The sequence below is a fragment of the uncultured Sphingobacterium sp. genome, assembly GCF_964277905.1.
Taxonomy (GTDB): Bacteria; Bacteroidota; Bacteroidia; order Sphingobacteriales; family Sphingobacteriaceae; genus Sphingobacterium; species Sphingobacterium siyangense.
Genome location: NZ_CAXYKD010000024.1, coordinates 288356 through 346026 on the forward strand (window position 1 = coordinate 288356; position 57671 = coordinate 346026).

Here is a 57671-nt window from a genome sequence, read left to right on the forward strand (position 1 = left end):
ACAATGTCAGCTTACGACATGGCTTTCAGTGATGCGATTTATGGTGAAGAGGCTGATGGTCGATATGTCAGCAGAACACGTTTAAAGAAAATGCTCTCCCATGAATTCAATCTTCTTACCCAACGACTTCATGGCGATAAATACTGCAACAAAAAATTCTTTGCTTTTGCAGATACGGTAACAACCCTCAATTTCACCAAGACAAATGAACCTCATGGCTGGATCGGACTTCGCTTCCAACATGAAGTTGGAGGCCCTACAAATGATATCATCGTCCATGTAAGACTACTAGACAGCGACAACCAATTGCAACAAAAAGTTTTAGGTATCATTGGTGTAAACCTATTATTTGCGGCTTATTATTATACAGACAATGTGCAGACCATGATCGAATCATTGGTCGATAACCTTTCTGTTGGTTCCGTTGAGATTGACCTGGTTAAATTAAACGGGCCTCTATTTGAAAACGTCAACCAACGTCTCATCAACTTATACCTGATTGCAAAAGGATTTGCTAAAGCCGCAATATTCCAGCCTGATGGTAAAGCGGTACAAATCAAAGATTATCTGTACAAAAAGAACATTATTTTACTTCGTACCAAATACCGTCAGAAATCCCTTCCAAACTTTGATCTCTTCAATCTTGCCGTTGAACAGTTCAAAAAAAATACGGGGGCAACTGACGCAGACACCATTGTATTAATTGAAGTCCTGATGGGAAATGTGTTGGAAGATACACATGAAATTACAGATGAAGACCTGCAAGAATTTGCTTCTAGGGCTGACGAACTATGTGCAACAGGCAATAATATTATCGTTAGCAACTTTAGAAGAAATAATCATTTAGCAGAGTTTATAAGCAACTTTAAGCCTAAGAACATTGGAATTGCAACCAACGTTTACAATTTAAAGAACATTTTCAATTCAGATAATTATAATAAAGAGTTATACACCAATGAACTCCTTTCCTATATCTCGGGAATGTTCAATAAAAATGTGAAACTCTATGCATATCCTTATCTCTTGAAAAAAGAAAATAAGATTATTACGACGCACAATATGCCGGTTTCTGAAGAAGCCAAACCTTTATTTGAATTCTTAATTAAAAACGGCTACATTATAGATATTGAAAATTACGATGAGAAATTTGTAAAAACCGTATAAGCAGATTGTCTCCAAAATTTTAATTTATTATATAGCCCAATTTTCTTAAATTGGGCTATATTTATTTTTGTGCCTTATGAAGCAAGAAAATGTAATACTGGTTGACAGCAATGACAGGATGATTGGTAGCATGGAGAAATATGAAGCCCATGAAAAGGGTTTATTGCACCGTGCTTTTAGTGTATTTTTGTTCAATGACCAAGACGAATTGCTCCTGCAACAAAGAGCATTAAATAAATACCACTGTGGCGGACTTTGGACTAATAGCTGCTGCTCGCATCAGCGCCTAGAAGAAAGTAACTTAGACGCCGCCAAAAGGCGCTTAATGGAAGAATTAGGAATTACTGCAACAGCCCTTCAAGATGTCTTCTCGTTCGTTTATAAAGCTCAATTTGACAACGGACTTACAGAGCATGAATTCGATTATGTCTTATTCGGAAAATTTAATGGAACTCCAGAAATTAACGAAGAAGAAGTTGCCGCAACAAAATACATGAACCAACGGGAAATTCAAAATGAAATACAACACTCACCCGAGCAGTTTACCCCCTGGTTCAAACTAATCTATCAACGTGTTTTCGATACGTACTCCAATATATATAAGAACAAATTATAGCAATCTTATACCCTGCAAAAAAAGATCCTGCCTTTTTTAAAAAGCAGGATCTTTTTTTTTTTTTAGTTTAGCGAATCGCTATAAAAATTTCTTATAGATGGAATACAGAATTTTAAGATCATTCTCACTCATGAACGCTGTATTTACGTCCTGCTGAATGTAGTGAATCTTAAATGCTTTTATTGCCGCATCGAGATTACTTACATCGTAACCGATGATACGTAATGCCATTTTTGGGTTAAAGTCTGCTGGAGGCATCTCTAAATAGTCCTCATACCAAAAGCCGAATCCTTGATCAGCCAGTTTTTTCCAAGGAAAACGTGACGGATCATTTTTTCGGGTTGGCGCCAAATCCATATGTCCAATAAAATTTGCCTGCGGAATTTTATAAGTTGTTTTTAAATAAGTCAACAACTGCGTCAAGGCATTTATCTGGGCATCAGTCCAAGGATCAGTAGTCCCATTATTGTCAAGCTCGATACCAATGGAAGAAGAATTGAGGTCGGTATCATTGCCCCATTTCCCCAAGCCCGCATGATGTGCACGATAGAGGTCATTGACCATCTGCACTACTTTTCCATCCCGACCAACCACATAATGGGAGCTTACACCTGCTTTCGCGGAATGAAATGTACGGATGGTCTGTCCCAAAGAATCCTGAGCAGTATGATGAATGACAACAAAATTTGGTTTACGGATGCCAAAATTAATCGAGGCGATCCATTGTTGTTCTTTGACATTCACCTTCTCCAATTGACCGGTGACAGGCGATTGTTTATAGAGTTTTGAAAATTCTTTTGCTTGCTTCTTATATACCTTTTCAGTCTTCGCGTATTTCCCTCCCGCACAGGAACCCAATAATGCTGTTGCGACACAAAGATTGATGGAAAATTTTAGTATCTTCATATTGAAATGTTTCAGCACAAACTAAGGTAAATTTGCCAACAAAAACAAATTTATTAGCTCCATCCTATTGTTAGGTATAATCTCGAAACACCCTTTTCTTATACATTGCGGAACAACCCCGCCTGCTTTTAAAAAAAGCCCAAACCAATGTTTGAGCCTTTCCCATGTCAACTATGCATTTCCAGCTTAACTGAAATTACATTTTTTATTATTTTAATGCGCTGAGGTTCAATTTTGCCAAAAACCCTTTCAGCTCGTCCAGGCTATACCCGTTTCCCCGGAGGGTAATTAGATAGCGATCTTTCTCAAGATAACTTATTTCGGAGCTTTTTGCCGTTGAGCCTTCCACTCCTTTGCTATCTGTTGTTTTTGCCCGTTTACCTTCAAATTCGCCAGTTTTTTCTATTTCAGTATCTGTAATTTTCTCTGAATCTACCATGAAGCCCATTTGCGCCAAACCCACGATTGCCGAAGCTGTCTCGCCCGCGCCATCAATGATATTAACTTTAATTTCCTTCTGGTTATCGACGGTATAAGTCGCCTCTCCAGATACAACTTCTGCCCCATACATTGATCCGCCAGAATAGGAAGTTCTTTTTAAACCATCTAAGCTTTCCGGTAAAAAAGCCTTCAACTCTTCCGAACTTAATGGTTTCTCGGATTTAAGTTTGGCTTGAAGGTCTTCCAATTTTTTTGCTCCATCACTCAGATTACCCAAGTTGGATACTCCCTTAACTACATCCGAAATCCCAGCCTCTTTCTCCTTAGCATCTTCACCACCTTCACTGGATTTGCTGTTGCCGCAGCTCGCGACCAAAAGGCCCAGTCCTAAAAGAACAGGCATTACTTTCCATTGTCTTTTCATGATTATCAGTTTTAATTAAAACGCTAAAAAGAACAAAATAATATAATTAATCTAAATTTTAAAATCTGTTTGCATACGATCTTTAGACCTTAAAGCGCAACCTAAATTTCTACCTGTTACTTGTATTACCTAGGTACTGCCGGATGGGACTGCGCTACACAAAAAAAGGCCTCTATACAAGTATAGAGGCCTTCCGTTATAACTACCGAGATTATGCTTCGGCGTATTCTTCAATTGAAGGACACGAACAAATCAATGTACGGTCACCTTGAGAGTCGTTCACACGACCTACCGAAGGCCAAAATTTACGTTCTCTTACATACTCCAATGGGTATGCGGCAGTTTGACGACTGTAAGGTCTGTCCCACTCATCTGCAGTTACAACCGAAGCTGTATGTGGTGCATGTTTCAGTACATTGTTAGCTTGGTCTACCTCTCCTGCTTCAACCGCAGCGATCTCTTCACGGATAGCAACTAATGCATCACAGAAACGATCCAATTCAGCTTTAGACTCAGATTCAGTAGGCTCAACCATCAATGTTCCTGCAACAGGGAAAGAAACAGTCGGTGCGTGGAAACCATAATCCATTAAACGTTTTGCAATATCTGCAACCTCGATACCAAAGTTTTTGAATCCACGGCAATCTAAGATCATTTCGTGTGCACAACGTCCGTTAGTACCTGAATAAAGTACCGGATATGCATTTTCTAAACGTGCTTTAATATAGTTTGCATTTAATATTGCTGTTCTTGTCGCATTTGTCAAGCCTTCACCACCCATCATTGAAATATAAGCATGGGAAATAAGCAAGATCGATGCTGAACCAAATGGAGCTGCAGAAACAGCAGAGATACCCTCTTCACCAGAAGTCGAAACCACTTCGTGATTAGGTAAGAAAGGAACTAAGTGTTTTGCAACACCGATAGGTCCCATACCTGGACCTCCACCACCGTGAGGAATACAGAATGTTTTATGGAGGTTCAAGTGACAAACATCGGCACCAATATGCCCTGGGCTTGTCAATCCAACCTGTGCATTCATGTTCGCACCGTCCATATAAACCTGACCGCCGTTTGCATGAACAATTTCACAGACTTCAATGATCGACTCTTCAAATACACCGTGTGTAGAAGGATAAGTCACCATCAGTGAGTTCAAGTTTGCAGCATGTTCAGTCGCTTTCGCTCTTAAATCTGGAATATCGATATTTCCTAATTCATCACATTTCACAACGACCACTTTTAAGCCTGCCATAGAAGCAGAAGCAGGGTTTGTTCCGTGTGCAGAAGCAGGGATCAAACAGATATTACGTCCATGATCACCACGGCTCTCATGGTAAGCACGGATAACCATCAGACCAGCATACTCGCCTTGTGCTCCTGAATTTGGTTGGAAACTCATCTTCGCAAAACCAGTAATTTCAGATAACCAATCGTTCAATTCACCGATCATTTGCATATATCCTGAAGTTTGATCTGCAGGAGCAAATGGATGCAAACCGCCAAATCTCGCCCATGTAACTGGCACCATTTCAGCTGTAGCATTCAATTTCATCGTACATGAGCCCAATGGAATCATCGAGTGACAAAGCGATAAATCTTTTGCTTCCAACGATTTGATATAGCGCAACATCTCATGTTCAGAATGATAGCTATTAAAGTTTGGATGTGTTAAGTAGGCAGAAGTACGTACTAAATCGGCAGGAATTGAAGAACCTAAATTCTCTTCTAAAGCATCGAAATCTACGTCATTCAATGTTTTACCTTGAATTTTAGCAAATACTTTGACGATTGTTTTAATATCTTCGTATGTGGTTGTTTCGTCGATAGCGATTGAAACTTCCGAACCATTATAATAGAAGTTTAATTCGTTATTTAATGCTTCTGATTTCAAAGCACCAGCATGAGCACCTAAGTCTACACGTAGTGTATCAAAATAAGCCGCATTCAATTGCGTATAACCCAACGACTGTAATGCTTGATCCAACAGATTGGCCAAAGCATTGATACGTGATGCTATATTTTTGATTCCTTCTGGGCCATGGTACACGGCATAGAAAGAAGCCATAATCGCTAAAAGAGCTTGTGCAGTACAAATATTTGAAGAAGCTTTATCACGGCGGATGTGTTGTTCACGAGTCTGCAAAGCCATACGCAATGCATACTTTCCATTTGAATCGGAAGTAACACCAATAATACGACCAGGGATATTACGTTTGAAGCTGTCGCGTGTCGCAAAATATGCTGCATGAGGACCACCAAAGCCCATCGGTACACCAAAACGTTGCGAATTACCAACAACAACATCTGCACCCCATTCTCCCGGAGGCGTTAACAATGCTAAGCTCATCAAATCTGCCGCAGCACATACGGTAATATTCTTACTGTGAGCTGTAGCTACAAATGATTTATAATCAACAATTGAACCATCCGCTGCAGGATATTGAACAAATGCAGCAAATACATCATCTGTTAATTCTGATTCAGCAATAGCCGCAATCTTAAGTTCAATACCAAAAGACAAGGCACGGGTCTTCAATACATCAACCGTCTGCGCATAGGCATTGTCCGACACCAAGAATACGTTAGCATCTTTATTTTTCCGAGCTGAATAAAGCATAAACATGGCTTCAGCTGCAGCCGTAGCTTCATCCAACAAAGAAGCATTTGCTATTTCTAAACCAGTAAAGTCACAAATTACAGTCTGGAAGTTCAATAAAGCTTGTAACCTGCCTTGTGCAATCTCCGCCTGATAAGGAGTATACTGCGTATACCATCCTGGGTTTTCAAATACATTTCGTTGAATTACGCCCGGAAGGATTACATCGTAGTAACCTTGACCAATAAAAGATTTAAAAACTTTATTTTTCTCAGCGATTTCCGCAATACGCTTTAAATAGGCTACCTCAGACAATGCTTTAGGAAGATTTAAAGGTTTTGGAGCACGAATTTGAGAAGGGACCGTTTGGTCAATAAGTTGGTCAATTGACGAAACGCCTAATTTAGCCAACATTTCATTCGCTTCAACTGGACTTGGGCCATTGTGGCGACTTTCGAATTTTTCTTGGAAGTGTATATTGCTCATGTGTGCAAAAAGTTAACGCTTATAGACAGTTAGCGACATAATAATTAGGCAATTAACTCTCTTATAAACAGTCGTTTTTTGGATGAGCAAAGATAGCAAAATAAATGACTGAAAACGAAGCAAAAAAGTGGATAAAAAGTCAGTTTTACTGAGCTACTGAAATGCAATCGATTGTCTTTGTCAATTAATTTTTGGAATAACCTCAAACATACAGATTGTTCATTGTAAATATAACAAACAATACAACAATCGCTTGCTACAATTTAAAAAAAACACCGGGTTATCTGTTATTTCACCTACGTATTTCTTTCATTACTTCACTATTCTTTTTTGCAATGCCAATGAATTTTCAATAAATTAGTATATGTACCAATTGTAAAGTGACTTCGAAATAACGATATACACTTTTTTGCTAAGAACAACTGATATCAAGGGTATTTTGTTATCAGTAATTTTAACGAAGAAAACATTATCCAGCTAGGGAAGCATCTCTTTTGACAAATGTAAATTATCACAAAAAACGAATATCATTTCTTTTTAACGAATATAAAACAGCGAAGTAACGATTATAAACCATGAGAAAACAGGTAACAGACAGCGTTCTTTTAGTAAGACCCTCTGTCTTCCGTAAAAATGAACAGACTGCGGTCAACAACTTCTTCCAAAAGGATATCGAAAATCTCAGTATAGAAGAAGTCAACAAAGAAGCGCAAGGAGAGTTCGACGCGCTAGTAAATGAATTGAAGTCACATGGAATTTTGGTGACTGTCATTCAAGACGACGAGAAATCAGAAAGCCCCGACAGTATATTCCCCAATAATATTGTCTCCTTTCATCAGGATGGAAAAATAATTTTCTATCCTATGTTTGCTCCCAATCGTCGAAAAGAACATTTATTGGACTTCGAAGGTCCATTGAAGCAAAACGGTTATTATGTAAAACTAACTAAGGATCTCAGTGAAGCCGAAAACAATAAACAATATTTGGAGGGCACTGGCGCACTTGTCTTGGACCGCGCCCACCGTGTAGCCTACTGTGCCTTATCCGAAAGGGCAGACCGGGATATGCTCGACGAATACTGCAGGACTGAAAACTACACACCTGTTGTATTTCACGCCTTCCAAACTGTCCATGGAGAGCGGAGACCTATCTATCACACCAATGTGGTGCTAGCCGTAGGCGAAGACTTTGCCATCTTATGCCCACAGGCAATCGATAATAAGGCTGAGCTCCAAACGCTGCTGAAGAGTCTAAAAGATACAGGCAAAGAGATCATTGAAATCAATGAGAACCAACTCGAATCTTTTGCAGCAAACTGCCTACAGGTGAGAAACAAATATGGGAATCGTTTTATTGTCCTGAGCAATCAGGCGTTATCCTCATTGACTTTATACCAAACAGCGCAATTAGAAAAGCATGGTAAAATCATCCATCAAGATCTACATGTTATCGAGACATGTGGTGGTGGAAGTGTGCGCCACATGATGGCTGAAGTTTTTCTTCCGAAAGAAAACATGCTGAGCTAGTCCCAAGTATAATGATGCATCTAGGCCGCTCTTTTTAAAATAAGCCTATTTACCTAATCAGGCTTATTTAATAGACAAATAAAAATGCCCCTTAGAGCAATGGCTCTAAGGGGCATTATCTTTTCTAAAACAATCTAATTCCTATTGTTCCAGTCAAGTTAGAACGAATACCTCAATCCCAATTGGAATTGGTACGGATTCCCTGAAGGCGATACAATACCAGAGTTGTTCAATCTATAATTGAACTGTTGCTTAACAGGGTCGAATGCCGGAATTTCGGGATTTCCATTTGCTGCCGCTGTTTTTGATACAGCATACAACGATTGATTACCTAAAGATTCATTGACACCCCAGGTTTTCTTAAAGAGATTTGCAACATTGAAGATGTCCGCTGAAAGCTCTAAAGCATGTGTTTTGTAAAGGTTGAATTTTTTAGCTATTCTTAAATCAATCAAACCGTAAAAGCTATTGATACCGCCATTTCTTTCGGCCATCTTACCTTGGTACTTTTTAATATAATCTTTCAGACTTTGACTGGCTTCACCATTCGCCAACAACGCATTCATGGCATCTGCCAAAGCCTTTGGCGTATTTGGACTATTGGGATCGAAAATAAAGGCCAAGTCATTCGAATTGGATACAAAATCGCCATTGATATTACCTCCAGCAAGCAAGCTGTAGCGTGTCCCTCCAATTCCCGAATAACGAACCCCTACACTGACACCATAAAATGTAGGGAGTGTACCATAAATAACAATTTTATTTCGGAATTGATTATTCGAATAACTCATCTTACTCAAATCTCTTGGATCATCCTTTACCGCCAGCGATAAGGTCGCTGTATTGGCAACATTCCCATTGTAGGACGTGTTATCTTTCGCATCGTTCCACGTGTAGCTTACAGAAATCGATCCATCTTTGTAGTACTGATAACTTGCATCCAATACAACTGCAAACTGATTTACTTTTCCCTCAGAGTTTAGTTCTAACACGCGCCCAAACTTATTGGAAATCCTTCCCTGTTTCCAATCTGGAACACCATTGACAATAGCCGTCGCCGGTACGAATACCCCACGATTATCTTCATTCGCCAATCTAAAGAATGGATCTTGAACCATATTACGATCAACATACATGTAGTTGTTGCGTCCTAGATTCATATATCCTGAAAGACTCGCTTTTAACTTTTCGGTAAAGAAATGTGTGTAAGATACATTGGCCTTATACACCACTGGTATTTTCGCATCAGCTCCATAGGTGTTGATCGTTGGCACTTGAAATTGTGCCAGGGTTGGCGTTGTTGACGGATCTTGTCTGTACCCCACAAAATTAGGTGTAGGCACATCGTTGCCACGAACATCTACTGTCGCAAAATGCTTCCCATCAAAAGTTAAATTATTGATGGTCATATAATTATTAATATCAGATGCAAAGATACCTGCTCCTACACGGAAAAAATCTTTTCGTTCTTCATTCACATCCCAAGTCATCTGGAAACGAGGCTGTACAACAAAAGATTTCAACTTGTGATCAGTACGTACCCCCACTTCTTTCAGCAATTCTTCATTTAGAGGAGAGGTTGGATAATGACCATAATCCAATCGTAGTCCCGCAACCAGATCCAACCCTTTCGCCAATTTGGTCTGCAACTGTCCATACGCACCAGCATTAAATATCTTACCAATCACAGTTGGATCAGCCACCAAAGGAACCTCCCGGTAAAATGCATAAGGTTTTAAGTTTGCAAAATTTTGCAATGCCGTATTGTTAGCATCGTCCCTAAAATGAAAACGTCCGTTGACCTCACTTCCGTAAATCGAATTTGCATGTGTATACATCAAATCCACACCAAAGGTGTAATTGATATTATCTGTACTATAATACAGGTTATTAACCAACTGTACGACATTATTCTTAAAGGACTCCTGTGCAAACCGGTGACCGCCTAATTGAATATTGGTCGACAAATTACTTCCGTCAATGGTAGACACCACATTCTCTACAATGGCACGGGGAATATTTTGACTAGGCAACATATCTCCAGGACTACTTTTTTGAAAAGTATAAAGGTGCTGCAATTTCAGTTCATTGGTAAGCTTTGGGGAAATGGAAGTACGTAAAGTTGCTAAAAAGCTGTTATCAATATTCTTGTCATTTCCGTATGATTCATATAAATTGATGGCGGTATTATCCTCTAGACCAAGCTTATTGAGGTCACTTGTAAAGTTATTCCGTATTGTCAATAAGTTCTTTTCATTGATCTGCCAATCTATACGACCAAATATGGCATCAGAATTTCGTTTCTTATCGAAAGAACCATATTGCCTATCATTACTCAATCCATATTTTTCGCGTCCTATACGGATATACTCATCGAGGGTCGATTGTGTAACATTGAAACGCTTTTCATCTGCTGGCGAATTGATATCTGCGATAATCAAGGGGCGGGCATCGCGTTGATGATCCCAAGCTACAAAATAATGTAACTTGTCTTTAATGATGGGACCGCCTAATGTAAATCCATATTGATAAGTAGAGAAATCATTGCTTCGTTTATTTCCTCTAATATCGTATGGGCTGGACAACCAATCTGCCCTTGAATAAAGCCATGCGCTTCCGTGCGTTTGATTTGTTCCTTGTTTGGTTACCGCACTGACTGTTCCTCCCCCTGCTCTTCCATAAGTCACATCATATTGGTTGGTGACCACTTTAAATTCACGAACGGCTTCTATCGAAATGGAGAACGGAGCACCACTACGACTGGTTGTTGAACCTGCAGAAGTCGGGTTTTTGGCATTCATACCATCAATCGTAAAATTAGTAGAGGAACCCAATTGGCCACCGATATTATCTCCCTTACTCAAAGGAGACAGGTCCATCAGCGAAGTAAAATTCCGACCGTTGACAGGTAATTTCGCAATATCCTTGGCCGTAACTGCTGTAGCAGCACCTAGATTTTCTATTTTATTCTTTAGGGTACTTATTCCTGTTAATTCAACCGTTTCTAATACATTTGAGGTATTTTGGATAGGAATCTTCAGGCGGACGATATCGCCTTGATTTAAATTAAATCCCGAACGCACTTGTTCGCCATAGCCTATATAAGTTACTTTGATCGTGTAGGGACCGCCTAAAGGCAACTCCTTAAAGTTGAAATCGCCATTTGCATTGGTCGAAGTCTTCGTTGTGAAACCCGTTGATTCATTACGTACTTCAATTGAGGCTCCGTGAACTCCTTTATCATTTTCGTCCGTAATCTTGCCGGAAAACCCGGCTTGGGTCGTTTGGGCGTACAAACCTGTTCCAAGCGCGATGGCACATGTTGTGAGTAAAAATTCTTTCATTTAGTTGTTGGTTGTGATAATGAAAGCAAAACTACACCGAAACTGTTAACAGGAGCTAAACGAAATATTATGAAATTATAAACAAAGCATTTTAAAACATATATTAATAAAAATGAAAGCGCTTTTAAAAAAAACAAGGGAATATCGGAACATGCAACAAAAGCATTTTAAATAGGGATAGAAATAGACCGTATCTGCAAAAAGCCTGCATGATTCGTAAACACCAACAGAAATGATCCGAACCGACGGTCTTTCTTGCGAATAACATCACAAAAAAAAGTCAGCCGAAGCTGACTTACTAATATAAAATTGTAAACTTAAAATCCAACGGATTAAAGTATTTGTAAAGATCCCTAAATAGGTTATCTCCGTATTTGACATAGAGTAATGCGAAATTTTCGGACCTTTCCTGTAGTCCTCCGCCAGGAAAGAGCTTTTCCTTCACATTATCAATATCGGTTAAAGCATGTTGATGATTTCGCTTTTCGGCTTTCATCAGCTTTTTCTCTAAATTATTGATCGCTTTTTTTAACCGCGCTTTTACCGCTTCTGTACTAGGGCCTAAACTTGGATCTATTTTGTGGGTTCGTAACCTTATCTTACCAAAAATAGCGTTCAGCTCCATCCATTCGTCATTGAGATTGAGACGTTCTTTGGTATGACGTCGAACATATTCTTTTTTCAGCACTTCTGCTGGACGAAAGATACTCTTAAAGGTTAGATCAACGCGAAATAATTTAGCCGCAACGTTGTCCTCTGTTATCATCGCTGAATTGCGCGGTATCAAAATTGGAAAATCTACCTGATATTGGTCAAAGTTAGACTTCAGTTGCATCCAGTAGACCATTTCGGCGCCACCACCAATATAAGCAAGATTGGGAAGTATAATTTCTTGATACATCGGACGCATGACCACATTTGGACTGAAGCGCTCTGGATAATGATCAATCTCCTGTTCAAGCTCAGCCTTTGTAAAATAAATATTCTGATGCAACACCTCGTATCGACCATCGGCAGCGAGCACCAAGCGCTCCCTAAAGTCATCCGTCAAATAAAAGAAATTAATCTCACGAGCATGCACTTGGGTAGAGAAACCATTTGATTCCAGCTCTTCCGATCGCGCTGTTATTGCCTTAAAGCTTTTTTCAGATAAGATATCTTCCTTAATAATTGGCTTGAACAGTTCCTTCAATTCCCGGTCATCCGCATCGACGATCAAAAGACCGTAAGACTTAAACAACTCATTGACCATATACCGTGTTGCATCTGCTAATCGATCATGGTTCAAATAGGCTTCTTCCACAATCCGTGTAAGTTTAGTCGAATTTTCGGAAAGCCCCAAAATATTTGTGTACTGCTTCACAGCATCAACGATTGTTGCTGTATCCATTCGCCCGGTAGCAGAAACTGCAGGCGTATCCCAACTAATTTTCTTACCGAAGACTTTCGTATGGTTGATTTCTTCAAAATCATGATCTTCGGTCGCCATCCAATATACAGGAACAAAATTTTTATCGGGGTGTTTGCTCTTCAAATCTTCGGACAAACGTATTGCCGTCATGATTTTAAAAATAAAATACAAAGGTCCGGTAAAAATATTGAGCTGATGTCCCGTTGTGATGGTATAAGAATTCTGGTCGAGCAACAGCTCTATATTGGCAGCTACAGCAGGAGATTCCTTTAATAGCTCGCCGTATTGCTTTTTAAGACGCTCAACAAGAATCTCCCGATGTTCAAATTTCTTCTTTTCGTTCAATTGCTTTTCAAAACCGGCCCAGGTAGGCCAGTTTCCTACAAAAGATTTTAAGGCTTCATCATGCGCCAAATAAGCCAATAAAGTCTTAGAGAAGCTATTTGTTTCACTATATTCAATATAAGTTGCCTTCATCTGCAAATTTTATTAATTATTCTCTATTCTTAATTGATAACGAAAATCCCCAAAGCAAGCTGACATGGCAGTGCATCTTTTTTGCTAAATAGAACCTATTTTCAATTTTAATCAGAAGGATGATTCACCATGAAACGACAGGCTTTCTTGAATCTGATTTTAAACGGCTATAGATTGTTTAAAATGGGGATTGTACGCTTACAAATGTATCTAGTTTGCGTCGACAAAATAGTGAATTTTCACAAAAAGCTTGTCCCGCTTTTAAATTATATCATTTTACTGACAATTGTCTATAAACAAACGGGCCTCCTTTGAATAAAGGAGGCCCGTTTGTTTATATCATAATCTATAAGCTTTTAAACTTATTTCCTTACAATCTCACCATATAGATCGAAATCTTCAGCTCGGTCGATTTTTACCTGAACAAAATCACCAATACGTGCATAAGAATCTGCAGCAGGAATCAAGACCTCATTGTCTACTTCTGGAGAATCGTATTCTGTGCGGCCAATAAAGTAATCGCCGTCTACCCGATCAACCAATACTTTATACGTATTGCCCACTTTGGACTGATTGATGTCATACGAAATACCTTGCTGTACTTCCATGATAGCTTCCACGCGTTCTTCTTTTACTTCCTGTGGCACATTATCCTCCAGCGAATGTGCGTGCGTCTTTTCTTCATGAGAATAGGTAAAACAGCCTAACCTGTCAAAACGGGTCTCTTCAACCCAATCCAACATCTCCTGGAAATCCTGTTCAGTTTCACCTGGATAACCACAAATTAATGTTGTACGCAACGCGATATCTGGAACTTTGTCACGTATTGCGTTGACAAGATCGATCTGTTTCTGTTTCGTTGTACCTCTTCGCATAGACTTCAACATCGGATCAGATATATGTTGCAGTGGCATATCCAAGTAATTACAGATATTTGAACGTTCATTCATGGCGTCCAAAATATCCATTGGGAAACCCGAAGGATAGGCGTACTGCAGTCTGATCCATTCGATACCGTCAACATCTGACAAATGGCGCATTAAATCAGAAAGATTGCGCTTTCCATAGATATCTAAGCCATAATAGGTCAGATCTTGTGCAATCAGAATCAATTCTTTCGTGCCGTTCGACGCGAGAAATTTTGCTTCTTTCACAAGATCATCAATGGATTTGGAAACGTGTTTACCACGCATCAAGGGAATTGCACAAAAAGAGCAGGGACGGTTACATCCTTCGGCAATCTTAAAATAAGAAAAATGCGAAGGTGTTGTCAATAAGCGTTCGCCCAACAATTCATGCCGATAATCTGCTCCAATGGATGACAATAGCTCCGGTAAATCATTCGTACCGAAAAAGGCATCAACATTGGGGATTTCAGACTGTAACTCTGGCTTATATCGTTCAGAAAGACAACCTGTAACGATCACTTTATTGATTTTACCCTGATCTTTTAGATCCGAATATTGTAAGATCGCATCAATCGATTCCTGTTTAGCATTATCAATAAACCCGCAGGTATTGATGACGACAATATCATTTGCCTGTATATTGGATGCTTCATGCACGACTTCCATCTGATTGCCTTTTAACTGGCCCATCAGGACTTCACTATCGTGAATATTTTTCGAACAGCCCAAGGTCACCACATTAACACGTGGTTTATTGATCAAAGGCGCTGGTTTCGCGTATTTTGTCTTCATATGATTAGAAGGTAGACTCTATTTGAAAAGGGAGTCCACAAATTCCTTTTTGTTAAACAACTGAAGATCACCTATTTTCTCTCCTACACCAATGTATTTCACCGGGATCTTAAATTGATCAGATATACCAATAACCACCCCACCCTTAGCCGTTCCATCGAGTTTAGTCAATGCTAAGGCATTCACATCGGTTGCCTGTGTAAACTGCGTACATTGCTCAATAGCATTTTGTCCTGTCGATGCATCCAAGACCAACAAGATTTCATGTGGTGCACCAGGAACAACCTTCTGCATCACATTTTTGATCTTCGTGAGCTCATTCATGAGGCCAACCTTATTGTGCAAACGGCCTGCGGTATCAATGATACACACATCTTCACCATTTGCCACTGCCGATTTCACGGTATCATAGGCCACTGAAGCAGGATCCGAGCCCATTGCCTGAGCGACAACACGCACGCCAACACGCTCACCCCATAATTTAAGTTGATCAACAGCAGCCGCCCGAAAGGTATCCGCTGCCCCCAATACAACTTTGCTTCCAGCTTGTTTCAGCTGATGAGCCAGTTTGCCAATGGTCGTTGTTTTACCAACCCCATTAACACCTACAACCATAATAACGTATGGTTTATGATCGCCATAATTGAAATTCTCGAAATCAGCACTATTGTTCTCTGCCAGTAGCGTTTGAATTTCCTCTTTCAGGAGATTGTTTAGCTCAGAAGTAGAAACGTACTTATCGCGGGCAACACGAGCTTGTATGCGATCAATGATTTTTAAGGTAGTTGTAACCCCAACATCAGAAGTAACCAAAACTTCTTCCAGATTATCCAGTACATCGTCATCTACTGTTGACTTACCAACGACAGCCTTTGTAATCTTGGAAAGAAAGCCTTCTTTTGTTTTTTCCAAACCTTTATCTAAGGCCTGTTCTTCTTCTTGTGTTTGTGGTTTTTTCTTAAAAAAATCAAATAATCCCATGGAGTGTAGTAGTGAAAATTGATGTTCAAATATAAACAAATGTCCTCAACAAAAAAAGCCCTTTCGGTAGGATACCAAAACGGCTATTTTTATCGAATTCTTTTTAAAGAAAAACTTTAAAAAAGGAAAATGCTACTAGTTATTTTTGAGCTGCTGCAACTACGTCTTTCACTTTATCGTTGTGAACCATACCTTCTTTGAAAGTATACGCGCCAGTTTTTGCAGATTTAGTAGTAATAATAACCTTTGTAAATTCTTTACCGCCACCTTTTTGTAACGATGCAACTGCTTTCTTTGCCATGGTATATTAATATTTTACTTAGCTTCTCTTTCAAGTGCTAAGATGTGTGACTTACTTAATTTCTTTATGAACAGTAACTTTTCTCAATACTGGGTTGAATTTTTTTAATTCCAAACGCTCAGTTGTGTTCTTTTTGTTTTTAGTAGTGATGTAACGAGACATTCCCGGAAGACCACTTTCTTTGTGTTCAGTACATTCTAAGATAACTTGTACTCTATTTCCTTTTTTAGCCATTGTTTTACTTTATTTTGATCCTATTATAGGATTGAAATTCATGAATAATCTTAATGTAACAGGCGCGACAATCAATTAGATTGACCCTTTAACGATAAATTTATTGATCGCTGCTGTAATCCCGTTCTTGTTGATAGTCTTGATAGCAGAAGTAGATACTTTTAACGTAATCCAACGATCTTCTTCTGGAATGTAAAAACGTTTCGTTTGTAAATTTGGATAGAATTTACGTTTAGTTTTAACGTTTGAGTGAGAAACGTTATTTCCTGTTAACGCCGCTTTGCCTGTTAAATCACAAATTCTTGACATGATATTATTTTTTTGTTGTCTTTATTACAATATGTTAATCCTTTGCACTCTCTGCAAAGAGTTTGCAAATATCTATATTTTTTTTTGGATAAGCAACAAGATAATTGGAATTATTTTTAAAAATAGTTCTACACAGGAATGGTAAGGGCAAAAATAAAGGATTTTATTGTATTATATTTGCTCTGTAAAGAAAAATAGTTTTCAACAATTCACATTTATGAACAAATATCTTCGCAAGGGCTTAAGGGAAATAATCATCGGTGTCGTGCTTGTAATCTTAGGATATTATCTGATGGAACAGCGCTCCAACTGGTATAAACTCGCTATGCTTGTCGGAGTTATTGCATTTAGTATCGGTGTCCTGACTTTAATCTATCGCATGATTCGTAAGGTAGACCGAAATGCCATTATTGAGATGCGTGAAGAATCGCATAAAAAAGATAAAGAAGGAGATGCTGAACAAAACTAGGGGTATAGTCTTAAAAACAACCAACTATTCGGAAAGTAGCCTTGTGGCGCAGCTATACACCGAACAGTTTGGCATGCAATCCTATCTCATTACTGGCGCAAGGAAGCCAAAGGCAAAAATCAAGGCCAATATCCTTCAACCCTTACATTTATTGGAAATTGTCGCTACACATAAAGATAATGGTTCATTACAGCGGATCTCCGAAGCTCGTCAAGTCCCTGTTCTGCAAGAAATTCCTTATGATATTGTCAAAAGCTCGCTCGCTCTTTTTCTGAATGAAATACTCTATAAAATCCTGAAAGAACAGGAAAATGACCATTATCTTTTTGAATTCATCCACCAATCTATCCGTTGGCTGGATGAAACGCATTTAAATCTGGCCAATTTTCATCTCGTTTTTTTAATCAAGCTAACCCGTTTTCTCGGGTTTTATCCGGCCGAATCTAAGCAGGCCCACCCTTATTTTAATCTTCATGAAGCGACCTTCTCAAATAGCCTTCCTGAACACCCCCTTGTATTGCAGGAACCACATACGTCTATTTTCAGAAATTTAATCGAATCCGAATATTCGAATTGCGACCGCATCAAAATGAGCAGTTCTGATCGACAATTCCTATTGGAAAAAGTGCTCGACTTCTATCGTCTGCACCGCACAAATTTTAAAGAAATAAAATCGCTCTATATACTCGAAGAAATTTTTAGATAAGCCCCAAACAGCTTTACCCTTCGAAAGCTAATTTCATTCTGCCGTCAGGACCAAAGTAGGCGGATCAATGCGGCGCAAAATGAATATATGATCCTCCGCTCAAACTCAGCAACTTTAGCGCTACCAAACACTTACGCTTTTATAATAATTGTTCTCCCGGATAAATTCTTGGTACATTTATTGTAACAAAACTGAAATAACATTTGGTTTACTAACATCATTTTCACCTAAAAAAGTATTAAAGATATGGAACTTAAAGAAAACTTTTTAAAGGTTGTCCGAGACAACTATGCCAACTTTGAAGGAAGAGCCCGCCGAAAGGAATATTGGATGTTTTTCCTTGCAAATATTATCATTAGCGCAGTATTTGGAATACTGGGACAAATTGCAAGCTTATTTACCTATATCTCAGGCTTAGTCAGTTTAGCATTACTAATCCCAGGGATAGCCGTTGCCGTCCGAAGACTACATGACACCAATAAATCAGGCTGGTTCATATTAGTTTTTTTTATTCCGTTTATTGGATGGATTTATCTGCTCTACCTATTGGTATTGGAAGGTGACAAAGGTCCAAATCAATACGGCCCTGATCCCAAAGCCCTGGAGAATGAAACGAATCATCCTTTTACTCAAAGCCAAGATCCTTTTGGTTCTTCTCAGCCACAGGATCCATTCGGAAGTTCGCAACCTTCGAATCCTGCGCCACCAGCACCCGACAAAGATCCCTTTGATTAAGGCTAACCCATATAAAAGCGCTTTCACAAGATTGTGAAAGCACTTTTTATTTAAATTCTATTTTTGATCTTTCCCGATCAACTAATGAAAATTCACCGCCCCAAGAATTGATAGCGGCGTGCCCCTTTAAAGTCTAACTAGAATTAATATCTATTCTTTTTCTTTTGTTGCCCGGGAGCAAAATCTCGAGCAGACTGCCCTCCGTAGTATTTTTTAGCCTGACCTGGCGGCATTTTTTTCGGACCTCGGCCATAGCTGTAGCCATAAATCCAAAATGTTTAACCGACCATAACAACCGCCCTCGCACCTACTCTTTGGAATTTCCAATGCTAAAGGATAATATTGATCCTAGATTATGAAATACAGCTGCATAAAAAAGCCCATGCTGTTCGCATAGGCCTTTTCACAATAAATATATCTTCAATCTAATTAGATAACTCTTACATTTACCGCATTAAGACCTTTACGGCCTTGTTCAACTTCGTAAGATACATTGTCATTCTCACGAACTTTGTCTACTAATCCCGAAACGTGAACAAAAATTTCGCTCTCGCCTGAGTTAGGGATGATGAAACCGAAACCTTTGGTCTCATTAAAGAATTTTACTTTACCTTCTTGCATGGCACTATATTATTAATTTCCCTAAAGGTATAGAAATAAAATCAAAAATCTTAACCTTTTTATTTTTTTTATCCGTTAAACTTTTTCATCAACTTTGGCTCCAATCTTGTAGCAAAGCGATAATAGCAATCGTATTATTATAAAAACTTTAAGACAAAAAACATGAAAAAAATACTTTTAGGACTTGCATTTTTAGGTTTGATGACTCAATTAAACGCTCAACAAATGGTTAATAAAGAATTTGTATCCACGGTAGGCCGTGCCGAAGAGGAAGTAACTCCCGATATCATCTACATCGATGTGACACTGAAAGAGTTTTATGAGAATGGTAACACCAAGAAAAAAGCTGCAATAGACAAATTAGAAAAGGATCTGTTTGATTCGGCAACAAAAGCGGGTGTTAAAAAAGAGGATTTTACCATCCAAAATATCTGGAGTTATAACGTCCCTGACAAAAAGAAAAAAGATACAGATATTCTACTTTCGAGACAGTACCGCATCAAGGTAACCAACTTGAATAATTTGGATCAATTACTAGATGGAGTCGACAAAGCGGGTATCCAAAGCACTTATATCAGTGAATATGACTATTCAAAGAAAAAAGAACTGGAAAAAAGTTTAAAAACCAAAGCAGTATTGGATGCCAAAGCTAATGCACAGATTCTAGCAGAAGCAGCAGGTCAAAAAATTGGCAAAGCCATCGTATTATCTGAAACACCGCAACAAATTATATTTGGCGTTCAACCGATGATGCGCAACGCTATGTATAAAGGCGCCATGGCGGAAGCTGCAGATAGTGCTGCTGGCAATGGGCTTGATTTAAATATCAGACCGATGAAAGTAACGAGTGAGATCAGCGCTTCGTTCGAGTTATTGTAATCATGCATAGAGAAAAAACTCCAGCAGATAAATTAAAACAAATTGACCAAGATTTCGGTTGGATCGACCGAATATCTTGGTTAATGGATAATCAGTTTAAAATCGGAGGATTTCGGTTTGGGTTAGATCCGCTGTTAAACCTTATTCCCCTAGGAGGAGCAATAGCGGGTTTTGGAACATCACTAGTCTTAGTCATAGCCATGTGGCGTAATGGCGCCAGCCCCAAGCTCGTCATACGCATGCTCCTCAATATTTCCCTGGATGCAATTCTTGGGAGCATTCCTTTCCTCGGAAACCTGCTCGATTTTTTTAGCAAAGCCAACGAAAAGAATATCAAATTACTGAGACAACATTATTATGAAGGAAAACATACGGGTTCAGGTATCGGAATCGTCATCAGTATCCTGATTGTCTTTTTCCTCCTCATCGCTGTTACATTGTATCTTATCTGGACATTATTCTCCTGGGCTTTTTCGCTGCTGAATGGTATCTAAAGCCAACAATTCCTGTCATTCTCTCGCTAAAATGGAATCCTTGGTATTTCTGGGAAAACAATGACCTATATCTAATATCTATTTAATAATTTTGATGTCGATAGTCATCCCGTTATGACATTCAAAACTTAATCTCGAATTTAAAATGAGTAAAAAAAGAATATTTGCACTGATTTTGATCGTCGTCATGCTGGCTGCAATTTTGACTAACCCCAGCAAAGAGGAACATGAAAAAATTGTCCGTGCGAAAGCCGAACAATTATTAAAAAATCAGCTTCATGCCAAAGATAAAGAGTTTTTTGGCTTGGGAATGCAGCTCTTCGGAAATGACATTGTCGATAAATTTATCCAAAGTTCCGTTGTGGTAGACAACTACTATTTGTTTTCCTTGACAAAAATAAAATGGCAGGACACCGAACAGATCATAGGCGGAGGAGCTTTTAAACACATCTGGCTGAGCCCAAAAATTGATGAAAAAGCAGACGAAATTATTGCTGCATTGAAAAAGATCTAATATGCCTTTAGAAATACTTTACGAAGACGAATCTATCGTTGCAATCAATAAACCGCATGGACTATTGGTACACCGATCTTCTATCGCACGCGATGCTTCAGAGTTTGCGCTACAGCTCCTTCGGGACCAATTAGGAAAAACAGTTTATCCTGCACATCGTTTAGACCGGAAGACCGGAGGCATACTGCTATTTTCATTAAATAAGGAGACCGACCAATATTTACAAAAAAGTTTTCAGGAGCGTAAGGTCGACAAAAAATACCTCGCCGTCCTCAGAGGTTTCGCGCCAGCAGAAGGTCTGATTGATTATCCTTTAAAAAGGGACGATGGTACGGTTCAGGAAGCGCAAACATCTTTTCGTTTACTTGCTCAAAGCGAGCTGGTCGTTCCCTTCGGGAAATTTCCGACGTCACGATACAGTCTCGTCGAAGCCAATCCAATTACAGGTCGTATGCATCAGTTACGCCGCCATTTCGCTCATATCTTCCATCCAATTATCGGCGATCGCCCGCACGGATGCAACAAACAAAACAAGTTCTGGAAAGAAACGTACCAAATGGATACCATGCTATTGCATGCCTCGGAGCTGACCTTTAAACATCCTTTATCGGGCGAAGACGTTCATATCAAAGCGCTCCTACAACCCGATTTCATCAGGGTATTGGAAATATTAAACCTCAATGAAGTATGTTAAAATTGATTCTCGAAGCTTTCATAAGCATATCCGGTATCACCGCAGCTTCTGGTATTGTCTATCAGGATAGTCAGATCCATATCGTTTCTGACAATAGCAATTACATCTACAGCTATCATATCGCAGACCAAAAGTTGTCTAAAACCGTACTACTGCGGTCTGATCCGATGGAAAACATGGCTAAAGCAGCTAAAATGGATTTGGAATCGATCACTTTCGATGGAAGCCACTATTATCTTTACGGCTCTGGTTCTACCCCAAACAGAAACAATCGTTTTATTTGGGACGGCAAAACAGTCCTTCAGGAAGATTACAGTAAAATCTATTCTTCCTTAATGGAAAAATTCAGTATTTCCAGAGAAGACTTCAATATTGAAGGCGTTGTTCATTTAAAAGATAAGATCTTATTTTTTAACCGCGGAAATGGTCCTAAAGGTACAAATGCCATTTTAGAGTATCACCCGCTTTCTCCTGGCCAGTCTCGATGTATCCCAATTGAACTACCCAAGCTAAATGGCATCTCGACAGGCTTCTCAGATGCGACCCTGGTTGGAAATGAAATCTATTTTATCGCTACCGCCGAAGACGCAAAATCGACCTATCTGGATGGAGAAATCGGAGGTTCCCTTCTTGGAAAAATACCTTCAGATCTTTCTGGCAAACCCGAGACATTCGAAATTCCTAAAAAGCATAAATTTGAAGGAATCACGTTAAAAGAGAAGACAGCCCAAGGCCTTGTTTTCCTGCTGTGTGAGGATACCGATAGCGAAGATGATCATATGACCATCTATTCGCTCCAAGTAAGCAATTAAATCGATTGTTCTAAAATTGATTCACAGTGAGGAATCACGTATATTTTATTAAATTTGTAGCTGATTAAAACTTAATTTTTATGTTAAAAAATACTGCCCTTTCGGAGACGCACATTGCTTTAGGAGCAAAAATGGTTCCCTTTGCAGGCTTCAACATGCCCGTACAATACACAGGCATCAATGATGAGCACGAAACAGTTCGCACAGGTGTAGGAGTTTTTGATGTAAGCCACATGGGTGAATTCATCCTAAAAGGTGAAAAAGCCCTGGATCTACTTCAAAAAATCTCTTCCAATGATGTGTCAAAATTATACGATGGCAAAGTTCAATATGCTTATATCCCCAATGAAACTGGCGGTGTAGTTGATGACTTCCTAACATACCGTATAGACGATAAGACATATTTTTTGGTTGTGAATGCGTCAAATATTGAAAAAGACTGGAACTGGATCTCCAAATACAATACAGATGGTGTGGAGATGAAGAATATCTCTGATCAAACCTCTTTATTTGCGGTACAGGGTCCTAAGGCTGCTGATGCACTTCAATCGCTTACAGATATCGAATTAGCTCCAATGGAATACTATACCTTTGCAAAAGGTACATTTGCGGGTGTAGAAAATGTGTTGGTTTCTGCAACAGGATATACTGGCGCTGGAGGTTTTGAAATATATGTAGCCAATGAAGATGCTCAAAAAGTATGGGATGCTATTTTTGAAGCAGGTAAAGCTTATGGAATCAAACCAATTGGTTTAGGTGCCCGTGATACTTTACGTCTAGAAATGGGTTTCTGCCTGTACGGAAATGATATCGACGATAATACATCACCCTTAGAAGGCGGTTTAGGCTGGGTAACGAAGTTTACAAAAGACTTTGTGAATTCTGCGGCGCTTAAAGCGGAAAAAGAAGCTGGTCTAAAGAAAAAGCTTGTTGGTTTCGAAATGATTGATAGAGGCATTCCTCGTCATGATTACGAAATCGTCGATGCTGATGGAAATGTAATTGGACGTGTTACTTCAGGTACGCAATCACCAACATTAAAAAAATCAATCGGTTTAGGTTATGTGGATACAGCCTTTTCAAAAGACGGCACCGAGATCTTTATTCTGATCCGCAATCAAAAAATAAAAGCGAAAGTAACAAAACCACCATTTGTGAAGTAATAAAAAAGCCTGCTTAAAGCAGGCTTTTTTATTACTTCTTCTTTTGTTTTGTAGTAGGTTGCTGTTTACCGCTTTCTTTTTGTTGAATAAGCGATCGAACTCGTTTACTTAAAACAACGCGGAGGTAGATCAAAACCACCAAAAAGGCGATGGATAATCCCGTTACCAACATGTTGCCGGCCTTATACCCTTCAAAACCACTGTAAACTAAAAATACAATAGCCAAACTCAACACTATGTTTAGAAAAAAATACTTTAACATATTACTTTTTTATTAATCCCAATACCCGTTGTCTCCATCCTCCAAAGAAATAGAATGCCCCCCCAACAATGTTTAATAAAACGATCGTCAAAGCCATCAGCATCCTTTCTGTGTTAGAAATTGTCCTCGAAAGCATGATTTCCCGTAGAACCAATATTACCCATAGGAGAGACAATAAAATGGAAAGGCTACCTAATATAGGGAATATACCAAGGTTAAATAATCGCGCTAAAATAGCTACGCTATAAAAAGCAAGACTAAACAAGAAAGCTTGCTTAGTCTGATGCTCCAAATTCTTCATCTTAATAAACGTCTAACTCTGGATCGATTTCCTCTTTCCAAGCTAAAATTCCGCCTTTTAAGTTTGCAAGATTGTCAAAACCCTGTTGTTCCAATAACATAATCGCCTGTGCAGAACGTTTTCCAGAACGGCATTGTACGATAACAGGTTTATCTTTCGCAATCTTATCCGCTTCGATCAATATACCTGAAAGTGGAATATTCAATCCATTTAAATTTGATACTTCATACTCAAAGGATTCACGAACGTCTATCAACTGAAAATCTTCGTTGTTATCGATTTTATTCTTTAATTCTTGTACAGATACTTCTTTCATTTTCAAACTATTTAATATTCAAATATACTACATTTTTTCCGAAAGTGTTCGCTTTCATGGACGCTCAAAATCAGTCATTGTTCGTGAGAATAGCATAAAATAGCCTCAATTTTTAGTGTATTAACGGCGTTAGAAATGCTAGACGGGATTTCCCTATCTTCGCATCATTTTGTCTGGATCATTTTAGGAAGTTTTTTGCATGCACAATTCGCTTGTAGAATTTTCCTTATCTTCACCCAGACTTTACTAAGCTTTATATGAATTCAATACCTAAAATTATACTGTCTTTATCTTTACTAGCACTCTCGGCAGTAACTTATGGACAGCAAGTCATTTCCGCACAGGAACGCCAAGATGTGAGCCGTATACTCAATACCTTAGCCGCCGACGATATGCGTGGGAGATCTGCTTTGACAAAAGACATCGAACCTGCTGCAGATTTTATCGCTGCTGAAATGAAAAGAATAGGCCTGACCCCCTACGCAGAACAAAATTATAGGCAAACATTTCAATTGGATAAAATCTCTCCGGTAAGCAAATCCGCAACCATCAATAAGCAGGTTATTGCAGCTGACCATATTATTTCACTTGGAAACCATGTGGATTTACAGTGGGATAATCAAAGTAGCCTTAACATCGTCGAAATAAAATCGGGCGATGATTTTGCGAAGGTATTTAGAGAACATTCACTGGCCAAAGAAAATACACTTGTCTTGGTAGATCCTTCCTTTGAAAGCTATTTTGTACGTTTCGGTCAAATGCTTAACGCTCCAAAATTTATAGAGGAATCCACCAAACAAAAACCGTCGATTGTTTACCTTTTGACAGCGGAAAAGCCCAAAACATTTCAGATTCATATTGAACGGAAACTTCAAAATTTCCCCTTGTTTAATGTGGCGGGAATTATTCCCGGAAAAAGTAAACCGAACGAGTACGTTATCTTTTCGGGACATTACGATCATATTGGCATTCTTCCGGCAGTGGGTCAAGATTCTATTGCCAACGGAGCCGATGATGATGCCTCCGGCGTAACAGCGATGTTGACCCTGGCAGATTACTACAAAAAACAGAATAAAAATGAAAGGACCCTTATTTTTGTCGCCTTTACCGCAGAAGAGCTTGGCATGTATGGCTCAAAATATTTTTCCAACCATATCAATGCGGACCAGGTAGTCGCGATGATCAATATGGAAATGATTGGAAAAGATTCAAAATTCGGCCCCAATACGGTATATATCACAGGATATGATCAATCCAATCTTGGTGAATTGATGCAGGAGAATCTGAAAAATACAACCTTCAAATTCTACCCAGATCCTTATACCAAACAGAATCTGTTTTACCGTAGCGACAATGCAGTATTAGCGGCCAAGGGAGTTCCGGCACATTCGTTCTCAACCTCTCAGATGGACAAGGATGAATACTACCACACCGTAAAAGATGAGGTATCTACGCTAAACGTCCAGAACATTATTTCCAGTATAGAAGCGATCGCGATAGGTACCTCGGGAATTGTAGAAGGTAGACAAACACCTTCCCGCGTCGAAAAACTAAAAGATTAAGAAACATCTGAAGCTTTGACTTCCTTTTGCATAACATAGTCGTTTAGCACATAATCATAATAAGGAATATCAATAGTTTCAATGACCTCAAAGCCCTGCTTTAAATAGAAATGGTAAGCAGGGTTATTTCTATTTACATTCAGTTCAAGAAGAATACCTTTACCTTTTAATCGTGTTTTTTCTGAAGCGAAGTCTATCAGCGCCTTTCCGAAACCTTTTCCTTGAACGTTAGGCATCAAGTAGAGCTTTTCAATACGGACGCGATCTTCAAGAGTCCTCAAGGCAATAAATCCCTGTCCGATACCATCTTCTTTCAAAATATAGAAAAATTGGCCATTAACCATGCTTTCTGCAAGTCCTTCAATGGTATAGCTTTTTTCCAGCATAAAGTCAATTTGGTCCTGTGAAAGTATCTCTCCATAAGTAACTGGCCAAATAATATGCGCCATATTGGAAATGCTTCTGATATCGCTTTGTTCTGCCAATTCTATTGTTATCATGCGATCTTTTCTCCTATTAAAATGTATTTTACATGGGAAAATTTAAGGGCAAATAGGCCGTCTTTTTCCATTTCGTATTCGTTGTCACCAATTTTAATCAAGCCTTCGTGCGTATTTTTTTCATCCGCATCAAGTCCCTCAATTCGGATTCTTTCCCCTGCCGGCTTCCATTTTGTAAAACCTGTTGTCACAAAATAATAACGAATTCCTTTCGAGAAAAGGACAATATTAATCTGCTCAAGATAGGGCCGATAATAGCATAAATCCAACTGATCCGAAACGATATTCACCGCTGTATATTGATGTGCTATAAGGTATTCTATAGCCGTCTTTAGAAAATCATTATCATAGGAAATTACCTTTAAATTTTCCTGTGAATCGTTAATGGATTTTTTTGTAAAAACGATATCGAACTTATAACCACGCGCATCCAATAAATCGATGGTTTCCGCCTCAATTACAATAGTTGGGCTCCATTCCAGCAGCTGTCCCAAGTTCTCTTCATCGATAAGGAAAAGATCTTCAATCAGTAATGCGGGTTCCTGATTTTCGCGGACAATATGATGAGATGACATATATATTTTAATAACCGAGCCTACGCAAGGTAATGTATGCCATCAATCCCGTACTGATCTCCAACGAGCTTTCATCCACATCAAAGGTAGGCGTATGAACAGCTGAAGAGATCCCTCGCGCTGCATTACCTGTACCCAAACGATAGAAACAAGCATTAATTTCTTGTGAATAATAGGAAAAATCCTCCGCGGCAGGCCATAGATCTAAGTCTACAACATTTTCCTTACCAAGATATTCTTCTGCAAAAGTGCGTGCATTTTTAGTCAATTGAGGTTCGTTTATTAAAAAAGGGTATCCTTTACGGACCTCAAATTCGCAAATTGCCCCCATACTTTCAGCAATGCCGACAGCAATTTTCACCATTCTCTCATGCGCCTCAGCACGCCACTCCTCGTCAAATGTGCGAAATGTACCTTCCAGATATACCTGATCAGGAATAATATTTGTCGCTCCATTGGCTATAATCTTTCCAAAAGATAACACCGTTGGGGTACGTGGATCTGCAAATCGACTAGCGATCTGTTGCAAAGCGGTAATGATCTGTGCTGTAATAACAATTGGATCAATATTTTGGTGCGGATGTGCACCATGCCCGCCCCTACCTTTGACTGTCATAAACAGTTCATCGCAGGAGGCCATGTATTTTCCCTCTCGGAAACCAACCTTACCCACCTCGATAAAAGGCATCACATGCTGGCCTATTATGGCCGAAGGAGCTGGGTTTTGCAAAGCGCCCTCTTTGATCATTAAGGAAGCTCCTCCTGGCAAGCGCTCCTCACCGGGCTGGAAGATCAATTTGATCGTTCCTCCAAATTCGGCTTTCAGGCTATTCAATATTTTAGCTGTCCCCAGAAGAGAAGAGGTATGTACATCATGACCACAGGCATGCATCACTCCAGGATTCTTGGACCCATATGAACGGCCCTCCACTTCTTGGATTGGTAAAGCATCCATATCTGCGCGTAATGCAATAACTTCATCTGATGGTAGGTCACCTTTGATTAAAGCGACAATACCCGTATCGGCTTTAGCCTCATAAGGAATTCCCAATTCATCCAATTGCGCTTTTACAAATGCCGAGGTATTGTATTCTTCGAAGGAAAGTTCAGGATTCTGATGAAGATGTCTACGATTGGAAACCGTATCTTCAAAATATTGATGAGCTAAGGCCAGGACTTTTTCTTTCGTACTTGCCATAAGGTTGATTGATTTATTGATATACAAAAACGTTCTCTGAAAAAACAAAGACGTTGCTAAAATATTGACGCAACTCGCGCATGAAGGCATTTGCTTCTGAACGACTTCTAAAATCTCCTACCTTAACGCGATAATTGGGTTCATCATAGGTGATATAGGTATCAATATCTTTATACATGCTTCGGAAACGTGTCTGCTCCGAAAATGCCTGATTCCGATTTGATCCAGCGAAGATCTGTACACGGAATCCCCTTACTTTGACCCGCGTTGCCGCTGAGCGTACGACGGGTTTAGAAGGAACTACTGTCGTTTTGCTTTCGACAGGATTGATCCCCATAACTGCCCTGAAATTTTGAAGCTGTGTAATCAATGAATCTTTGGTTACAATTACTCCACCTTTTTCTTGTGCGTTCACCTGAACTAGCGCAAACAACACAAGTGCATGTATGAAAATCAATCCTCTCTTCAGCATAGTTTAACCTTTCTTATCGATTAGTTATTTGCGCCGTGGCAATTTTTATATTTTTTTCCTGAACCACAAGGACATTCGTCATTGCGTCCCACAGTATTCTCGTTACGAACAGGTTCTTTTGCACCCTCATTCACATCTTCCTCACTCACACCTGTAGGCGAAGCCAATTCAGCTTTACTTTCAACAGTTTTCACTGGAGCCTGCTGTACTTGTCTCGCTTGCATAGAAGTCGGTTCTTGACCTGGAATCTCTCCTTTGAAAATAAAGCTAACGACATCTTTATTCATGGAAGCCAACATCGATTTAAACAAATCAAATGCCTCCATTTTATAAATGATAATCGGATCCTTTTGTTCATAAACAGCATTTTGAACGGATTGTTTCAAATCATCCATTTCACGCAAGTGCTCTTTCCAAGCCTCGTCGATTAATGCTAATACGATTCCTTTTTCAAAAGATTTGAAAACTTCTTTACCATTGCTTTCGATCGCTTTTTTCAAATTTGCCGACACTTGAATGCCACGGATACCATCAGTAAATGGAATAACGACATTTTCGACAATTTGACCTCTTTCCGCATACACATTATTCAATACAGGAACTGTCAAAGCGCCAACGGCTTCAATTTTATGGTGGTAAGCATTAATTGCATGCTCAAATAGACGATCGGTCAAGCCTTCAATTTTGCCTTGCGCAAATTCTTCCGCAGTAATTTCTGGTGTAATCGCAAAAATACGGATTACTTCGATTTGGAAATCTTCATAGTTACCTTGCTCTTTTGCTTCAACGACAATTTCTTCGGCTACATCAAAAATCATGTTGTTCAAATCCACATCCAAACGTTCTCCAAACAAAGCGTTTTTACGCTTCGAATAGATTACAGTACGTTGTGAATTCATGACATCATCGTATTCCAATAGACGTTTACGGATACCAAAGTTATTCTCCTCCACTTTACGTTGTGCACGTTCGATGGATTTAGTCAACATACTATGTTGCATCACTTCGCCTTCTTCAACACCCATTTTCACCATGATGTTAGAGATTCTCTCTGAGGCAAATAAACGCATCAAGTTATCTTCCAAAGAAACGAAGAATTGCGAAGAACCCGGGTCTCCCTGACGACCTGCACGACCACGTAACTGACGGTCAACACGACGAGATTCGTGTCTTTCGGTACCGATAATTGCAAGACCGCCAGCATTTTTAACTTCTTCGGTCAATTTAATATCCGTACCACGACCAGCCATGTTTGTCGCGATGGTTACTTGTCCTGGGCGTCCAGCTTCAGCTACGATATCAGCTTCTTTTTGGTGTAACTTCGCATTTAATACATTATGTTTGATCTTACGCAATTGAAGCATACGGCTCAATAACTCCGAAATTTCAACCGATGTCGTACCAACCAATACTGGACGTCCCGCATCTGTCAATCGTTGAATTTCTTCAGCTACTGCATTGTATTTTTCACGTGCCGTACGATAAATCAGATCCTGACGGTCATCACGTTGTGCAACACGATTCGTCGGAATTTCGACCACATCAAGTTTGTAAATTTCCCAAAGCTCACCGGCCTCCGTCGACGCTGTACCTGTCATACCCGAAAGCTTGTGGTACATACGGAAGTAATTTTGCAGTGTAATCGTTGCGTAAGTTTGTGTTGCATCTTCTACTTTCACATTCTCTTTCGCTTCGATCGCCTGGTGCAAACCATCTGAGTAACGGCGGCCATCCATGATACGACCTGTTTGCTCATCAACAATTTTCACTTTACCTTCATCAACGATATATTCAACATCATTTTCAAACAAGGTATATGCTTTTAACAGCTGGTTAATCGAGTGAATACGCTCTGCTTTAATTGAATAATCGCGCAGCATGTCTTCTTTCTGAGCTGCCTTTTCTTCCAAAGTCAAAGAAGACTTTTCAATTTCGGCAATCTCAGTACCAACATCCGGTAAAATAAAGAATGAAGGATCTTCACCTGTTGCTGTAATCAACTCGATACCTTTTTCTGTCAATTCTACTTGATTATTCTTTTCATCAATCACAAAATAAAGTTCTGCATCTACTTTAGGCATATTTTTATTTTGCTCTTGCATATAGTAGTTTTCTACTTTTTGTAAGATAGAACGATTAGCACCTTCGCTTAAGAACTTGATTAATGCTTTATTTTTAGGTAAACCTCTATAAGCTCTTAACAATGCTAAACCTCCGCCTTCAACATCAGAATCTCCTGCCGCCAACGCTTTTTTAGCATCATTCAAGACTGTATTGATGTAAGCTTTCTGTACATGTACCAAACGTTCGATACGCGGTTTTAATTGGTAGAATTCGTGTTGATCGCCACGAGGAATCGGACCTGAGATAATTAATGGTGTACGCGCATCATCAATCAATACAGAGTCAACCTCATCGACCATGGCAAAGTGTAATTTTCCTTGCACCAATGCATCTGGAGTCTGAACCATATTATCACGTAGATAATCGAAGCCAAACTCATTATTCGTACCATATACGATATCCGATTGATAAGCTTTACGACGTTGCGGGGAATTTGGTTGATGTTTATCGATACAGTCAACAGATAGCCCGTGGAACTCAAATAACGGTGCATTCCACTCCGAGTCACGACGAGCAAGGTAATCATTCACCGTTACGATGTGTACTCCTTGACCAGAAAGAGCATTTAGATAGGTCGGTAATGTTCCTACCAACGTTTTACCCTCACCCGTTGCCATCTCGGCAATTTTACCGCTGTGCAATACAATACCACCGATTAACTGGACATCATAGTGTACCATGTTCCAAGTGACCTCAGTACCTGCAGCCATCCATTTGTTTTTCCAAATCGCCTTATCACCATTGATGATAACGTTTGATTTGTAAACAGCCAATTCTCTGTCAAAATCGTTGGCAGTAACTTCTAATTCTTCGTTTTCTGTCAAACGTCTTGAAGTTTCTTTTACCACAGCAAATGCCTCCGGTAAAATATCCTTCAATACCTCTTCCAACTTCTTGTCACGGTCTTTGGACAATTTGTCCACTTGCTCGTAAATAGAAGTTTTCTTTGCCATATCGTCCTCGTCTTGATCCGCTTCTTTTTTAAGCGTATCAATTTCTTGGTCAATATCTGCTAGGTAATTTTTAATTCTTTCTTTGAAATCAACGGTCTTGGCACGTAACTCGTCATTGGTTAGATTTGAAAGCTTCTCATATTCAGCTTTGATTTGGTCTACCACAGGCTGAATTCCCTTGATATCTCTCTCGGATTTACTTCCAAATAATTTACTTAAAAACTTTAACATAATTTTTTTTCTATCTCAACTTAAGATTTTGTACAATAATGACTCCAAAGTAAAATTGCAGACAATTTGACACTAATCGGGCAAATTTAGTTATTAGATATGATATCTAACAGCTTACACCCATTTTTTTTACGTTATTTTTATTGAAAATGTCAGTTCCTTTCAGCCAGCAAGAATCCTATATATATTTATCCCCTTTTACGCTACCTTTACGTGAAGTTTTTCTGGGTAATATATGCCTCTAATCCGTCAGCTGATTATGATAAAAACAACTTTTGGTCTGATTGCGGAATGAATCCCAGTTCCTGCGCCTTTTCAAACATCTTCGTAATCGCATCACGTCCTTCAAGCCCCAACTCTACTGAATATTTATTGACATAAAGTTCAATATGCTTGTACATCACCTCTTCACTCATTTCCTGTGCATGCGCACGAATAAATTCAAGTCCAGATTTCGGATTGGCAAATGCGAATTCTACACTTTCCTTTAAAATTGTATTCAACGTATCCTTCACCTCTTGTGGCAAACTACGTTTTACGACAATTCCGCCAAGAGGAATCGGAAATTTTGTCGTCTTCTCCCAGTACTCCCCCAGATCCACGACTTTATGCAGTCCTTTTTCAGCATAAGTGAATCTATTTTCATGAATAATCAATCCCAAATCAATGGATCCATCGAGTAAGGCTCCCTCAATATCCGAAAAAACAAGTTCTACTTTATTTTTTAATTCGGGGAATGCCAAGCTCAATAAAAAGTTAGCGGTTGTATATTTTCCTGGATACCCCACTTTCAATTGATCGAATCCCTCCAGGCTTTCAGCTCTTTCTAATTTTTGCTGAAGTAATTTCGCTAATTTCGGATCCTTCGTAATCAGCATAGGCCCTACACCAAATCCTAAAGCACTACCTGCATCGAGCAGTTCATAATCTTCAACCGCGTAGGCAAAGGCATGATAGCTCAGCTTGGTGATGTCAAGATCGCCTTGAAAAGCTTTCAAGTTCAAGGTCTCCACATCTTGATATTCCACCTCAAAATCCAGTCCTTTGGTATCTATCTTATGATGAATCAATGCATCAAAAATAAATGTATCGTTTGGACATGGAGAAAATCCTAATGTTAATTTCATGTTGTACAAAATTTTCCCCATCCGTCAGATGGGATTTATGAATTTTAATCAAACCGTAATTCTATGCGTTATCAGATAGAGTATCATTGCCAAAAAAGTACTGGCAATAATTCCTTTTCCGAGATGATCGTTCCCCGATCGATATGCAAAACGTAAAAGCACTAAATTAACCAATACGGCTATGGTATAGATAGCCATGGGTTTCTCGGGTAAAAAATGAAGTTCAAGATCCGTAAAACGTACTAAAATATGAGCCAATACTGGAGATACAGTACCGATACCCAATCCTATCCAAAGATTATTTTTCACGTTTATCGTCTCCCCTTGTATTTCCCAGATGATCAAAGCTCCATGAATTCAATTCTGGGATAGCGTGATGTGCCGTCATATCGAACTGTGTCGGAACGACAGATACATAACCATTGGCCAATGCAAAACTATCGGTATCTTCCCCCCTGTCCTGCAAGACAAATTTACCCGTTGTCCAATAATAATCGCGATTGTGCGGATCAATGCGTTCATCAAATTCTTCTACCCAATGCCCGCCTGCCTGTCTACAAATTTTAATACCTTTAAAACCTGCTGTTTGCGGAAAATTAACATTCAGCAATGTATTTTTAGGAAGACCATTCGCCAGCACCTGTTCGGCAATAGAAATCACGTAAGGTCTACAATAGCTAAAATCCGCATCATGGGAAAAGTTATCGAGCGAAAAACCAACAGAAGGAATCCCTTCAATAGCCCCTTCTACCGCAGCAGACATCGTACCGGAATACAAAACATTGATTGAATTGTTGAGCCCATGATTGATTCCCGAGACGCATATATCTGGCTTTTGTCCTTTAAAAACTTTATTCACCGCAAGTTTCACACAATCTACCGGTGTTCCTGAACACTGATACATTTCAACCCCTTCATATAAATTGATTTTATCCAAACGTAGCGGTCTACCAAGTGTAATGGCATGCCCCATTCCAGATTGCGCCGAATCAGGAGCAACGACAACTACATTTCCGATTTTCTGCATCTCCTCTAACAACACCTTAATCCCCGGCGCTGTGATACCGTCGTCATTAACAACTAAAATATTGGGTTTCATATGTAAATAATTTCTTTTTTAAAGGTCATCAGGAATCCCTAGTTCTCTCCATCTGTGTTTATGCTTTTAGAATATGAGGATTTCTTCTTTACCATATACGAAGTTAGTAAATCTGAAACCGAGATGTAAATAATATTGACACAACAGGCAATTATTATCTGTAAAGGTCGCTCATTAGGACATGGCAAACAGCATAAGCGACTGTGGAAACAGGAGTTCAAACGAACACAGAGGAGCTGCAAGGGAGTGATGAGTTTAGGTGCAGCAAACGAAGATGAGATGGTAACCAAGTTATACATTTTAACAGTGCTTGTTCAGTGCTCGTTCAGTGATTGTTCAGTGCTTGCTCAGTAACGACTGAATAAACACTGATTAATCACTGTCTAAACATTGGTTAAATATCGTTATTAGGTATAATTTGGTAGGGGTATGATTTACCACCGATCACTACGACATCGTTTGCGTAAGATTGTATCGTTATTGACAAATATTAGCCCTAAATTTAGCATTCAAACAGACAAACAAAGATAATAATTCAGTTATGAGCATTAATTTTGAATCCCGTTATGCAATAGGGCCAAAGGAATACAAAACTTTAGATACACAAGGGTTAAGGGAGAATTTTCTAATTGAAACAGTTTTTGAAGCAGACAAAATTAATTTTGTCTATACCCACTATGATCGCTATATGGCTGGTGGAGCAATGCCTGTAAGCTCAAAAATCAAATTAGATACCATTCCCGCGTTATTAAAAGAACCTTACTTCCTTTCTAGAAGAGAGTTGGGTATTATCAATGTCGGTGGGAACGGTCAAGTTGAAGTTGACGGCATTACTTATGATCTCAATACCAAAGAAGCCCTTTATATCGGACAGGGTGCTCAAGAGGTTTATTTTTCAAGCAAGGACGCCGCACAGCCTGCAAAATTCTATTTAAACTCTACACCTGCACATTGCAGCTACCCAACTAAAAAGGTAACGAAAGAAGATGCAAATAAAATAGAATTGGGTTCATTAGAAACAGCTAACCACCGTACAATCAACCAGATGTTATTGAACAAAGTGGTACAAACCTGCCAATTACAGATGGGAATGACCGAGTTAAAACCGGGCTCTGTATGGAATACAATGCCATCCCATACCCACGATCGTCGTATGGAAGTCTATTTTTATTTTGAATTACCAGAGGGACAGGCGGTATCACATTTTATGGGACCCATCGATGAGACCCGCCATATTTGGATGCACAACGATCAGGCTGTAATTTCTCCACCATGGTCAATTCACTCCGGAGCTGGAACTTCCAATTACACCTTTATATGGGGAATGGCGGGTGAAAATTTAGATTATGACGATATGGACAAATGTGCCATCACAGAATTGAAGTAATATGAAAAAAACACTCGTATTGAGTTTAGCGCTAGGACTTTCAACACTTGCTTTTGCGCAGAACAACAAAACCATTACTGTAAACAACTCTTCCGCTAGCGCAAGAACAGAGTTGATCAGTATCCCTTATACAACATTCGAGAAACACTTCGACTTGAAAAACAGTGTATTTACGATTGTGGATAAGGACAAAAAGGAACTGGCCTATCAACTTGAAAAACTAGGAAAACCGACGGCACAAAATATTTTAATCCAAATAACCGTTGCTCCTAAAAGTTCAACAACCTTCGGGGTAAATGGGAATAAACCCACAACTATTGCTTCCAAGACCTATGCAAGATACGTCCCCGAACGCAAAGATGACTTTGCATGGGAAAACGATATTGCGGCTTTTAGAGCCTATGGAAAGGCTTTAGAAGGTAGCTCTGAGGACGCACAGGGTTTTGACTTCTGGGCAAAACGTAGCAATGACCTTGTTGTTGACGAATGGTATAAAACCGGTGATTATCATGCCGATCATGGCAAAGGATTAGATTATTATTCCGTCGGACAGACCTTAGGTGTTGGTGATGCAACCCCCTTTATTGACGAACAGGTTGTTTACCATAAGCATTATCGCCAATACGAGGTATTGGACAATGGTCCGCTGCGCTCCACATTCAAACTTATCTATGAACCGGAGAATGTAAAGGGTCAGCAGCTACAGGTTGAAAAGACTGTTTCCTTAGATGCTGGGAGTCAATTGAACAAAATAAGCTATTCCATCAAAAATACAACTTCAGCCGCTACACCAATTGTTGTGGGAATCGCTAAAAGAAAAGAGGAAAAACCTCAAATTCTAAATGATGTAAAGAATGGCATTTTAGCGTATTGGGAACCTGCAGAAGGAGATAAAATTACTGGAACTGCGGTTATCCTACCAAAAGTAAAATATGTATTCAAAGATAGTCCAGAACAATTTTTACTGGCAACCACCGTCAAAAATGATAAACCACTGGTTTATTTTGCGGGGGCTGCGTTCAATAAAGCGGGTAAAATAGGTAGTTTTGAGCAATGGCAGTCTTATGTAAAAACATTTAAAAATAATTTAGATCAACCATTAACAATAAAATATTCAAAATAATGTCCATACTGCAATCTTTTGACTTAAGTGGGAAAGTAGCCTTGGTAACAGGCTGCAAAAGAGGAATTGGCAAGTCAATTGCCGAAGCATTGGCTGAAGCCGGAGCAGATATTATCGGCGTTTCAGCGTCATTGGAAACTGAAGGCTCTGCAGTAGAAAAATCCGTAAAAGCATTAGGCAAAAATTTCTATGCCTATCAGTGTGATTTCTCTAAACGGACAGAGCTTTACAAATTTATCGAAAAAGTAAAATCAGCGCATCCGACGATTGACATCCTGTTTAACAATGCTGGAAATATCCTTCGTAAACCTGCTGCCGAGCATCCAGATGAATATTGGGACGAAATTATCGAGATCAATCAAAATGCGCAATTTATATTAACACGTGAAATTGGAAAGGACATGATTTCACGTGGAACTGGAAAGATCGTATTTACAGCATCTTTGTTAACTTTCCAAGGTGGTATCAATGTTCCGGGATATGCCGCTTCAAAAGGTGCTGTAGGATCTTTGGTAAAGGCTTTTGCGAATGAGTGGGCTTCCAAAGGTGTCAACGTAAACGGATTTGCTCCAGGATATATCGCCACGGATAATACCGAGGCACTTAGGGACGACCCTGAACGCTCTAAGTCCATTTTGGACCGTATACCTGCAGGTCGCTGGGGAACTCCAGAAGATTTTAAGGGGCCAGCTGTATTCCTCGCTTCAAAAGCTTCTGACTATGTACATGGAACCATCCTTACAGTGGATGGTGGCTGGATGGGAAGATAACAATCAACCTTTAAGATGAGTTTGTTTTAAGAGTCTTTATCCGAAGGGGTAAAGACTTTTTTTACAATTCTAAACCCCAGATTACTAAAAGATGCATTGGGACTAACTGATCCTATATAGACCGTATTAAATGCAGCACAGCTATTTTTACTACACCACCAGGAGCCCCCTCGGGCATGGGCAATAGAGCGATCACCATCTCTTTCAAGCTTTCCGGTACAAAATTCAAAGACATTTCCAAAGATGTCATAAAGCCCCCATGGATTGGGTTTGAATTTTCCGACAGGAGAAGTATACAGATAGCCATCAGAATAATCCGCTTTCAAATGATCTCTTCCATGCCATACATTTGCATATTCACCCATATTCTCTTTACTGAAACCTTCAAAATAATAGCCTTCGCTACCAGCTCTGGCCGCCACCTCCCATTCGTCAAAAGAGGGTAATCTACAGTTTGCCCATGTACAATATGCCAGCACATCTTTATAGGAGATACAGGTAACTGGATGGTTCATCTTAGCCTCAATGCCGCCACGACTTACACCATTCGGAAAGCGCCAATAGGCTGTACTATCCTGTAGCCAACGAAACTCCGCCAAGCCAGGCTCAAAGACCATAGCGTTGTGATAGCGTTCTGCTAATGTTTTATAGCCTGTTGCTTGAACGAATTTCTCAAATTCAGCATTTGTCAGCTCAAACTTAGCGATCCAAAACGATTCAACTTTTACAACTCTTTTGGGATTGTCTAGGCTAGCTGTATCACCCAAATGATAGTCTCCGGCTGGAATTTGGATATAGTTTCCAGCTTGGGCTTCACATTGGAGATGTAAAACAATCAATCCCATCAAATAGAGTAATTTCCTCATTCTCCTTGCCGTTTGTTATAATACAAATTTGAAGTTTAGAATACTAAAAATCCAACTGCACTACTTGCTTTTTTTCTCTTCGTAATATTTAAGCGCCCGACTAAAGATCAGCGCCTCATTTTCTTTATTGTAATTTAGATAGGAGTAATAATTGCTATTTTCTCCATATAACTTTTTAAAAGATGTAGACTTTATAAATTCACTATATTCACCTCGTTTCATCAGTAACATCAATAAGGTCAGGGCATCTTTGTCTTTCGGTGTCTTCTTGGCATAATCAATAATAAAAGGAATCATTTGCCAACCGTTTAGTTCCACTAGGGCATGCTTATAATTTACCCCCATCCGTTTGCTTCGGATAACAGATTCCTGGATAAGTTTGATTACTGAATCCCTATTCTCCTGCAAAAAATCGGTCTGTCTTTGCGACCAGGATGACTCATTAAAACCGTCCAATAAGGTGCCAAAGATTTTTTTGTCGATCTGCGTTTGGTATTCAGGTATAGCGCAATTCTGTGCATATAGTTCTGCGTGAATCATGGTATAGGTAAACTTTTCGCGCAGGGATAGCTTTTTAAAATCAGTAGCCGAAATTGCATTTGTTCCAGCATCGGTCGTTTCTTTATCTTCTTCGGGAATTATTTTTGCGATTAACGCCTTTACTTTGTCCAAACCATAGGGCGGGATGGTCATTTTGTTCCGCACTTCGATAGCAGCAGGATCCATAAAAAGACTCTCGTCATCCTCCGGATTCGTTTGTGCAAAAACACCTGCCCAACACAGGAAAGAAATAAAAAATAAAAGTCCCCTTTTCATATCGTATGATTTAATATCTTTTAAAAATAAAGAAATTACTGCTACAAAAATTATTCCTCTTTATTATATAGAACTTCCTTTCGCCCCGATCTGCCTTTTCCTAATTGCAATGATTTCTAAATACAATAATTCCTTTTTGTAATGAATCCCCTCTGCTCCTAACAAAAATCCCCGGATTTAATAAAACCCAGGGATACTATATTTCTTTTACTTTTGTCTATATCAAGAATATAAACCTTTCTTATCGATAAACTCTATCACCTTTTGTGGTACAAAAAATTGAATATTTTTATTTTCCTTGATTGCCTTTCGCAAAAAGGTAGAAGACAATTCCATCAATGGTGTAGCTGTGATGGTGATTGAAGGATGATCTTTAAGCTTTCCACCATCATATCCAGGACGTGGATAGACATAAATCTGGTAGTCACGTAAGATAATATCCGCATTTTTCCATTTTTCCAAAGATTCCAAACTATCTTCTCCCATAAGGAGCACAAATTCACGATTGGGATATTTTGCTTTTAAATGGGTGAGCGTATCTATCGTATATGACGGTATTGGTAAATGGAATTCAATATCTGTTACCCGCAGGTGTTCAGCACCCTCCAAAGCCAGATTTAACATCTCCAGACGATCATAGGGATCTGCCAATGTAGATTTCTTCTTAAATGGATTTTGAGGAGAGACCACAAACCAAACTTCATCCAATTCAGTGAAACTGGCCATATAATTAGCGATGATCAGGTGTCCTATGTGCACCGGATTAAAAGAACCAAAATACAGACCAATTTTTCGCATGGACTTATTTATTGATAAATCCCATAACAATTTCTTCAGCTTCGGCACATGCAGTAGCTAAATCAAAGTTATTCAATATGACATCAAATTTATTAGCATAGGTAAGTTCCAGTTCAGCTTTGGCAAAACGTTCCTTCAATTTTTCTTCTGAATCCGTTCCACGTCCTGTCAAACGCTCCTTAAGCACCTCCAATGAAGGTGGCTGTACGAAAATAGAAATTGCCTGTTCTGGAAATTTTGATTTCAAACGTAGTCCACCAACCACATCGATATCAAATATAACATGTTTACCTTCTTTCCAAATACGTTCAATTTCTGAACGCAAAGTCCCGTAAAATGTTCCTGAATATACTTCTTCAAACTCGATGAACTCCTGTTTAGCTACCTTATGTAGGAACTCCTCCTTTGACATAAAATAATAATCTTTTCCGTCTACTTCCTGTCCTCTAGGGTCACGGGTACTCGCCGAAATGGAAAACTCTATTTTATCGCCATGTTTACTTAAAAGATCTCTTACTATTGTTGTTTTACCCGCTCCTGATGGGGCCGAGAATATAATTAATTTACCGCTCATCCTTATAATACGTTGAGCAATTGCTCTTTTATTTTTTCTAATTCTTCTTTCATTCTAACCACAATCTGTTGGATTCCGGCATGATTGGCTTTAGAACCAAGGGTATTGATTTCTCTACCCATTTCTTGTGAAATAAAACCTAATTTTTTACCATTTGAATCGGCTGAATCAAACGCTTTTAAAAAGTAGTTGCAATGGGCGCGCAATCTCACTTTCTCCTCAGTCACATCCAATTTGTCGATGTAGTAAACAAGTTCTTGCTCAAATCGATTTTGATCGACATTTTCTTTACCTACCGTATCATTCAAAAATTGCTCGATACGCTGTCTGATTAATGGTATACGCTCTACTTCCAAAGCCTCTACCTCAGCAAGGTAAACTAAAATAAGTTCAGCCCGCTTTTTTAAGTCTCCAGCAAGTACATTTCCCTCATCTTCACGAAATGTATTAAAACGTTTGACGGCATCATAAAAAGCATCCATCAATACCTTAGACTCCTCATCATCAACCGAATCATCATTATTCGTGATTACCTCAGGCATATTTAATGCGAGTTCAAACAGGTTGACATTCGTATCGTTGAGTTCTACAGCAATCTGCTGTAATTGACTATAATATTTTTTGAGTAAATCAGCATTAATGGAAGACGCCTTCGCAGTTTGATCCGTATATTCAACCGTTACATTCATGTTAACTTTACCACGTTCAATAAGTTTGCTACTTTCAGTACGCAGGGTCAATTCTTTGTCCGAAACAACTTTGGGCAAACGAAGATTTAATTCAAGGAATTTTGAATTTAAGGACTTTATTTCGACACTATATTTAACTTTACCGTTATCAGCGGAAGCTGTGCCATATCCTGTCATGGATTTTATCATATGCAAAGGTATGACTTTTCAGTAAAAATTAAATACACTGTATCGATTAATTGCTGATACTAGCCAAATTACCTTTCTTTTTATTTACCAATCGTGTTTAGCGATGATAACTACTAAGTAACTTTCATAAGGTTTGGCACCTTTGCATTCAACATAACCAATCCCAATATCATATAGCGAAGCGTTCCATTGATCCATGCCCAATAAATGGGTACGATGATGATAACCCGGAGCTTCCTTTCCAATAATTAAGGCCTTAATGCCAGCGGTAGCACTGGATCGGTTGGCCGCAATGGACTCAAAATTGTTTGCATTTCGTTTTGACAGCCATGCCGGATTAAGCTGATATCCTGCCTCGTCAATGAAATAGTTCGGTCCATAGCCCTCAGGTGAGGCATGGTCAAAATAAGAACGTTTAGCCATATCTTTTGCACGATAAACTGCAACCTCGGCCAACTGGTTATTCCAATTGAGTTTGGTTCGTTTAATCTTCTGTAGATTAAAAAGCTTCAGCTCCTTCTTATACTTTTCGGGATTTGTACGAATTTTGTTCAATAGCTCATAGGCCTCGATGGCTTGACCATGATCGACAACCACACGTTGGGCAAAAATAGACTGTGTAAAAAGCAGGGTAAATGCTAAAACCAAATAGTTCATACGTAAATAATCTCTTCTTCAATGACCTTACGAAATATCCAGATGATCTTGTCCGCTTAACTTAATTTTATCGCGTCCAAAATACATTTGGGCACAGTACCTGTACTTTTTCAATAGGAATATTTCGTATCAATCCTTTAACCCTAAAAGACCATATTTAGTATGCAACGTTTAATCTTTTTTTGATTTATTTGTAGTCAGAAATTGTATAAGCATGGGTATTAGGCTAATAAAGATAACGGCCAGAATAACAAGGGAGAAATTATGCTTAAAGAATGGCAGCTGTCCAAAAAAATAACCTGCAAGCATAAACAATGAAACCCATAATATACCGCCAATTAAATTATATTTTCCAAAGATCCTATACGGCATTTTACCAATACCGGCTACAAATGGCGCAAAAGTTCTAACAATGGGCACAAATCGCGCATAAATAATGGTCCTCGTTCCATGTTTCGCATAAAAATCCTGTGTTTTTTGCAGGTAAGTCGGCTTAAATATCCTTGACCCTGGCTTAAAAACACGGATTCCAACATATTTACCAATTTCATAATTCACGAAATCCCCGGAAATAGCGGCGAAAACTAAGATGACCATAAATAGTGGCAACGAAAGCGGACAATCGGGGTGGGCAATTATCGCACCCAGGGCAAATAAAACTGAATCACCAGGAAGAAATGGGGTAAAAACAAGTCCTGTCTCCGCAAAAATGATTAAAAACAAAATCAGATAAGTCCAGTTTTCATAACTATTGATCAGTTGCAAAAGATGCTGGTCGATATGCAATATAAAATCAATAAACTGTGAAATGATTTCCATTTTTTTGATCTATAAAAAAAGGGAATCTTATTGGATTCCCTTTTTAGTTTTTATCTTTTCTTTAATAAGCTCGAAGATTATTGGTAATATCGATATAAAAATAATGATCAATACGACCTTCGAGAAATTATCTCTGATAATCGGAATATTTCCTAAAAAATATCCTGCGAGGGTTATACCACCCACCCACAAGACAGCTCCTACGACATTATACGTAATGAAGGTACCATAATTCATCTTTCCAATCCCCCCAACGAAAGGCGCCAAGGTACGTACGATAGGTACAAATCGAGCGATAACGATTGTTTTACTGCCATATTTCTCATAAAAAGAATGAGTCTTGGCAATTTGCTCATCTTTGACTACCTGCTTACCAAATAGCTTAAATTTCGTTAGGCGCATACCAAAATTCTTACCAATAGCATAGTTTAAGGAATCCCCAGAAACCGCTGCTACCAATAAAATGAGAATCATCAACCATACGTTAAGATCATTTGGTTGTGCGGCTAGCATGCCCGCCGCGAACAACAAAGAATCTCCAGGTAAAAAAGGCATCACAACCACTCCCGTTTCTACAAAAATAATAAGAAACAGAATAAGGTACGTCCAAGTCTGATAATCATTGACTATTTCAACCAAATGTTTATCAATATGGAGAATAAAGTCTATAAGATGCGTAATTAGTTCCAAATCCTGACGAAGATTAAGCGTTGTTTAACATAACAGGCATCACCAACATCAAAATATCTTCATGATCTTCAGATACGGCCGGAATCAATAAACCGGCACGATTTGGCGTACTCATCTCCAAAACAACTTCTTCACTCTCTAAGTTATTTAACATCTCCACGAGGAATTTGGCGTTAAAACCGATTTCCATATCATCCCCTTCAAATTGACAGGACAAGCGTTCATGCGCTTCATTAGAGAAATCTAAATCTTCTGCAGAGATATGCAATTCACTTCCTGAGATCTTAAGACGAACCTGATGGGTTGTTTTATTAGCAAAAATCACCACCCGTCTCAAGGTATTTAAAAACAATAATCGATCTACAGTTAACTTGTTAGGGTTGACTTGAGGGATTACAGCAGCATAATCTGGGTAACGTTCATCAATCAAACGACAGATCAAATTAATGTTGCCAAAGCTAAAGAACGCATTGGTTTGATTATATTCTATCGATACTGTAACATCATCGGATGGTAGCGACGATTTGAGCAATGAAAGTGCCTTTTTCGGCAAAATAAGTGATGCCGGTTTCTCAGCACCAATATCAGTTCTCGAATAACGCACCAATTTGTGCGCATCGGTAGAGACAAAAGTCACATTCTTTTCAGCTAATTGCACCAAAACACCGGACATTGCAGGTCTCAATTCGTCGTTACTGACCGCAAAGATTGTTTTACTGATCGCTTCTGACAAAATAGGAGCTGGCATCTGAATAACTGACCCGTTATCGATTGAAGGAATTTTAGGGAAATCGTCGGCATTCTCTCCACTCAATTTATATTTTCCATCACCTGCACTGATCTCAATAGCCAAGGTATTCATATCTACTGAAAATGCTACTGGCTGATCTGGTAAGGTTTTTAACGTCTCGATCAAAATCTTCGAAGGCATGGCTACTCTTCCCTCTTCTTTTGCTTCGATCTGTAAGGAAGTAACCATACTAGTTTGCAGATCCGTAGCAGAAATAGTCAAGTTATTGTCTTTTATTTCAAAAAGAAAGTTTTCCAAGATAGGCAAAACAGTACTTGTACTGGATGCGCCATTGATAGCTTGTAACTGCTTTAATAAAATTGATGTTGATACAATGAATCTCATTTCCTGAATACTAATTATTATGTGCAATAATACACAAATTAATCAATATTTTTCAGTTTTATAGGCCGCTTTCTTTCCACATAAAGAGATTTCGATCGTTCAAATAAGCAATTGTATTTCAATTAATAAGCACAGCGCCAAAAGTATAGAAAGCAAATTCGGCCCGATAAATCACAATATTTATTACATTTGTATAATAGCAGTAGTGTATGCAGTTTAAAGAGATCATTGGCCACAAAGACATCAAAGAACATTTAGTTCGCACGGTTCATGAAAATCGTGTGAGTCATGCGCAATTATTTCTTGGTCCTGAGGGCTCCGGTAGCCTTGCATTAGCCTATGCTTATGCACAGTTTTTGAATTGTGAAAACCGACAGTCAACCGACAGTTGTGGCGAATGCCCCTCTTGTCGAAAATATAATAAGCTGATCCATCCCGATCTCCACATGTCTTATCCTTTCATAGCCAAACATAAGGAAGATACGGCATCCGATTATGCGGACAGCTGGCGAAAATCTTTTTTATCCAATCCGTACATGGGATTGGAATATTGGCGCAATCAATTGGATGCGGACAACAAACAGGTCAATATCAATATTGCCGAGGCGCATGGTATCATCAAAAAACTAAGTCTCAAATCCTTCGAAGCTGAATATAAGGTTTTAATTATGTGGCTGCCCGAATACCTGGACACACAAGGCAATGCGCTGTTAAAGTTAATCGAAGAACCACCCGAAAAAACGCTCTTTATTCTGGTTGCAGAAAATCAGGACAAAATATTAAATACAATCATATCACGTACGCAATTGGTCAAAATAAAGAAGTTGGATCACATGGAGATCGCACAACATCTAAAAAGCGTACATCATCTTTCGGATCAAGAATCAGCTGAAATTGCTTTTATTGCGGATGGAAACCTACAAGAAGCAATGAATCAAATCCAGTCGCAAACAAATAATCATTTTGGCATTTTGGTAAACTGGCTGCGCTTCATCGTTTCGGACGCAGGGACCAATATGATTTCCCTAGTAGAAGAAGAGCTCTCAAAAATGGGGCGAGAAAACCAAAAAAGCTTTCTTTTTTATGCAATTAATATGATGCGTCAGATTATATTAATAAAAGAAGGGCTTTCCAGTCTCGTATTCTTACCGGCCAAAGAATTGGATTTTGTCCAAAAATTTGCCGTACACTATACCGTTGAACAAATTGAAGCAACAATAAATCTATTTGAGGAAACACATTATTTTGTAGAAAGAAATGCAAATCCCAAAATATTATTTTTAGATTTATCTTTGCAGTTAACATTAATATACAAGTACAAAACGTTTCCGAAAGGAACTCAATATATAATATAGAAAACTATGGGATGTGGCAGTTGCTCATCCGGCGGAGGTTGCGGTACTACCACGACAAATGGTACACCAGCAGGATGTCAGAACAATGGCTCTTGCATGACTAGCGGATGTAATAAATTAGATGTATATGACTGGCTTTCCGATATGGATATGCCTTCAAACTATAAACCATTTAATATCGTCGAAGTACGATTCAAGGGATCACGAAAAGATTTCTTTATTAATGTAGACAATACCTACCTTGAAATGGGGGAAATGGTCGTTGTAGAACCCTCTACTGGTGGCTATGATGTCGGACATGTCTCCTTAACGGGTGAATTGGTCAGACTACAATTAAAAAAGAACAATGTTACCCCAGAAACGGTAACTAAAAAAATCTATCGGAAGCCCAATGAAATGGATGTAGAGAAGTATAATGCAGCAAAAGATCTCGAATGGGAAACTATGCACAAAGCACGTAAACTGGCTTTGGACCTAGGTTTGTCCATGAAGATTTCTGATGTTGACTACCAGGGTGATAAAACCAAAGCTACCTTCTACTACACTGCTGAGGGCCGCGTGGATTTCCGTGAGCTTATCAAAAAAATGGCTGAAGCTTTCAGAATACGCATTGAAATGCGCCAGATAGGTATGCGACAAGAAGCTAGCCGCCTCGGTGGAATCGGTTCCTGTGGCCGCGAACTCTGCTGTTCAACCTGGCTAACGGATTTCAAAACAGTATCCACGTCGGCCGCACGTTATCAAAATCTTTCTTTGAATACGTTAAAGCTAGCGGGACAATGCGGAAAATTAAAATGCTGTCTCAATTATGAATTAGATAGTTACATGGATGCTTTAAAAGACATCCCAAATAATATCGACCGCATCGAAACGCTAAAAGGAGTTGCTTATCTTCAAAAGACCGATATTTTCAAGAAAATGATGTGGTTCTCTTTTCCTGGAGCTGAAAATTGGATCGCCATTCCCGTTCAACAAGTCAAAGAGTTTGTCGAAATGAATAAGCAGGGGATCAAACCGGAAGCAATTTCGAGTGCAGTAGATAACGATGAAGTCAGAGAAGAGAAAAATATCAATTACGATTACGAAAATGTAGTCGGACAAGATAGCTTAACTCGACTTGATGACCGGAATAAAAGAAAGAAAAAAAGAAAATCCAAAAGCAATACTGTCAAACCTGAAAGTAAGGCTGGACAAAAAACTGAGAAGTCCGAACAAAGTACACCTAGACAAAGTGCTAAACCTCAGATTTCGACTGATGCTGTAGCTCCAAGCGCGAATAAAGAGAATAAAGAAGGATCTAATAACAGACCAAAAAAGCGTTTTAATCGCCATCGGAATAAAAACAAAGGTAATAACAACAATGCTGCACCGAAAGCAGAATAAAAAAAATATGCCTAATTTTAACCCATTAGGCATATTCTTTTTATAAATAAACATGAAACTCAAAAGCTCTCCCTTCCTTATTGGTTTGTTATGTATTGGCATAGGGTATTCTTGTGACCAAACTTTTGTCATAAATGAAAATAAACCCATTGATAATAAAGCTTGGCTGAATACATCACCGCCTAGTTTTCAATTTCATATCGACGACAAAACCAAACGATATGATGTATTGATGGATGTCCGTCATACAACAGAATATGCTTTTTCCAATCTTTTTGTACTTATTTATCAACGAGGCCCAGGTAAAAAACAATATACTTATCGTAAAGAAATAAAAATGGCCAGACCGGATGGGAAATGGCTCGGAAAATCTTCTGGCAGCTTGTATAACAATCAATCCATCATCCATAAAGATTACCTATTTCCTGATACAGGAATTTATACGATTTCCATCGAACAGAACATGAAAGAAAATCCGTTGAAAGAAATCACAGATGTAGGGTTAACCGTTGTTCCAAAATGATACGCTTACTACGATATCTATTATTTCCTTTTACCATCATCTATGCCCTTGTGGTGTGGATAAGAAATAGATTATATGATCTTAAGCTGCTTCCCTCGCGGTCGTTCGACATTCCAACCGTTGTTATAGGAAATCTTGCCGTAGGTGGGACAGGGAAAAGCCCAATGACTGAATTTGTGGTATCCAGCCTTAAAGATCACTTTAAAACGGCAATACTCAGTCGGGGGTATGGACGCAGCACCAAGGGGTTTTATCTGGTACAGACGGATTCATCAGCTATGGATGTAGGTGATGAGCCCTTACAGTTCAAAAATAAATTTCCGGCTGTCACTGTTGCAGTCTGTGAGGATCGTTGTACTGGAATTGAAAAACTTCAGTCAACTCATCAACTTATTATTCTGGACGACGCTTATCAACACCGAAAATTATCACCTCTTTTCAATATATTATTATTTGATTTTTTATCATTTTCTCACCCTATGCTCGTATTTCCCACAGGAAACTTTAGGGATCTCCTTTTGGAGGCCAAACGCGCACAGATCATAGTAATTACGAAATGTCCTATTGATATTTCTAATGAGCAAAAAAAACGGATAGAAAACAAAATCAGGTATTATAACAAAGAAGCTTTAATAGTATTTAGCTACATCGACTATCTTGAACCCATCAATGGTAAAGGAAATCTAATCAATATCAAAGGCAAAGACATTATTTTGGTTACGGGTATTGCTAAACCTCAACCCTTAGTAGATTATCTCCAAAATAAAGCCAATTCAATCCAACACATTTCCTTTGAAGATCATCATTCTTTTACTGAATCGGATATCAATCAAATTGCAAAATCTTACCACAATCTGGCGAGCAAAAACAAGATCGTATTGACAACTGAAAAGGACTTTCAGAGACTAAAACCTTTTAAACAGCAATTTATTGCAATTGATTTGGCTTATCTGCCGATCGGTCTTCAATTTCACGACCCTATCCAACAGGAAATATTCCATGAAAGGTTATATGATGCAGTGGCTCAAAGTGTTAATCAACCTTAAATTTTGTTAAGATCAGATGCTATACTAAACTTTTTCATCAAATTTATATTCTATATGTAAACAGAGAATCTCAAAAGTTTTCGCTCTGTCTATAATGAACAAATTGAGTGTATACCCGATATTCGGCACTCATGATATAAACTATACAAAGATGAAAAAGAAAATTTTAATGGCAGTAGCTTGTCTATTTTTAAGTGCTACAGGAGTTTTTGCCCAACAACGTCAGCAACGTAGTCCTGAAGAACAAGCTAAAATGCGCGTAGAGCATTTAGACAAATTATTAAGCCTCAATCAAACGCAAAAAGATTCGATCTATAACCTTACATTAAGTCAGGCTCAACAACGGGCTGCTCTTCGAAATGATGGTGGAGATCGAAAAGCGAGTATGGAAAAATTTAAGCAGCTTCAGGAGATACAAACAACCAAAATCAAATCATGGCTTACTCCTGACCAAGCTAAGCTATTTGACGAACAGCAAGAAAAAATGAAAGAAAGAATGTCTAAACGTTCCGACAATTAATAAAGCTATCTTAGAAAAGGCCTTGTTTTTTGACAAGGCCTTTTTTATTTCACGTTCAGTTCTATTCTGACGTTGTCATCACAATTAAGCTCGTCTAACTTTATCGATCCTGTTAACAGTGCAATAACAGCGATATCATCAATTTTCGCATTTCACATCACATATCAAAACCCGTATTTCAATGAATTACAATTAGTTAATGTTAAAACTTTGTTAAAGTAACATAGTTGATACAATATAAATGCCCCTTTCCGAGTTTTTATAGCAAGATCTTTTAATTGTAACTTTTTAAATACAATAGATATGAAAAAGCTAATTTTAACAGGAATAGGATTCATTCTAGCGATGGGCCTAACGTTTGCACAACAGGTTAGTCCCGAGGATGCAGCTGCTAAAGCAACGACTGAACTTGTACAGAAACTGCATCTGAATGATGAGCAAAAAACTGCGGTATCAACTATTCTATTGGATCAGGTAAAAGCAGAAGAGACAATAGTAAAAGATACTGGGTCTTCTGCTCAAGCGAAAAGCGATGCACTTCATAAGCTACAGACTGAAGTGGATACCAAAGTCAGTCAATTACTTACCGAAGATCAGAAATCGCTTTATCAAAAAGTCATAACTGAAAGACCAGCTAAAGCTGTGCCGACCGCAGCTGAGCCTACGAAAACTGAATCTGGTCAATAATCGACAACAAAGTAAAATTAGGTAGCAGAAAAACATTGAATAATTTCATCTAAAATTGAACATCATGAAAAAGTTATTTTTAGCAGGCATAGGTTTCTTCCTAGCGATGGGCCTAACATTTGCACAACAAACAACACCGGAAGAAAATGCAACAAAGGTAGTGACTGAATTAGTCACAAAGCTGACATTAAATGACGAGCAGAAAACTGCGGTATCAACAATCGTATTGGATCAAGAAAAGGCTATAGCGGCTGTCATTCAGGACTCCACGACTAAGGTTGACGTCAAAAAGGAGAATATTGCCAAAATACAGGGTGAATCAGATACTAAAATAGCACAGTTGCTAACAGATGAACAAAAAGTTGCTTATCAGAAATATGTAACTGAGCGACCTCCGGTAAACATTCCGGCAACGCAAGAAACAACAGAACAAAAAGAATCCGGTAACGGACAGAGCAATCAACAACAACAATAACCATTCGAGAACGAATGAAAAGCCTCTGGATATGTAATGCATGTCCAGAGGCTTTTTTATGCCTTACAGGGCCTTAAATACATTAAAAAAGGGCTGTCCAAGTAATATGGACAGCCCTTCTAGTGCTTTGCTTACGACAATTGACATTAAGATTTTAATTTTTTCATAATGTCACTTACATAAGTTTTAAATTTCTTGTCAGTTTCAATTAAATCCTCTACGGTTTGACAGGCATAAATGACTGTCGAGTGGTCTCTTCCTCCGAAGAATGCTCCGATCGATTTTAGTGAAGATTTGGTATGTGCTTTTGCTAAGTACATCGAAATTTGCCTGGCCTGCACGATTTCACGCTTTCTAACTTTCGATTTAACCATATCCACAGGAACTTCAAAATATTCACAGACTAATTTTTGAATAAAGTCCATTGAAATTTCCTTATGGGTATTCTTCACAAAATTCTTCAACATCGATTTTGCTAAGCCCAAATCGATCTCTTTTTTGTTCAAAGTAGACTGAGCCAATAATGAAACCATGGCTCCTTCCAATTCACGAACGCTGTTATCGATCTGTGTTGCGACGTATTCCACTACATTTTCAGGTAAATCAATACCATCGGAATACATCTTCTTCTTCAAAATTGCCATTCTCGTCTCAAGATCAGGAATCTGAATATCTGCAGATAATCCCCATTTAAAACGACTAAGCAAACGTTCCTCCAAACCAGCTAAATCCTTAGGAGCTTTGTCTGAAGTCAAAATAATTTGCTTTCCAGATTGATGCAAATGATTAAAAATATGGAAGAAAATATCCTGTGTTTTTTCTTTACCGGCAAAGTTATGTACATCATCCATAATGATGACATCCATTGCTTGATAAAAGTTAACGAAATCATTGATTGTATTATTTTTCAATGAATCCACAAACTGTTGACAGAATTTCTCACAAGACACATAAATGACCAGTTTATCGGGAAGATTTCTCTTGATTTCATTTCCGATTGCTTGGGCAAGGTGTGTCTTTCCCAAACCAACATCACCATAAATCATCAAAGGGTTGAATGAAGTACCACCTGGCTTATTCGCTACAGCATAACCTGCAGAGCGAGCAAGACGATTACATTCACCTTCGATAAAATTTTCGAATGTGTAGTTTTGATTCAATTGCGGATCAACCTGCAATTTTTTCAATCCAGGAATAACAAATGGATTTTTGATATCTCTATTTAAAGATACCGGTACAGGGATAGATTGTCTTTTCCCTTCTGCTCCATTGCCGTTCGATGGAAGATTAGTCGTATAGGGATGAGAAGCTGAAGACTTCTCCACTACAATATTGTATTCCAATCTACCTTGTTCTCCTAAAAATTTCTTTACGGTCTTACGAAGAATTCCTACATAGTGTTCTTCCAGCCACTCATAAAAAAATAAGCTAGGCACTTGAATAGTCAAAACGTCACCCTCCAAACGGACTGCTTTCACAGGTTCAAACCAGGTCTTGAAACTTTGCGCTGGTATATTATCTTTGATAATCGAAAGACAATTATTCCAGACACTTGAATACGTTTTTTCCATTCTAAAATTGTTAATAAGTTGATTTACAATACGCGACAAAAAATATGTTGATAACTTTCTCTGAGAACGAAGATGACAAAAAAATATCAGCTAAAAAACTAAAATATAAAATAATTAATAAACCATTATATATCAGACATTTACTATGTAAAATTGTGGAAAACTAGCGCTAAAATTGATCTCTAAAAATAATTATTAACATTCCAAATTTATTTGAAAAAAAAGAACAAAAAAAGTAGCAAACTAACTACGTCTCAGTCCTTAAGGTCTAAATCTAAATTAACCAAAATAATAGCTAATTACAATCTTTAGTTCATATATTTTTAATATTAAATTTATAAGAATTTAAAGCCAACTTAACATCATTGCTAATGGACGATTCAACTTATTTATGTCCAACTGTAAAACAAAAATCTATATAATTTATCCGAAAGAAAAAAACACATTGTAACATATGAGATTAATTGTGAGCTCCAAAAATGCGATACTATAGAAACAAAAAAGGAGGTCCATATGGATCTCCTTTTTTGTTTCTATAGTGTATAACTTTTATCCGACCATTGAACTGGTCAATTTTCCATTACAAAGTTTTTTAGCTTCTGCTATGATCGCATTTGCATCGTAGTGCGCATTCTTCCACTGTGCATTTTGTTCAGCATGCTCAATGATCTTATCCGGAATACCTAAACGAACCACTTGGCTATGATATCCATGATCTGCCATAAACTCCAATACAGCGGAACCTATACCCCCTTGTAAACTTCCATCTTCAACCGTGATAATTTTATCAAACTTTTTAAAGACCTGATGGAGTAAGACTTCATCTAATGGTTTAGCAAATCGAAGATCATAATGTGCTGGGTGTATCCCCAATTCATTCAACTGCTGTACCGCTTTAACGGCTTCATTTCCTATAGCGCCAAAGCTCAATATAGCAAGCTCTTCTCCATCCGTTATAAGACGTCCTTTTCCAATTTCAATTTCCGTAAACGGGCGACGCCAGTCTGGCATAACACCATTTCCTCTCGGATATCTAATAACAAAGGGACCTTTATTGGGTAACTGAGCTGTATACATTAAATTTCGTAACTCTTCCTCATTCATCGGCGCAGAAACCGTCATATTTGGAACACAGCGCATAAATGCGATATCATAAGCGCCATGGTGTGTCGCACCATCCGCTCCTACCACGCCCGCACGGTCCAAACAGAAAACGACGTTCAGATTTTGCAATGCAACATCATGGATTACCTGATCATAGGCCCGTTGCATAAACGATGAATAAATATTACAAAATGGCAATAGTCCCTGAGTTGCAAGTCCAGCACTGAAAGTAACAGCATGTTGTTCGGCAATACCAACGTCAAATGCACGCTCAGGCATAGCTTTCATCATAATATTCATGGAAGAACCGGATGGCATTGCAGGTGTTATACCCACAATCTTATCATTCTCTTCTGCAAGCTCCACCAAGGTATGTCCAAAGACATCCTGAAATTTGGGAGCCACCGGTTTGTCACTTGATGATTTCTTGATCTCACCGGTAATTTTATCAAATAAACCTGGAGCGTGCCACTTCGTCTGGTCTTTCTCCGCCAACGCGAAGCCCTTTCCTTTGATAGTGACAGCATGTAATAATTTGGGACCTGGTATGTGTTTAAGATCTTCAAGCGTTTTAGCCAATTTTTTGACATCGTGCCCGTCAACTGGTCCAAAGTATCTAAAATTTAAAGATTCAAATAGATTAGCATTTTTCAGCAAAGTTCCCTTTATGCTTTTTTCAAGTTTTTTGGCAATGCCAAGTGCATTGGGACCAACTTCTGAAATCTTTGTCAATACTGCTGCTATATCGTCTCTAAATCTGTTGTATCGCTTAGAGGTGGTAATGCTTGTCAAATACTCCTTTAATGCGCCAACATTCGGATCTATCGACATGCAGTTATCATTTAAGATCACCAAAAGATTTGATTTAGAAATTCCAGCATGATTCAATGCTTCAAATGCCATTCCTCCCGTCAAGGCACCATCACCGATTACGGCAATATGCTGACGGTCTTTCTCACCTTTTATCTGAGAGGCAACAGCCATACCCAGCGCAGCAGAAATAGATGTTGACGAGTGACCAACACCAAATGCATCGTATTTAGATTCAAAACGGTTCGGAAAGCCCGAAATTCCGTTCTCAATTCGATTTGTATAAAATATATCGCGGCGACCTGTTAGGATTTTATGCCCATAAGCCTGATGACCTACATCCCAGATCAATTGATCGTATGGGGTATTCATTACGTAATGTAACGCCACCGTTAACTCGACGACTCCCAAACTTGCTGCAAAGTGACCACCATTAACCGAAACCTGATCAATAATAAATTGACGTAATTCCTGACTTAACTGTTCTAATTGGTCTTCCTTTAGCTTTTTAAGATCAGAGGGATCGTTTATTTTACTTAATAGTTCTCCAGCCTCAAACTGCATAGTACTGCTATTTACATGATATGTTCGTACAAAGTAACGACAATTTTATTTAATCTTTAAAATTAAATCGCATTTACATATTGAGGTACAACAAATAAAATAATGAATAGTTTGTATCGAAGTTATTCCAAAAGATTTTATATGTAAATTTGTATAAGATATGCAAGTAGAAGAAGGCTACGAAATCAAGCTTCCTCAATTTGAGGGACCTTTTGATTTATTATTATTTTTTATCGAACGGGATGAATTAAATATCCACGATATACCGATTTCAAAGATTACAGATGATTTTTTATCGTATGTGAGCCAAATGCAAGCGCTCAATATGGAAATGGCAAGCGAGTTTATCTTTGTTGCTTCGACACTGATGCGTATTAAAGCTAAAATGCTCTTGCCTCGTCTAGATCTAGATGAAAATGAGAATGAAATCGATCTTAGAGAAGATCTTGTTCAAAAACTTATTCTCTATAAGCAATTTAAAGAGACCTGTGACGATTTGAGAGTCTTGGAGGAGGATCGTCTCAAACTATACAATCGAGGCAACATACGCTATGATATCCAACAAAGACTAAAATTAGATTCTACCGGAGAAAATTTGGATAGCTTCGACCTTTATAGTCTAATGATGATTTACGAGCAAATGATGTATCAATTCCGTAATCGTCCCCCTGAAGTAACACATACAGTTGTCAAATATCCATACACCATTGAACAACAGAAGAAAGCAATAGCCGAACTAATTGAAATCAATAAAAAATTAGATTTTCAAGAAATTCTTAAAAACTCAGAAAATAAAATACAGTTTGTCTATAACTTTTTAGCAATTCTTGAAATGCTGCAACAGAGATTATTACAGATCGAAGTGGGCTTAGGCTATAACAATTTCAATGTAGGTGAAAGAGATCCAAATGAGGTAGAGGAACTCCGGCTTGAGGAGCAAGAAGCATAAAAAAAGACCTGTTTTGAACAGGTCTTTTTCGTATTAATCTTTTTTCTTAAAAGCATTCCAACCCTGGGCTGTTATCGGATAAAGATTCCCTGATTTGGAAATCATTTCACAGCCTTCAGTACTTGGGGTCATATAACCAATAATGCTAATATCCGGTAAGTTTTTGATTTTATCATGATCAGCCTGAGCTATTGTGAACAGTAGTTCATAATCTTCACCGCCATTAAGTGCAGCTACGGTTGGATCAATGCCAAATTCCCGCCCCGTATCATAAGTCATCTGATCCAATGGAATTTTTTCCTCATATAATCTGCAACCTTTGTCAGATTGTCTGCAAATATGTAGAATTTCTGATGCAAGCCCGTCTGAAATATCCATCATCGCTGTGGGCTTGATCCCTAGCTTAGCAAATAATTCAACAATGTCTTTACGGGCTTCAGGTTTCAATTGGCGTTCAACGATATAATCTTTTCCCTCTAAATCAGGCTGTACATTTGGATTTTCTAAATAGATATCCTTTTCACGCTCCAAGAGCTGTAAGCCCATATAAGCTGCCCCCAGATCACCAGACACACACAAGAGATCACCTTCCTGCGCACCATTACGATAAACAATCTGATCTGTATCAGCATAACCAATGCTTGTCACAGAAATAACCAAACCCTGGGCTGAAGCCGAAGTGTCTCCCCCAATTAAGTCGACATTATATTTCTTACAGGCAATCAATGCTCCCTGATAAATCTCTTCTACAGCTTCCAATGGAAATTTTGAGGACAGACCTATTGAAAAGGTAATTTGTGAAGCTATTCCGTTCATCGCGTAAATATCGCTCAAATTGACCTGAACAGCTTTGTAACCTAGATGTTTTAACGGAACATATCTAAGATCAAAATGAATCCCTTCCAACAGTAGATCAGTAGATATCAAGGTTTTTTTACCTCCAAAATCTAGAACAGCAGCATCATCTCCAATCCCTTTAATTGTGGATTTTTCTGTTATTTCTACAGCTTTTTTTATATAATCAATCAAACCGAACTCACCCATTTCTTCCAAATTGGTTCGCTCGGTGTTATCAAAATCAAACATGCTAAAAAGTTTAAAAGTTTAATATAGATAATGCCAGCTGATAATCATCTCCCACAAATATATCCGGATGGCATTACAAAATAAGTTTTACTATAAGACCAATGCTCCTCTGCTTATATATTGGCCTCTTTTCATTGAACTGCATATAAACAGCTCAACGAAATCATTATTGATCATTGAAAACCAATCAGTTATTATCTTGGTTATGATCAAAAATTATGCAGATTTCTATAAGCCTAAACTTGCCGATATTTCCAACATACGTTCAATAGGACGCTGGGCTCGGAGAATAACATCCTCGGGAAGAAGGATTTCAGGCGATTCATACTTCAGACAGTTATATAGCTTCTCAAGCGTAT

The 57671-nt window shown here is 38.6% G+C and carries 58 protein-coding genes (2 of these 58 running past the window's edge); 24 read left to right on the plus strand and 34 right to left on the minus strand.

The annotated features are described in order from the left end of the window. Positions 1-1164, plus strand: partial view of a nicotinamide mononucleotide adenylyltransferase gene (locus ACHWSC_RS11140; RefSeq protein ID WP_075990474.1) — the 3' portion only. It extends 150 nt beyond the left edge of the window; only the last 1164 of its 1314 coding nucleotides appear in the window; its start codon lies off the left edge, out of view; it ends in the stop codon at positions 1162-1164. 76 nt (positions 1165-1240) lie between these two features. Beyond that, positions 1241-1780 carry an isopentenyl-diphosphate Delta-isomerase gene (idi, locus tag ACHWSC_RS11145; RefSeq protein ID WP_394676830.1) on the plus strand — a complete coding sequence of 180 codons (540 nt, stop codon included), beginning with the start codon at positions 1241-1243 and terminating at the stop codon, positions 1778-1780. A 78-nt stretch (positions 1781-1858) separates the two neighbouring features. On the opposite strand, the gene ACHWSC_RS11150 is transcribed toward idi, so the two are convergent. From ACHWSC_RS11150 to gcvP, 3 genes are all read right to left on the minus strand, one after another. Continuing rightward, positions 1859-2686, minus strand: a complete 828-nt coding sequence (locus ACHWSC_RS11150) for an N-acetylmuramoyl-L-alanine amidase (RefSeq protein WP_394676831.1) — start codon at positions 2684-2686, stop codon at positions 1859-1861. A 208-nt stretch (positions 2687-2894) separates the two neighbouring features. Then, positions 2895-3551, minus strand: coding sequence for a hypothetical protein (locus ACHWSC_RS11155; RefSeq protein WP_075990471.1), 657 nt, complete (start codon positions 3549-3551; stop codon positions 2895-2897). 211 nt (positions 3552-3762) lie between these two features. Next, positions 3763-6636, minus strand: a complete 2874-nt coding sequence (gcvP, locus tag ACHWSC_RS11160) for an aminomethyl-transferring glycine dehydrogenase (protein WP_394676832.1) — start codon at positions 6634-6636, stop codon at positions 3763-3765. A gap of 575 nt (positions 6637-7211) precedes the next feature. Here gcvP and ctlX point away from each other — a divergent pair. Next, positions 7212-8162, plus strand: a complete 951-nt coding sequence (gene ctlX, locus ACHWSC_RS11165) for a citrulline utilization hydrolase CtlX (protein ID WP_394676833.1) — start codon at positions 7212-7214, stop codon at positions 8160-8162. Positions 8163-8320: 158 nt separating this feature from the next. Here the strand turns inward: ctlX and ACHWSC_RS11170 are convergent, their stop codons facing one another. From ACHWSC_RS11170 to rpmB, 7 genes are all read right to left on the minus strand, one after another. Further along, positions 8321-11506 (minus strand): TonB-dependent receptor, encoded by a 3186-nt coding sequence (locus tag ACHWSC_RS11170; RefSeq protein ID WP_201666920.1) that lies wholly within the window; start codon positions 11504-11506, stop codon positions 8321-8323. A 298-nt stretch (positions 11507-11804) separates the two neighbouring features. Next, positions 11805-13394, minus strand: a complete 1590-nt coding sequence (gene bshC, locus ACHWSC_RS11175) for a bacillithiol biosynthesis cysteine-adding enzyme BshC (protein ID WP_394676834.1) — start codon at positions 13392-13394, stop codon at positions 11805-11807. Between the two features lie 362 nt (positions 13395-13756). Continuing rightward, on the minus strand, positions 13757-15094 hold the full coding sequence (gene rimO / locus ACHWSC_RS11180) for a 30S ribosomal protein S12 methylthiotransferase RimO (RefSeq protein WP_201669831.1): 1338 nt from the start codon (positions 15092-15094) through the stop codon (positions 13757-13759). An 18-nt stretch (positions 15095-15112) separates the two neighbouring features. Next, complete coding sequence (gene ftsY / locus ACHWSC_RS11185) at positions 15113-16075, minus strand: signal recognition particle-docking protein FtsY (RefSeq protein WP_046672598.1); 963 nt, start codon at positions 16073-16075, stop codon at positions 15113-15115. 139 nt (positions 16076-16214) lie between these two features. Continuing rightward, positions 16215-16376 carry a DUF4295 domain-containing protein gene (locus tag ACHWSC_RS11190; protein WP_070562566.1) on the minus strand — a complete coding sequence of 54 codons (162 nt, stop codon included), beginning with the start codon at positions 16374-16376 and terminating at the stop codon, positions 16215-16217. A gap of 51 nt (positions 16377-16427) precedes the next feature. Then, positions 16428-16610: a 50S ribosomal protein L33 gene (gene rpmG, locus ACHWSC_RS11195; RefSeq protein WP_002998409.1), complete on the minus strand. Its 183-nt coding sequence runs from the start codon at positions 16608-16610 to the stop codon at positions 16428-16430. Between the two features lie 75 nt (positions 16611-16685). Then, positions 16686-16919 (minus strand): 50S ribosomal protein L28, encoded by a 234-nt coding sequence (rpmB, locus tag ACHWSC_RS11200; RefSeq protein WP_046672597.1) that lies wholly within the window; start codon positions 16917-16919, stop codon positions 16686-16688. Between the two features lie 217 nt (positions 16920-17136). On the opposite strand from rpmB, the gene ACHWSC_RS11205 reads away from it, so the two are divergent. From ACHWSC_RS11205 to ACHWSC_RS11215, 3 genes are all read left to right on the plus strand, one after another. Next, positions 17137-17388: a signal peptidase gene (locus ACHWSC_RS11205; protein ID WP_120335659.1), complete on the plus strand. Its 252-nt coding sequence runs from the start codon at positions 17137-17139 to the stop codon at positions 17386-17388. Continuing rightward, positions 17372-18094 (plus strand): DNA repair protein RecO, encoded by a 723-nt coding sequence (gene recO / locus ACHWSC_RS11210; protein ID WP_120335658.1) that lies wholly within the window; start codon positions 17372-17374, stop codon positions 18092-18094. Before ACHWSC_RS11205 ends, recO begins: the two co-directional genes overlap by 17 nt. A gap of 246 nt (positions 18095-18340) precedes the next feature. Then, entirely contained in the window at positions 18341-18829 is a 489-nt protein-coding gene (locus ACHWSC_RS11215; protein WP_394676835.1) for a DUF805 domain-containing protein, read from the plus strand. Between the two features lie 429 nt (positions 18830-19258). Here the strand turns inward: ACHWSC_RS11215 and ACHWSC_RS11220 are convergent, their stop codons facing one another. Next, positions 19259-19450 (minus strand): cold-shock protein, encoded by a 192-nt coding sequence (locus ACHWSC_RS11220; protein WP_046672593.1) that lies wholly within the window; start codon positions 19448-19450, stop codon positions 19259-19261. A gap of 162 nt (positions 19451-19612) precedes the next feature. Here ACHWSC_RS11220 and ACHWSC_RS11225 point away from each other — a divergent pair, with 162 nt between their 5' ends. From ACHWSC_RS11225 to gcvT, 6 genes are all read left to right on the plus strand, one after another. Next, entirely contained in the window at positions 19613-20329 is a 717-nt protein-coding gene (locus ACHWSC_RS11225) for an SIMPL domain-containing protein (RefSeq protein ID WP_075990460.1), read from the plus strand. A gap of 2 nt (positions 20330-20331) precedes the next feature. Continuing rightward, on the plus strand, positions 20332-20823 hold the full coding sequence (locus ACHWSC_RS11230) for a DUF4112 domain-containing protein (RefSeq protein WP_075990459.1): 492 nt from the start codon (positions 20332-20334) through the stop codon (positions 20821-20823). A 145-nt stretch (positions 20824-20968) separates the two neighbouring features. Further along, on the plus strand, positions 20969-21337 hold the full coding sequence (locus ACHWSC_RS11235; RefSeq protein ID WP_286735547.1) for a DUF4359 domain-containing protein: 369 nt from the start codon (positions 20969-20971) through the stop codon (positions 21335-21337). Position 21338: 1 nt separating this feature from the next. Further along, positions 21339-22031, plus strand: coding sequence for a pseudouridine synthase (locus tag ACHWSC_RS11240; RefSeq protein ID WP_286735546.1), 693 nt, complete (start codon positions 21339-21341; stop codon positions 22029-22031). Further along, positions 22025-22843 carry a DUF6929 family protein gene (locus ACHWSC_RS11245; protein WP_394676836.1) on the plus strand — a complete coding sequence of 273 codons (819 nt, stop codon included), beginning with the start codon at positions 22025-22027 and terminating at the stop codon, positions 22841-22843. The genes ACHWSC_RS11240 and ACHWSC_RS11245 overlap by 7 nt, the downstream gene beginning before the upstream one ends. 80 nt (positions 22844-22923) lie before the next feature. Next, complete coding sequence (gene gcvT / locus ACHWSC_RS11250; RefSeq protein ID WP_075990455.1) at positions 22924-24006, plus strand: glycine cleavage system aminomethyltransferase GcvT; 1083 nt, start codon at positions 22924-22926, stop codon at positions 24004-24006. Between the two features lie 31 nt (positions 24007-24037). On the opposite strand, the gene ACHWSC_RS11255 is transcribed toward gcvT, so the two are convergent. Beyond that, positions 24038-24268, minus strand: a complete 231-nt coding sequence (locus tag ACHWSC_RS11255; protein WP_046672586.1) for a DUF6358 family protein — start codon at positions 24266-24268, stop codon at positions 24038-24040. A 302-nt stretch (positions 24269-24570) separates the two neighbouring features. Continuing rightward, positions 24571-24885, minus strand: a complete 315-nt coding sequence (locus ACHWSC_RS11260; RefSeq protein WP_070562591.1) for a rhodanese-like domain-containing protein — start codon at positions 24883-24885, stop codon at positions 24571-24573. A gap of 257 nt (positions 24886-25142) precedes the next feature. Between ACHWSC_RS11260 and ACHWSC_RS11265 the strand changes: the two genes are divergently transcribed. Continuing rightward, the gene (locus tag ACHWSC_RS11265) at positions 25143-26447 is read left to right on the plus strand and encodes a M20/M25/M40 family metallo-hydrolase (RefSeq protein ID WP_394676837.1); all 1305 of its coding nucleotides are present in this window, start codon (positions 25143-25145) and stop codon (positions 26445-26447) included. Here the strand turns inward: ACHWSC_RS11265 and ACHWSC_RS11270 are convergent. The 8 genes from ACHWSC_RS11270 to surE form a co-directional block, all read right to left on the minus strand. Beyond that, complete coding sequence (locus ACHWSC_RS11270; protein WP_394676838.1) at positions 26444-26947, minus strand: GNAT family N-acetyltransferase; 504 nt, start codon at positions 26945-26947, stop codon at positions 26444-26446. The genes ACHWSC_RS11265 and ACHWSC_RS11270 overlap by 4 nt on opposite strands. Next, positions 26944-27522: a thiamine diphosphokinase gene (locus ACHWSC_RS11275; protein ID WP_394676839.1), complete on the minus strand. Its 579-nt coding sequence runs from the start codon at positions 27520-27522 to the stop codon at positions 26944-26946. The genes ACHWSC_RS11270 and ACHWSC_RS11275 overlap by 4 nt, the downstream gene beginning before the upstream one ends. A gap of 7 nt (positions 27523-27529) precedes the next feature. Next, on the minus strand, positions 27530-28720 hold the full coding sequence (locus ACHWSC_RS11280) for a M20 family metallopeptidase (protein ID WP_075994568.1): 1191 nt from the start codon (positions 28718-28720) through the stop codon (positions 27530-27532). A 13-nt stretch (positions 28721-28733) separates the two neighbouring features. Further along, positions 28734-29192 (minus strand): SPOR domain-containing protein, encoded by a 459-nt coding sequence (locus tag ACHWSC_RS11285; RefSeq protein ID WP_286735545.1) that lies wholly within the window; start codon positions 29190-29192, stop codon positions 28734-28736. A 20-nt stretch (positions 29193-29212) separates the two neighbouring features. Further along, on the minus strand, positions 29213-32500 hold the full coding sequence (secA, locus tag ACHWSC_RS11290) for a preprotein translocase subunit SecA (protein ID WP_075990447.1): 3288 nt from the start codon (positions 32498-32500) through the stop codon (positions 29213-29215). A gap of 257 nt (positions 32501-32757) precedes the next feature. Continuing rightward, positions 32758-33627, minus strand: coding sequence for a menaquinone biosynthesis family protein (locus ACHWSC_RS11295; RefSeq protein WP_088159757.1), 870 nt, complete (start codon positions 33625-33627; stop codon positions 32758-32760). Between the two features lie 48 nt (positions 33628-33675). Beyond that, positions 33676-33936 (minus strand): hypothetical protein, encoded by a 261-nt coding sequence (locus ACHWSC_RS11300; protein ID WP_075990446.1) that lies wholly within the window; start codon positions 33934-33936, stop codon positions 33676-33678. Next, positions 33926-34726 carry a 5'/3'-nucleotidase SurE gene (surE, locus tag ACHWSC_RS11305; protein ID WP_075990445.1) on the minus strand — a complete coding sequence of 267 codons (801 nt, stop codon included), beginning with the start codon at positions 34724-34726 and terminating at the stop codon, positions 33926-33928. The genes ACHWSC_RS11300 and surE overlap by 11 nt, the downstream gene beginning before the upstream one ends. Positions 34727-35267: 541 nt before the next feature. Between surE and kduI the strand changes: the two genes are divergently transcribed. Genes kduI through ACHWSC_RS11320 form a run of 3 tightly spaced genes read left to right on the plus strand, consistent with a single transcriptional unit; the run spans position 35268 to position 38006 of the window. Continuing rightward, positions 35268-36113: a 5-dehydro-4-deoxy-D-glucuronate isomerase gene (gene kduI, locus ACHWSC_RS11310; RefSeq protein WP_120335649.1), complete on the plus strand. Its 846-nt coding sequence runs from the start codon at positions 35268-35270 to the stop codon at positions 36111-36113. Position 36114: 1 nt separating this feature from the next. Further along, positions 36115-37236: a DUF4861 family protein gene (locus ACHWSC_RS11315; RefSeq protein WP_394676840.1), complete on the plus strand. Its 1122-nt coding sequence runs from the start codon at positions 36115-36117 to the stop codon at positions 37234-37236. 5 nt (positions 37237-37241) lie between these two features. Further along, positions 37242-38006, plus strand: a complete 765-nt coding sequence (locus tag ACHWSC_RS11320) for an SDR family oxidoreductase (RefSeq protein WP_394676869.1) — start codon at positions 37242-37244, stop codon at positions 38004-38006. 26 nt (positions 38007-38032) lie between these two features. Here the strand turns inward: ACHWSC_RS11320 and ACHWSC_RS11325 are convergent, their stop codons facing one another. The 9 genes from ACHWSC_RS11325 to dnaN form a co-directional block, all read right to left on the minus strand. Continuing rightward, positions 38033-38872 (minus strand): formylglycine-generating enzyme family protein, encoded by an 840-nt coding sequence (locus ACHWSC_RS11325; RefSeq protein ID WP_394676841.1) that lies wholly within the window; start codon positions 38870-38872, stop codon positions 38033-38035. A 60-nt stretch (positions 38873-38932) separates the two neighbouring features. Further along, entirely contained in the window at positions 38933-39688 is a 756-nt protein-coding gene (locus tag ACHWSC_RS11330) for a hypothetical protein (protein ID WP_394676842.1), read from the minus strand. A gap of 222 nt (positions 39689-39910) precedes the next feature. Further along, on the minus strand, positions 39911-40486 hold the full coding sequence (gene nadD, locus ACHWSC_RS11335) for a nicotinate (nicotinamide) nucleotide adenylyltransferase (RefSeq protein WP_075990440.1): 576 nt from the start codon (positions 40484-40486) through the stop codon (positions 39911-39913). 4 nt (positions 40487-40490) lie between these two features. After that, positions 40491-41060 carry a guanylate kinase gene (gmk, locus tag ACHWSC_RS11340; protein WP_075990439.1) on the minus strand — a complete coding sequence of 190 codons (570 nt, stop codon included), beginning with the start codon at positions 41058-41060 and terminating at the stop codon, positions 40491-40493. A 2-nt stretch (positions 41061-41062) separates the two neighbouring features. Beyond that, positions 41063-41938, minus strand: coding sequence for a YicC/YloC family endoribonuclease (locus tag ACHWSC_RS11345; RefSeq protein ID WP_083663423.1), 876 nt, complete (start codon positions 41936-41938; stop codon positions 41063-41065). 84 nt (positions 41939-42022) lie between these two features. Next, positions 42023-42595, minus strand: coding sequence for a CAP domain-containing protein (locus ACHWSC_RS11350; RefSeq protein WP_394676843.1), 573 nt, complete (start codon positions 42593-42595; stop codon positions 42023-42025). Positions 42596-42766: 171 nt separating this feature from the next. Beyond that, positions 42767-43414: a DedA family protein gene (locus ACHWSC_RS11355; RefSeq protein WP_394676844.1), complete on the minus strand. Its 648-nt coding sequence runs from the start codon at positions 43412-43414 to the stop codon at positions 42767-42769. Between the two features lie 27 nt (positions 43415-43441). Beyond that, entirely contained in the window at positions 43442-44104 is a 663-nt protein-coding gene (locus ACHWSC_RS11360) for a DedA family protein (protein ID WP_075990435.1), read from the minus strand. A gap of 13 nt (positions 44105-44117) precedes the next feature. Further along, positions 44118-45239 carry a DNA polymerase III subunit beta gene (gene dnaN, locus ACHWSC_RS11365; RefSeq protein WP_088159749.1) on the minus strand — a complete coding sequence of 374 codons (1122 nt, stop codon included), beginning with the start codon at positions 45237-45239 and terminating at the stop codon, positions 44118-44120. A gap of 209 nt (positions 45240-45448) precedes the next feature. Here dnaN and ACHWSC_RS11370 point away from each other — a divergent pair, with 209 nt between their 5' ends. The 7 genes from ACHWSC_RS11370 (at position 45449) to ACHWSC_RS11400 (ending at position 51228) form a co-directional block, all read left to right on the plus strand. After that, the gene (locus tag ACHWSC_RS11370) at positions 45449-46594 is read left to right on the plus strand and encodes an ATP-binding protein (RefSeq protein WP_201666935.1); all 1146 of its coding nucleotides are present in this window, start codon (positions 45449-45451) and stop codon (positions 46592-46594) included. A gap of 6 nt (positions 46595-46600) precedes the next feature. Next, positions 46601-47977, plus strand: coding sequence for a regulatory iron-sulfur-containing complex subunit RicT (locus ACHWSC_RS11375; protein WP_201666936.1), 1377 nt, complete (start codon positions 46601-46603; stop codon positions 47975-47977). 52 nt (positions 47978-48029) lie between these two features. Beyond that, complete coding sequence (locus ACHWSC_RS11380; protein WP_394676845.1) at positions 48030-48500, plus strand: gliding motility lipoprotein GldH; 471 nt, start codon at positions 48030-48032, stop codon at positions 48498-48500. After that, positions 48497-49546, plus strand: a complete 1050-nt coding sequence (lpxK, locus tag ACHWSC_RS11385) for a tetraacyldisaccharide 4'-kinase (RefSeq protein WP_394676846.1) — start codon at positions 48497-48499, stop codon at positions 49544-49546. Before ACHWSC_RS11380 ends, lpxK begins: the two co-directional genes overlap by 4 nt. Positions 49547-49697: 151 nt before the next feature. Further along, a complete protein-coding gene (locus ACHWSC_RS11390) occupies positions 49698-50066 on the plus strand; it encodes a hypothetical protein (RefSeq protein ID WP_145328250.1) in 369 nt (122 codons plus the stop codon). Positions 50067-50369: 303 nt separating this feature from the next. Then, complete coding sequence (locus ACHWSC_RS11395) at positions 50370-50753, plus strand: hypothetical protein (protein ID WP_394676847.1); 384 nt, start codon at positions 50370-50372, stop codon at positions 50751-50753. A 64-nt stretch (positions 50754-50817) separates the two neighbouring features. Further along, positions 50818-51228, plus strand: a complete 411-nt coding sequence (locus ACHWSC_RS11400; RefSeq protein WP_394676848.1) for a hypothetical protein — start codon at positions 50818-50820, stop codon at positions 51226-51228. Positions 51229-51374: 146 nt separating this feature from the next. On the opposite strand, the gene dnaA is transcribed toward ACHWSC_RS11400, so the two are convergent. Both dnaA and dxs read right to left on the minus strand, forming a co-directional pair. After that, complete coding sequence (dnaA, locus tag ACHWSC_RS11405; protein ID WP_046672557.1) at positions 51375-52799, minus strand: chromosomal replication initiator protein DnaA; 1425 nt, start codon at positions 52797-52799, stop codon at positions 51375-51377. A 549-nt stretch (positions 52800-53348) separates the two neighbouring features. Next, a complete protein-coding gene (dxs, locus tag ACHWSC_RS11410; RefSeq protein ID WP_394676849.1) occupies positions 53349-55277 on the minus strand; it encodes a 1-deoxy-D-xylulose-5-phosphate synthase in 1929 nt (642 codons plus the stop codon). Between the two features lie 160 nt (positions 55278-55437). On the opposite strand from dxs, the gene ACHWSC_RS11415 reads away from it, so the two are divergent. After that, the gene (locus ACHWSC_RS11415; RefSeq protein ID WP_120335635.1) at positions 55438-56226 is read left to right on the plus strand and encodes a ScpA family protein; all 789 of its coding nucleotides are present in this window, start codon (positions 55438-55440) and stop codon (positions 56224-56226) included. Between the two features lie 33 nt (positions 56227-56259). Here ACHWSC_RS11415 and thiL read toward each other — a convergent pair whose 3' ends face one another. Together thiL and nadA are read right to left on the minus strand one after the other, a co-directional pair. Next, complete coding sequence (gene thiL / locus ACHWSC_RS11420) at positions 56260-57312, minus strand: thiamine-phosphate kinase (protein ID WP_394676850.1); 1053 nt, start codon at positions 57310-57312, stop codon at positions 56260-56262. Positions 57313-57540: 228 nt separating this feature from the next. Next, a protein-coding gene (gene nadA, locus ACHWSC_RS11425) for a quinolinate synthase NadA (protein WP_120335633.1) crosses the window boundary here: on the minus strand, positions 57541-57671 show its end. 865 nt of this gene lie beyond the right edge of the window; the window shows 131 of its 996 coding nt (coding positions 866-996); its start codon lies beyond the right edge, outside the window — the gene reads right to left on this strand; it ends in the stop codon at positions 57541-57543.

Excerpts from the sequence above, each read along its gene's own strand:
- ACHWSC_RS11245 (WP_394676836.1), top strand. The coding sequence starts at position 22,025 with ATGTTAAAATTGATTCTCGAAGCTTTCATAAGCATATCCGGTATCACC.
- ACHWSC_RS11230 (WP_075990459.1), top strand. The coding sequence starts at position 20,332 with ATGCATAGAGAAAAAACTCCAGCAGATAAATTAAAACAAATTGACCAA.
- nadD (WP_075990440.1), bottom strand. The coding sequence starts at position 40,486 with ATGCGAAAAATTGGTCTGTATTTTGGTTCTTTTAATCCGGTGCACATA.
- recO (WP_120335658.1), top strand. The coding sequence starts at position 17,372 with ATGCTGAACAAAACTAGGGGTATAGTCTTAAAAACAACCAACTATTCG.
- ACHWSC_RS11170 (WP_201666920.1), bottom strand. The coding sequence starts at position 11,506 with ATGAAAGAATTTTTACTCACAACATGTGCCATCGCGCTTGGAACAGGT.
- ACHWSC_RS11390 (WP_145328250.1), top strand. The coding sequence starts at position 49,698 with ATGAAAAAGAAAATTTTAATGGCAGTAGCTTGTCTATTTTTAAGTGCT.
- ACHWSC_RS11400 (WP_394676848.1), top strand. The coding sequence starts at position 50,818 with ATGAAAAAGTTATTTTTAGCAGGCATAGGTTTCTTCCTAGCGATGGGC.
- ACHWSC_RS11330 (WP_394676842.1), bottom strand. The coding sequence starts at position 39,688 with ATGAAAAGGGGACTTTTATTTTTTATTTCTTTCCTGTGTTGGGCAGGT.
- ACHWSC_RS11355 (WP_394676844.1), bottom strand. The coding sequence starts at position 43,414 with ATGGAAATCATTTCACAGTTTATTGATTTTATATTGCATATCGACCAG.
- ACHWSC_RS11260 (WP_070562591.1), bottom strand. The coding sequence starts at position 24,885 with ATGAAAGAAGTATCTGTACAAGAATTAAAGAATAAAATCGATAACAAC.
- rpmB (WP_046672597.1), bottom strand. The coding sequence starts at position 16,919 with ATGTCAAGAATTTGTGATTTAACAGGCAAAGCGGCGTTAACAGGAAAT.
- ACHWSC_RS11190 (WP_070562566.1), bottom strand. The coding sequence starts at position 16,376 with ATGGCAAAGAAAGCAGTTGCATCGTTACAAAAAGGTGGCGGTAAAGAA.
- idi (WP_394676830.1), top strand. The coding sequence starts at position 1,241 with ATGAAGCAAGAAAATGTAATACTGGTTGACAGCAATGACAGGATGATT.
- ACHWSC_RS11350 (WP_394676843.1), bottom strand. The coding sequence starts at position 42,595 with ATGAACTATTTGGTTTTAGCATTTACCCTGCTTTTTACACAGTCTATT.
- rimO (WP_201669831.1), bottom strand. The coding sequence starts at position 15,094 with ATGAAGACAAAATACGCGAAACCAGCGCCTTTGATCAATAAACCACGT.
- ACHWSC_RS11240 (WP_286735546.1), top strand. The coding sequence starts at position 21,339 with ATGCCTTTAGAAATACTTTACGAAGACGAATCTATCGTTGCAATCAAT.
- bshC (WP_394676834.1), bottom strand. The coding sequence starts at position 13,394 with ATGAAGGCAACTTATATTGAATATAGTGAAACAAATAGCTTCTCTAAG.
- ACHWSC_RS11205 (WP_120335659.1), top strand. The coding sequence starts at position 17,137 with ATGAACAAATATCTTCGCAAGGGCTTAAGGGAAATAATCATCGGTGTC.
- ACHWSC_RS11255 (WP_046672586.1), bottom strand. The coding sequence starts at position 24,268 with ATGTTAAAGTATTTTTTTCTAAACATAGTGTTGAGTTTGGCTATTGTA.
- ACHWSC_RS11370 (WP_201666935.1), top strand. The coding sequence starts at position 45,449 with ATGCAGTTTAAAGAGATCATTGGCCACAAAGACATCAAAGAACATTTA.
- dnaA (WP_046672557.1), bottom strand. The coding sequence starts at position 52,799 with ATGGAAAAAACGTATTCAAGTGTCTGGAATAATTGTCTTTCGATTATC.
- gcvT (WP_075990455.1), top strand. The coding sequence starts at position 22,924 with ATGTTAAAAAATACTGCCCTTTCGGAGACGCACATTGCTTTAGGAGCA.
- ACHWSC_RS11395 (WP_394676847.1), top strand. The coding sequence starts at position 50,370 with ATGAAAAAGCTAATTTTAACAGGAATAGGATTCATTCTAGCGATGGGC.
- ACHWSC_RS11280 (WP_075994568.1), bottom strand. The coding sequence starts at position 28,720 with ATGGCAAGTACGAAAGAAAAAGTCCTGGCCTTAGCTCATCAATATTTT.
- ACHWSC_RS11375 (WP_201666936.1), top strand. The coding sequence starts at position 46,601 with ATGGGATGTGGCAGTTGCTCATCCGGCGGAGGTTGCGGTACTACCACG.
- ACHWSC_RS11155 (WP_075990471.1), bottom strand. The coding sequence starts at position 3,551 with ATGAAAAGACAATGGAAAGTAATGCCTGTTCTTTTAGGACTGGGCCTT.
- ACHWSC_RS11415 (WP_120335635.1), top strand. The coding sequence starts at position 55,438 with ATGCAAGTAGAAGAAGGCTACGAAATCAAGCTTCCTCAATTTGAGGGA.
- surE (WP_075990445.1), bottom strand. The coding sequence starts at position 34,726 with ATGAAACCCAATATTTTAGTTGTTAATGACGACGGTATCACAGCGCCG.
- dxs (WP_394676849.1), bottom strand. The coding sequence starts at position 55,277 with ATGCAGTTTGAGGCTGGAGAACTATTAAGTAAAATAAACGATCCCTCT.
- ACHWSC_RS11220 (WP_046672593.1), bottom strand. The coding sequence starts at position 19,450 with ATGCAAGAAGGTAAAGTAAAATTCTTTAATGAGACCAAAGGTTTCGGT.
- ACHWSC_RS11275 (WP_394676839.1), bottom strand. The coding sequence starts at position 27,522 with ATGTCATCTCATCATATTGTCCGCGAAAATCAGGAACCCGCATTACTG.
- ACHWSC_RS11150 (WP_394676831.1), bottom strand. The coding sequence starts at position 2,686 with ATGAAGATACTAAAATTTTCCATCAATCTTTGTGTCGCAACAGCATTA.
- ACHWSC_RS11235 (WP_286735547.1), top strand. The coding sequence starts at position 20,969 with ATGAGTAAAAAAAGAATATTTGCACTGATTTTGATCGTCGTCATGCTG.
- ftsY (WP_046672598.1), bottom strand. The coding sequence starts at position 16,075 with ATGGGATTATTTGATTTTTTTAAGAAAAAACCACAAACACAAGAAGAA.
- ACHWSC_RS11295 (WP_088159757.1), bottom strand. The coding sequence starts at position 33,627 with ATGAAATTAACATTAGGATTTTCTCCATGTCCAAACGATACATTTATT.
- ACHWSC_RS11345 (WP_083663423.1), bottom strand. The coding sequence starts at position 41,938 with ATGATAAAATCCATGACAGGATATGGCACAGCTTCCGCTGATAACGGT.
- secA (WP_075990447.1), bottom strand. The coding sequence starts at position 32,500 with ATGTTAAAGTTTTTAAGTAAATTATTTGGAAGTAAATCCGAGAGAGAT.
- kduI (WP_120335649.1), top strand. The coding sequence starts at position 35,268 with ATGAGCATTAATTTTGAATCCCGTTATGCAATAGGGCCAAAGGAATAC.
- ACHWSC_RS11265 (WP_394676837.1), top strand. The coding sequence starts at position 25,143 with ATGAATTCAATACCTAAAATTATACTGTCTTTATCTTTACTAGCACTC.
- ACHWSC_RS11315 (WP_394676840.1), top strand. The coding sequence starts at position 36,115 with ATGAAAAAAACACTCGTATTGAGTTTAGCGCTAGGACTTTCAACACTT.
- ACHWSC_RS11215 (WP_394676835.1), top strand. The coding sequence starts at position 18,341 with ATGGAACTTAAAGAAAACTTTTTAAAGGTTGTCCGAGACAACTATGCC.
- lpxK (WP_394676846.1), top strand. The coding sequence starts at position 48,497 with ATGATACGCTTACTACGATATCTATTATTTCCTTTTACCATCATCTAT.
- ACHWSC_RS11270 (WP_394676838.1), bottom strand. The coding sequence starts at position 26,947 with ATGATAACAATAGAATTGGCAGAACAAAGCGATATCAGAAGCATTTCC.
- thiL (WP_394676850.1), bottom strand. The coding sequence starts at position 57,312 with ATGTTTGATTTTGATAACACCGAGCGAACCAATTTGGAAGAAATGGGT.
- rpmG (WP_002998409.1), bottom strand. The coding sequence starts at position 16,610 with ATGGCTAAAAAAGGAAATAGAGTACAAGTTATCTTAGAATGTACTGAA.
- gmk (WP_075990439.1), bottom strand. The coding sequence starts at position 41,060 with ATGAGCGGTAAATTAATTATATTCTCGGCCCCATCAGGAGCGGGTAAA.
- ACHWSC_RS11285 (WP_286735545.1), bottom strand. The coding sequence starts at position 29,192 with ATGCTGAAGAGAGGATTGATTTTCATACATGCACTTGTGTTGTTTGCG.
- ACHWSC_RS11325 (WP_394676841.1), bottom strand. The coding sequence starts at position 38,872 with ATGAGGAAATTACTCTATTTGATGGGATTGATTGTTTTACATCTCCAA.
- gcvP (WP_394676832.1), bottom strand. The coding sequence starts at position 6,636 with ATGAGCAATATACACTTCCAAGAAAAATTCGAAAGTCGCCACAATGGC.
- ACHWSC_RS11380 (WP_394676845.1), top strand. The coding sequence starts at position 48,030 with ATGAAACTCAAAAGCTCTCCCTTCCTTATTGGTTTGTTATGTATTGGC.
- dnaN (WP_088159749.1), bottom strand. The coding sequence starts at position 45,239 with ATGAGATTCATTGTATCAACATCAATTTTATTAAAGCAGTTACAAGCT.
- ctlX (WP_394676833.1), top strand. The coding sequence starts at position 7,212 with ATGAGAAAACAGGTAACAGACAGCGTTCTTTTAGTAAGACCCTCTGTC.
- ACHWSC_RS11225 (WP_075990460.1), top strand. The coding sequence starts at position 19,613 with ATGAAAAAAATACTTTTAGGACTTGCATTTTTAGGTTTGATGACTCAA.